At 63.6% G+C, this 57,671-nt stretch carries 40 protein-coding genes (1 of these 40 only partly in view); 14 read left to right on the top strand and 26 right to left on the bottom strand.

The features are described from left to right. From AC0C6X_RS07940 to AC0C6X_RS07930, 3 genes are all read left to right on the top strand, one after another. On the top strand, window positions 1–144 hold the end of the coding sequence (locus AC0C6X_RS07940) for an amino acid ABC transporter substrate-binding protein (protein ID WP_472952459.1). 630 nt of this gene lie to the left of the window's left edge; only the last 144 of its 774 coding nucleotides appear in the window; its start codon lies off the left edge, out of view; the stop codon is at window positions 142–144. A gap of 105 nt (window positions 145–249) precedes the next feature. Continuing rightward, window positions 250–930, top strand: coding sequence for an amino acid ABC transporter permease (locus AC0C6X_RS07935; protein ID WP_247959376.1), 681 nt, complete (start codon window positions 250–252; stop codon window positions 928–930). Beyond that, complete coding sequence (locus AC0C6X_RS07930) at window positions 927–1,688, top strand: amino acid ABC transporter ATP-binding protein (RefSeq protein WP_472952457.1); 762 nt, start codon at window positions 927–929, stop codon at window positions 1,686–1,688. Before AC0C6X_RS07935 ends, AC0C6X_RS07930 begins: the two co-directional genes overlap by 4 nt. 196 nt (window positions 1,689–1,884) lie before the next feature. Here AC0C6X_RS07930 and pyc read toward each other — a convergent pair whose 3' ends face one another. After that, window positions 1,885–5,343, bottom strand: coding sequence for a pyruvate carboxylase (gene pyc, locus AC0C6X_RS07925; protein ID WP_472952455.1), 3,459 nt, complete (start codon window positions 5,341–5,343; stop codon window positions 1,885–1,887). Between the two features lie 118 nt (window positions 5,344–5,461). After that, window positions 5,462–6,202: a helix-turn-helix transcriptional regulator gene (locus tag AC0C6X_RS07920; protein WP_173517887.1), complete on the bottom strand. Its 741-nt coding sequence runs from the start codon at window positions 6,200–6,202 to the stop codon at window positions 5,462–5,464. A 380-nt stretch (window positions 6,203–6,582) separates the two neighbouring features. On the opposite strand from AC0C6X_RS07920, the gene AC0C6X_RS07915 reads away from it, so the two are divergent. Beyond that, window positions 6,583–8,340 carry a glucan ABC transporter ATP-binding protein/ permease gene (locus tag AC0C6X_RS07915; RefSeq protein WP_472952452.1) on the top strand — a complete coding sequence of 586 codons (1,758 nt, stop codon included), beginning with the start codon at window positions 6,583–6,585 and terminating at the stop codon, window positions 8,338–8,340. 65 nt (window positions 8,341–8,405) lie between these two features. Here AC0C6X_RS07915 and AC0C6X_RS07910 read toward each other — a convergent pair whose 3' ends face one another. The 6 genes from AC0C6X_RS07910 to AC0C6X_RS07885 form a co-directional block, all read right to left on the bottom strand. Next, a complete protein-coding gene (locus AC0C6X_RS07910; RefSeq protein WP_472952450.1) occupies window positions 8,406–9,011 on the bottom strand; it encodes a DNA-3-methyladenine glycosylase I in 606 nt (201 codons plus the stop codon). Then, the gene (locus AC0C6X_RS07905) at window positions 9,008–9,301 is read right to left on the bottom strand and encodes a YciI family protein (protein ID WP_247959373.1); all 294 of its coding nucleotides are present in this window, start codon (window positions 9,299–9,301) and stop codon (window positions 9,008–9,010) included. The genes AC0C6X_RS07910 and AC0C6X_RS07905 overlap by 4 nt, the downstream gene beginning before the upstream one ends. Before the next feature lie 13 nt (window positions 9,302–9,314). Next, window positions 9,315–9,896 carry a TetR/AcrR family transcriptional regulator gene (locus tag AC0C6X_RS07900; protein ID WP_472952447.1) on the bottom strand — a complete coding sequence of 194 codons (582 nt, stop codon included), beginning with the start codon at window positions 9,894–9,896 and terminating at the stop codon, window positions 9,315–9,317. Window positions 9,897–10,072: 176 nt separating this feature from the next. After that, on the bottom strand, window positions 10,073–11,227 hold the full coding sequence (locus tag AC0C6X_RS07895; protein WP_472952445.1) for an OpgC family protein: 1,155 nt from the start codon (window positions 11,225–11,227) through the stop codon (window positions 10,073–10,075). A 368-nt stretch (window positions 11,228–11,595) separates the two neighbouring features. Then, the gene (ndvB, locus tag AC0C6X_RS07890; protein ID WP_472952443.1) at window positions 11,596–20,223 is read right to left on the bottom strand and encodes a cyclic beta-(1,2)-glucan synthase; all 8,628 of its coding nucleotides are present in this window, start codon (window positions 20,221–20,223) and stop codon (window positions 11,596–11,598) included. Window positions 20,224–20,575: 352 nt separating this feature from the next. Then, window positions 20,576–21,469, bottom strand: coding sequence for a LysR family transcriptional regulator (locus tag AC0C6X_RS07885; protein ID WP_173517894.1), 894 nt, complete (start codon window positions 21,467–21,469; stop codon window positions 20,576–20,578). A 113-nt stretch (window positions 21,470–21,582) separates the two neighbouring features. Between AC0C6X_RS07885 and hglS the strand changes: the two genes are divergently transcribed. The 4 genes from hglS (at window position 21,583) to AC0C6X_RS07865 (ending at window position 27,297) form a co-directional block, all read left to right on the top strand. Next, window positions 21,583–22,983 (top strand): 2-oxoadipate dioxygenase/decarboxylase HglS, encoded by a 1,401-nt coding sequence (gene hglS / locus AC0C6X_RS07880; RefSeq protein ID WP_472952441.1) that lies wholly within the window; start codon window positions 21,583–21,585, stop codon window positions 22,981–22,983. A 10-nt stretch (window positions 22,984–22,993) separates the two neighbouring features. Next, the gene (locus AC0C6X_RS07875) at window positions 22,994–24,415 is read left to right on the top strand and encodes an FAD-binding oxidoreductase (RefSeq protein ID WP_472952438.1); all 1,422 of its coding nucleotides are present in this window, start codon (window positions 22,994–22,996) and stop codon (window positions 24,413–24,415) included. A 90-nt stretch (window positions 24,416–24,505) separates the two neighbouring features. Continuing rightward, window positions 24,506–26,038 (top strand): L-piperidine-6-carboxylate dehydrogenase, encoded by a 1,533-nt coding sequence (gene amaB, locus AC0C6X_RS07870; protein WP_173517897.1) that lies wholly within the window; start codon window positions 24,506–24,508, stop codon window positions 26,036–26,038. A 26-nt stretch (window positions 26,039–26,064) separates the two neighbouring features. Further along, a complete protein-coding gene (locus AC0C6X_RS07865; protein WP_173517898.1) occupies window positions 26,065–27,297 on the top strand; it encodes a pyridoxal phosphate-dependent aminotransferase in 1,233 nt (410 codons plus the stop codon). Between the two features lie 265 nt (window positions 27,298–27,562). On the opposite strand, the gene AC0C6X_RS07860 is transcribed toward AC0C6X_RS07865, so the two are convergent. Then, window positions 27,563–28,111, bottom strand: coding sequence for a cupin domain-containing protein (locus AC0C6X_RS07860; RefSeq protein ID WP_065776817.1), 549 nt, complete (start codon window positions 28,109–28,111; stop codon window positions 27,563–27,565). 148 nt (window positions 28,112–28,259) lie between these two features. Here AC0C6X_RS07860 and aptA point away from each other — a divergent pair, with 148 nt between their 5' ends. Continuing rightward, the gene (gene aptA, locus AC0C6X_RS07855) at window positions 28,260–29,597 is read left to right on the top strand and encodes an omega-aminotransferase AptA (RefSeq protein ID WP_472952434.1); all 1,338 of its coding nucleotides are present in this window, start codon (window positions 28,260–28,262) and stop codon (window positions 29,595–29,597) included. Between the two features lie 64 nt (window positions 29,598–29,661). Here aptA and AC0C6X_RS07850 read toward each other — a convergent pair whose 3' ends face one another. The 9 genes from AC0C6X_RS07850 to AC0C6X_RS07810 all read right to left on the bottom strand — a co-directional run bounded on the left by AC0C6X_RS07850 (window position 29,662) and on the right by AC0C6X_RS07810 (window position 39,700). Continuing rightward, the gene (locus AC0C6X_RS07850; protein ID WP_472952432.1) at window positions 29,662–30,927 is read right to left on the bottom strand and encodes a glycerate kinase type-2 family protein; all 1,266 of its coding nucleotides are present in this window, start codon (window positions 30,925–30,927) and stop codon (window positions 29,662–29,664) included. A gap of 9 nt (window positions 30,928–30,936) precedes the next feature. Beyond that, entirely contained in the window at window positions 30,937–31,254 is a 318-nt protein-coding gene (locus tag AC0C6X_RS07845) for a Dabb family protein (protein ID WP_173517901.1), read from the bottom strand. Between the two features lie 7 nt (window positions 31,255–31,261). Then, window positions 31,262–32,917 (bottom strand): GMC family oxidoreductase, encoded by a 1,656-nt coding sequence (locus tag AC0C6X_RS07840; RefSeq protein WP_472952431.1) that lies wholly within the window; start codon window positions 32,915–32,917, stop codon window positions 31,262–31,264. A 101-nt stretch (window positions 32,918–33,018) separates the two neighbouring features. Further along, window positions 33,019–33,798 carry a 3-ketoacyl-ACP reductase gene (locus AC0C6X_RS07835; RefSeq protein WP_472952429.1) on the bottom strand — a complete coding sequence of 260 codons (780 nt, stop codon included), beginning with the start codon at window positions 33,796–33,798 and terminating at the stop codon, window positions 33,019–33,021. After that, entirely contained in the window at window positions 33,795–35,294 is a 1,500-nt protein-coding gene (locus tag AC0C6X_RS07830; protein WP_472952427.1) for an FAD-dependent oxidoreductase, read from the bottom strand. Before AC0C6X_RS07830 ends, AC0C6X_RS07835 begins: the two co-directional genes overlap by 4 nt. 6 nt (window positions 35,295–35,300) lie before the next feature. Beyond that, a complete protein-coding gene (locus tag AC0C6X_RS07825) occupies window positions 35,301–36,416 on the bottom strand; it encodes an ABC transporter ATP-binding protein (RefSeq protein WP_173517905.1) in 1,116 nt (371 codons plus the stop codon). A 4-nt stretch (window positions 36,417–36,420) separates the two neighbouring features. Then, the gene (locus tag AC0C6X_RS07820; RefSeq protein WP_173517906.1) at window positions 36,421–37,302 is read right to left on the bottom strand and encodes a carbohydrate ABC transporter permease; all 882 of its coding nucleotides are present in this window, start codon (window positions 37,300–37,302) and stop codon (window positions 36,421–36,423) included. After that, window positions 37,302–38,180, bottom strand: coding sequence for a carbohydrate ABC transporter permease (locus tag AC0C6X_RS07815; protein WP_173517907.1), 879 nt, complete (start codon window positions 38,178–38,180; stop codon window positions 37,302–37,304). Before AC0C6X_RS07815 ends, AC0C6X_RS07820 begins: the two co-directional genes overlap by 1 nt. 275 nt (window positions 38,181–38,455) lie before the next feature. Further along, window positions 38,456–39,700 carry an ABC transporter substrate-binding protein gene (locus AC0C6X_RS07810; RefSeq protein ID WP_472952424.1) on the bottom strand — a complete coding sequence of 415 codons (1,245 nt, stop codon included), beginning with the start codon at window positions 39,698–39,700 and terminating at the stop codon, window positions 38,456–38,458. 303 nt (window positions 39,701–40,003) lie between these two features. Here AC0C6X_RS07810 and AC0C6X_RS07805 point away from each other — a divergent pair, with 303 nt between their 5' ends. Continuing rightward, window positions 40,004–41,068, top strand: coding sequence for a LacI family transcriptional regulator (locus AC0C6X_RS07805; RefSeq protein ID WP_173517909.1), 1,065 nt, complete (start codon window positions 40,004–40,006; stop codon window positions 41,066–41,068). Window positions 41,069–41,167: 99 nt separating this feature from the next. Here AC0C6X_RS07805 and AC0C6X_RS07800 read toward each other — a convergent pair whose 3' ends face one another. Genes AC0C6X_RS07800 through AC0C6X_RS07780 form a run of 5 tightly spaced genes read right to left on the bottom strand, consistent with a single transcriptional unit; the run spans window position 41,168 to window position 47,110 of the window. Next, window positions 41,168–42,676 carry an aldehyde dehydrogenase family protein gene (locus AC0C6X_RS07800; protein ID WP_472952422.1) on the bottom strand — a complete coding sequence of 503 codons (1,509 nt, stop codon included), beginning with the start codon at window positions 42,674–42,676 and terminating at the stop codon, window positions 41,168–41,170. Further along, window positions 42,676–43,455 (bottom strand): enoyl-CoA hydratase/isomerase family protein, encoded by a 780-nt coding sequence (locus AC0C6X_RS07795; protein WP_472952421.1) that lies wholly within the window; start codon window positions 43,453–43,455, stop codon window positions 42,676–42,678. Before AC0C6X_RS07795 ends, AC0C6X_RS07800 begins: the two co-directional genes overlap by 1 nt. Next, the gene (locus AC0C6X_RS07790) at window positions 43,448–45,067 is read right to left on the bottom strand and encodes an acyl CoA:acetate/3-ketoacid CoA transferase (RefSeq protein WP_472952419.1); all 1,620 of its coding nucleotides are present in this window, start codon (window positions 45,065–45,067) and stop codon (window positions 43,448–43,450) included. The genes AC0C6X_RS07795 and AC0C6X_RS07790 overlap by 8 nt, the downstream gene beginning before the upstream one ends. Before the next feature lie 4 nt (window positions 45,068–45,071). Continuing rightward, a complete protein-coding gene (locus AC0C6X_RS07785; protein ID WP_472952416.1) occupies window positions 45,072–46,073 on the bottom strand; it encodes a Gfo/Idh/MocA family protein in 1,002 nt (333 codons plus the stop codon). Further along, window positions 46,070–47,110 (bottom strand): LacI family DNA-binding transcriptional regulator, encoded by a 1,041-nt coding sequence (locus tag AC0C6X_RS07780; RefSeq protein WP_173517914.1) that lies wholly within the window; start codon window positions 47,108–47,110, stop codon window positions 46,070–46,072. The genes AC0C6X_RS07785 and AC0C6X_RS07780 overlap by 4 nt, the downstream gene beginning before the upstream one ends. A 296-nt stretch (window positions 47,111–47,406) precedes the next feature. Here AC0C6X_RS07780 and AC0C6X_RS07775 point away from each other — a divergent pair, with 296 nt between their 5' ends. Continuing rightward, the gene (locus tag AC0C6X_RS07775) at window positions 47,407–48,579 is read left to right on the top strand and encodes a dihydrodipicolinate synthase family protein (protein ID WP_472952414.1); all 1,173 of its coding nucleotides are present in this window, start codon (window positions 47,407–47,409) and stop codon (window positions 48,577–48,579) included. 153 nt (window positions 48,580–48,732) lie between these two features. On the opposite strand, the gene AC0C6X_RS07770 is transcribed toward AC0C6X_RS07775, so the two are convergent. Together AC0C6X_RS07770 and AC0C6X_RS07765 are read right to left on the bottom strand one after the other, a co-directional pair. Beyond that, entirely contained in the window at window positions 48,733–50,796 is a 2,064-nt protein-coding gene (locus tag AC0C6X_RS07770; RefSeq protein WP_472952412.1) for a M3 family metallopeptidase, read from the bottom strand. Between the two features lie 104 nt (window positions 50,797–50,900). Beyond that, window positions 50,901–51,542, bottom strand: a complete 642-nt coding sequence (locus AC0C6X_RS07765; protein ID WP_173517917.1) for a LysE family translocator — start codon at window positions 51,540–51,542, stop codon at window positions 50,901–50,903. Between the two features lie 552 nt (window positions 51,543–52,094). Here AC0C6X_RS07765 and leuB point away from each other — a divergent pair. Beyond that, window positions 52,095–53,207: a 3-isopropylmalate dehydrogenase gene (leuB, locus tag AC0C6X_RS07760; RefSeq protein WP_173517918.1), complete on the top strand. Its 1,113-nt coding sequence runs from the start codon at window positions 52,095–52,097 to the stop codon at window positions 53,205–53,207. Window positions 53,208–53,409: 202 nt separating this feature from the next. Next, window positions 53,410–54,099: a phosphatase PAP2 family protein gene (locus AC0C6X_RS07755; protein WP_472952409.1), complete on the top strand. Its 690-nt coding sequence runs from the start codon at window positions 53,410–53,412 to the stop codon at window positions 54,097–54,099. A 113-nt stretch (window positions 54,100–54,212) separates the two neighbouring features. On the opposite strand, the gene AC0C6X_RS07750 is transcribed toward AC0C6X_RS07755, so the two are convergent. Beyond that, a complete protein-coding gene (locus tag AC0C6X_RS07750) occupies window positions 54,213–56,102 on the bottom strand; it encodes an MFS transporter (RefSeq protein WP_173517920.1) in 1,890 nt (629 codons plus the stop codon). A 495-nt stretch (window positions 56,103–56,597) separates the two neighbouring features. Between AC0C6X_RS07750 and AC0C6X_RS07745 the strand changes: the two genes are divergently transcribed. After that, on the top strand, window positions 56,598–57,632 hold the full coding sequence (locus AC0C6X_RS07745; RefSeq protein ID WP_173517921.1) for an aspartate-semialdehyde dehydrogenase: 1,035 nt from the start codon (window positions 56,598–56,600) through the stop codon (window positions 57,630–57,632). The last annotated feature ends 39 nt before the right edge of the window (window positions 57,633–57,671 follow it).

Here is a 57,671-nt window from a genome sequence, read left to right as displayed (position 1 = left end):
GATGCCGACTTCTCCGGCATCATCATCCGCAAGGACGAGCCGGAACTCCTGGAGGCGATCAACAAGGCGCTCGTCGAGATCAAGGCAGACGGCACCTACGACAAGATCTCGCAGAAGTACTTCGGCGCCGACGTCTCGAAGTAACTTCGTCCCGAGCACTTGGTCGGTTTCTCCGCCGACCGTTCTCGGCTATGAAAAGCGATCCGTTCCGGACCCCGGGGCGGATCGCGCTTTTTGAAAGGCCCGCCCTTGACCACCTGGCTCCCACTGATGCTGGAATCTCTGCCGTCCCTGCTCTGGGCCGGCCTGACCTTTACCATCCCGCTGACCCTACTTTCCTTCATCTTCGGTCTGATCCTCGGCCTCATCACGGCCGTGGCCCGTCTCTTCGGGCCGGCACCGGTTTCCTTGATCGCGCGCTTTTACGTCTGGGTGATCCGGGGCACGCCGTTGCTCGTCCAGCTCTTCGTGATCTTCTACGGGCTCCCCAGCGCCGGCATCCTACTCGATGCCTTCACCGCCGCCCTCATCGGCTTCTCCTTGAACGTCGGCGCCTATTCGTCCGAGATCATTCGCGCCGTCATCTCGTCGGTGCCGCGCGGGCAATGGGAAGCGGCCTATTCCATCGGCATGAGCTGGAGCCAGGCTATGCGCCGCACCATCCTGCCGCAGGCGACCCGCGTCGCCGTGCCGCCCTTGTCGAACACCTTCATTTCGCTGGTGAAGGACACGTCGCTTGCCGCGGCGATCACCGTGCCGGAGATGTTCCAGACCGCGCAGCGCATCGTCGCCACCACTTACGAGCCGCTGATCCTCTATATCGAGGCGGCGCTGATCTATCTTGCCATGAGCTCCGTGCTCTCCGCCCTGCAAGTGCGGCTGGAGCGCCGTTTCGCCCGCTATGGCGGCTTTCTGGAGGCACGCGCATGATCGAGCTCTCCCATATCGAAAAGCGCTTCGGCGACAATCTCGTGCTGAAGGATATCTCCGTGACGCTCGCCGAAGGCACGGTGACGGCGCTGGTCGGCCCGTCCGGCGGCGGCAAGAGCACACTGCTGCGCTGCATCAATCTCTTGGAGACCCCGACCTCCGGTTCGATCCGCCTCGGCGACGAGAGGATCGAGTTCTCTCCCGGCCACAAGATCGGCTGGGCGGCGACCCAGCGGCTGCGTCGGCAGACCGGCATGGTATTCCAGAATTTCCAGCTCTTTCCGCACCAGACTGCCCTCGGCAACGTCATGGAGGGCCTCGTCACCGTGCTGAAATGGCCGATCGAAAGGGCGAAGGCGCGCGCGATGGAACTCTTGGAAAAGGTCGGCATGGCGCACAAGGCCAATGCCTGGCCGGCGACGCTTTCGGGCGGCCAGCAGCAGCGTGTCGCGATCGCCCGGGCGCTCGCGCCTTCGCCGCGTGTGCTGCTCTGCGACGAGCCAACCTCCGCGCTCGACCCGGAACTGGCGGAGGAAGTGGTCGAGGTTCTGAGCCGGCTTGCCCGCGAGGGCACGACCATGGTGATGGCGACCCACGACCTCAGGCTTGCCTCGCGCGTTGCCGACAAGGTGATCTTTCTCGACGGCGGCGTCATCGTCGAAAGCGGTGCGCCGAAGACGATCTTCTCGGCCCCCGAACGCGAACGCACCAAGAAGTTCATCGCCTCGCTCAGCGCCCCACACGACTACGAGATTTGACGGCAGGGTCAGGCGACTGGTTTGCCCGGTCACGTCTGGTCGCAGGAGAAAAGCGGCATCCCTCTCGATCGTCATCCTCGGGCTTGATGTTCAGTCCGGAGAGATGGCCGAGCCGACCACTTCGACTGCAACCTCGCAAAAACAAAAACGGCCGGGCAAAAAAACCGGCCGTTTCCGTTTACAGGGGCAGAAGCCCTCAGGCGTCGAAAACGATCAGCAGGTCCTTGGCGTCGATCTGGTCGCCGGCGCGCACCAGCACTTCGGCGATCGTGCCGTCCTTCTCGGCATGCAACGCCGTCTCCATCTTCATCGCCTCGATCGAGAGCAGCACGTCGCCGGCCTTGACCGCCTGGCCGGCGCTGACGGCAACGGTCGAGATGACGCCCGGCATCGGTGCACCGAGATGGGCTGCATTGCCGCCCTCGGCCTTGCGGCGAATGGCGCTGGCGGCACTGCGGTTGCGATCCGGCACCTTGATCAGGCGCGGCTGGCCGTTCAGTTCGAAGAACACCTTGACCATGCCCTTCTCGTCCGGCTCGCTCTTCGCCTGGTGCAGGATCACCAGCGACTTGCCCTTCTCGATCTCCGGCTGCAACTCCTCGCCCGGCGCCAGCCCGTAGAAATAGGCCGGCGTCGGCAGGACGCTGACCGGACCGTAGGTGTCGGCGGCGACCGCATAGTCGGTGAAGACCTTCGGATACATCAGGTAGGAAGCGAACTCGAAGTCGTCGACCTTGCGCTCGAGCTTGTCCTCGATTGCCTTGCGCTCCGCATCGAGATCGGCCGGCGGCAGCAGCGAGCCCGGAACGGCGGTATAGGGCTTCTCACCCTTCAGCGCCTTCTTCTGCAGCGCTTCCGGCCAGCCGCCCGGGGGCTGGCCGAGATCGCCCTTCAGCATCGAGACGACCGAATCCGGGAAGGCGATGTCCTTCGCCGGGTTCTCGACGTCGGCGACGGTCAGGTCCTGGGAGACCATCATCAGCGCCATGTCGCCGACGACCTTCGAGGACGGCGTCACCTTGACGATGTCGCCGAACATCTGGTTGGCGTCGGCATAGGCCTGGGCGACACGGTGCCACTTGGTTTCGAGGCCGAGCGAACGCGCCTGCTCCTTGAGGTTGGTGAACTGGCCGCCCGGCATTTCGTGCAGGTACACTTCCGATGCCGGTCCCTTGAGGTCGCTTTCGAAGGCGGCGTACTGGTAACGCACCGCTTCCCAATAGAAGGAAATGCGACGGATCCATTCGGGGTCGAGCCCCGGATCACGCTCCGAGCCGCGAAGCGCCTCGACGATCGAGCCGAGGCAGGGCTGCGAGGTGTTGCCGGACAAGGCGTCCATCGCCGCATCGACCACGTCGACACCGGTTTCGACGGCAGCAAGGACGGTCGCGGCCGCGATGCCCGAGGTGTCGTGCGTATGGAAATGAATCGGCAGATCCGTCGCCTCGCGCAGCGCCTTGAAGAGCACACGCGCGGCCGCCGGCTTCAACAGGCCCGCCATGTCCTTGACGGCGATCATGTGCGCGCCGGCCTTTTCGAGCTCGGCCGCCAGCGCCGTGTAATACTTGAGATCGTATTTCGGGCGCGCCGAGTTCAGGATATCGCCGGTGTAGCAGATCGCCGCTTCGCAGATGCGGTTCTCTTCGGCAACGGCCTCCATCGACACCCGCATGTTGTCGACCCAGTTGAGGCAGTCGAAGACGCGGAAGACGTCGATGCCGCCCTTCGCCGCCTGGCGCACGAAGTATTTGACGACATTGTCCGGGTAATTCTTGTAGCCGACGCCGTTGGCACCGCGCAGAAGCATTTGCAGCAGCAGGTTCGGCGCGTCCTCGCGAATGCGGGCGAGGCGATCCCAGGGATCTTCGGTGAGGAAGCGCATGGAAACGTCGAAGGTCGCACCGCCCCAGCATTCCAGCGAGAAGAGCTGCGGCAGCGCGCGGGCATAGGTACCGGCGACACGGGCGATGTCGTGGGTGCGCATGCGGGTCGCAAGCAGCGACTGGTGACCGTCGCGCATTGTCGTATCGGTCAGGAACACCCGGCTTTCACCGCGCACCCACTCGGCGAACTTCTTCGGGCCGAGTTCGTCGAGCTTCTGCTTGGTACCGGCGGGAATTTCGCCTTGGATGAACGGCACGACGGGCTTGGCCGCGTCCGCCGGCGGCTTCGGGCGGCCCTTTGCCTCCGGATGGCCGTTGACCGTGACGTCGGCCAGATAGGTCAAGAGCTTCGTCGCGCGGTCCTGGCGCTTCACCTGCTGGAACAGTTCCGGCGTCGTGTCGATGAAGCGGGTCGTGTAGGTGTTATTGCGGAACTGCTCGTGGCCGATGATCGCCTCGAGGAAGGTGAGGTTGGTCGCCACACCGCGGATGCGGAATTCGCGCAGCGCCCGGTCCATGCGGCTGATCGCTTCCGCCGGCGTGCTGCCGGATGCCGTGACCTTGACCAGCAGCGGATCGTAGTAGCGGGTGATGTAGGCGCCGGTATAGGCCGTGCCGCCGTCGAGACGGATGCCGAAGCCGGCCGCCGAACGATAGCCGGTGATGCGGCCATAGTCCGGGATGAAGTTCTGCTCCGGATCTTCGGTGGTGATGCGGCACTGCAGCGCGTGGCCGTTGAGGTGGATGTCCGCCTGGTCAGGTACGCCCGATGCCGGTGTACCGATCGCCTCGCCGTCGAGGATGTGGATCTGCGCCTTGACGATGTCGATGCCGGTCACCACTTCGGTGACGGTGTGTTCGACCTGGATGCGCGGGTTCACCTCGATGAAATAGAATTTGCCGGTGTCGGCATCCATCAGATACTCGACCGTGCCGGCGCCGACATAGTTGGTCGCACGCGCGATCTTCAGCGAATAATTGGCAAGCTCCTGACGCTGCGCGTCGGAGAGATAGGGCGCCGGCGCGCGCTCGACGACCTTCTGGTTGCGGCGCTGGATCGAGCAGTCGCGCTCGAAGAGATGCACGACATTGCCGTGGGTATCACCGAGGATCTGGCTTTCGACGTGGCGGGCGCGCTCGACCAGCTTTTCGAGATAGACCTCGTCCTTGCCGAAGGCGGCCTTCGCCTCGCGCTTGGCTTCGGTTACCTCGCGGATCAGGTCCTTCGGGTCGCGGATGGCGCGCATGCCGCGGCCGCCGCCGCCCCAGGAGGCCTTGAGCATGACCGGATAGCCGATCTCGGCGGCAAGACGGTGGATTTCCTTTTCGTCGTCCGGCAGCGGATCGGTGGCCGGCACGACGGGCACGCCGACGGAAATGGCGAGGTTGCGCGCGGCGACCTTGTTGCCGAGCTGGCGCATCGTCTCCGGCCGCGGGCCGATGAAGGTGATGCCGGCGGCGTCACAGGCATCGACGAATTCCGGGCTTTCCGAAAGCAGGCCGTAGCCCGGATGGATGGCATCGGCGCCGGAAAGCTTGGCGACGCGGATCACCTCGTCGATCGACAGGTAGCTTTCGATCGGACCGAGGTCACGGGCAAGGTGCGGGCCGCGGCCGACTTGATAACTTTCGTCCGCTTTGAAGCGGTGCAGCGCCAGTTTGTCCTCTTCTGCCCATATCGCGACCGTTTTCAGACCGAGTTCGTTTGCAGCGCGGAAAACGCGGATGGCAATTTCAGAACGGTTGGCAACAAGGATCTTCGAGATAGGCAAGTCGGTCTCCTCAATGACTTGAAATTGCGGGAAATGCTGCACCCGCGAAATAAAGTATTAGCGAGTCACCGAGCAGAGCGCAATTTCAGATGCGACAGGAAACCGAACGCCTTTGACGTTAGGAAATCAACCCGAGCCGGAAGGCGATCGCCACGACGTGATGGCGGTTCTTGCCCTTCAGCTTCTCCTGGATGCCGTTCATGTACCAGTCGACCGTGTGGCTCGAAATGTCGAGCACCTTGCCGATGTCGTTCGAGGTCATGCCGTCGGCCAGATAGTTGAGCGCTTCCATTTCGCGCCGCGTCATCTGTACCTCGACGCGCGAGCCGAGCTCGGCCGAAACCTCGGGATCGCTCAGCTCCAGCAGCTTCCAGAACAGCCGCTTGGCGATGGCATCGAACAGGCTGATCTCGACGGGGCTCAGTTCGACGACACGACCACCGACCGTCAGGTTGCCGAGCAGGCCGCGCCGGCCGTGCACCGGGAAGATATAGCCATCATAGAGACCGTGGTTGCGGGCCTCGATCATCATGCTTTCCATGCGCTTGCGATGCGGATCGGAGCGGAAGGCAAACAGCGTGTCGCGCCAGCGAAAACCTCGCTGCGCATGGCCGAGATAGCGGATGGTCGGATCGATCACCACGAACTTCTTGCGGATATAGATCTGCGGCCAGCCTTCCGGCCAGCGACCGGCGAGCAGCAGCCGCAGCGGATTGTCATGCGGCTTCGGTTGCCGGACGACGCCGTAGTAGTCGAAGCCGCAGCGATCGAGCAGGCGCTCGAATTCCGGAATGATTTCCTCGCGAGTCTTCATCTCCTCCAGAAGCGCGAGAAACTGTACGAGCAGCGTAATGTTCATGGATCACCTTCCAGGTAGATGCATATGGTCGCATTTCCGAATCCGGACATAAAGGCACCGTTCAGCGACCATTCATGTTGCACCCGCGATAATCCGTCATACCACGCCCGGTCTTATGCGAAATATGCAAGAAATCGGAGTTGGCACGATAGATAGCAGACTATGAATATTCTCGCCAAGCTTCGGTTACGAGCGAAACGGGAAAACGAGTGGCTGTCCATACGTCCGGCTACGGCCTCCCTTGCCGCCTAAGACCGTCTCAGCGCGGCCCCGAATGTACAGCGGCGGACCAAGGTCCGCCAACCGTACATCGAGGACGCGGGTGCATCCGCCGCGGAAAGTCTGCGGCACCAAATCCGGTACCCGGAAGGGGTGAGACAGTGTCATTGTTCCAAGTGTATGCAAGAGCGCTCCAGTATCTTGCGGCTCACAAGTTTCGTGTCTCGGCGATCGTCCTCGCCAACGTCGTTCTGGCCATCATCACGATTGCCGAACCGGTCCTGTTCGGGCGCATCATCGACGCCATTTCGTCGAAGGGCGAAGTCACGCCCATGCTGCTCATGTGGGCAGGTCTCGGCGTGTTCAACACCGTCGCCTTCGTGCTTGTCGCCCGCGAGGCGGACCGGCTGGCCCATGGCCGCCGCGCCACGCTGCTGACGGAAGCCTTCGGCCGTATCGTTTCCATGCCGCTCGCATGGCATAGCCAGCGCGGCACGTCCAACGCGCTGCACACACTGCTGCGCGCCTGCGAAACCCTCTTCGGCCTCTGGCTCGAATTCATGCGCCAGCACCTGGCGACTGCCGTGGCGCTCGCGCTGCTCGTTCCGACCGCCTTTTCAATGGATGTACGCCTCTCGCTCGTGCTCGTCGTGCTCGGCGCGCTCTACGTGCTGATCAGCAAGGTCGTCCTGGCCCGCACCAAGGAAGGCCAGGCCTCGGTCGAGAACCATTACCATACGGTCTTCTCCCACGTCTCCGACGCCATCAGCAACGTCTCGGTCGTTCACAGCTACAACCGCATCGAGGCTGAAACCCGCGAGCTGAAGAAGTTCACCGAGCGGTTGATCTCCGCCCAGTTCCCGGTGCTCGACTGGTGGGCGCTGGCGAGCGCGCTGAACCGCGTCGCCTCCACCATTTCGATGATGGCGATCCTCGTCATCGGTACCGTGCTGGTACAGCGCGGCGAGCTCGGCGTCGGCGAAGTCATCGCCTTCATCGGCTTTGCCAACCTGCTGATCGGCCGTCTCGACCAGATGAAGGCCTTCGTGACGCAGATCTTCGAAGCCCGCGCCAAGCTCGAGGACTTCTTCAACCTCGAAGACGCCGTCCGCGAACGCGACGAGCCGGCGGGTGCGACCGAACTGCCGCCCGTCGTCGGTGAAGTCGAGTTCCGCAACGTCTCCTTCGACTTTGCCAACACGAACCAGGGCGTGCACGACGTCTCCTTCACCGCCAAGGCTGGCCAGACGGTCGCCATCGTCGGCCCGACGGGTGCCGGCAAGACGACCCTCGTCAACCTGCTGCAGCGCGTTCACGACCCGCGTGACGGCCAGATCCTGATCGACGGCAACGATATTTCGAAGGTCACGCGCAAGTCGCTGCGCCGCTCGATCGCCACAGTCTTCCAGGATGCGGGCCTGATGAACCGCTCGATCCAGGACAACATTCGCCTCGGCCGTGACGACGCAACGATCGAGGAAGTCATGGCGGCGGCCGAAGCCGCAGCCGCATGCGACTTCATCGAAAGCCGGACCAATGGTTACGACACGGTCGTCGGCGAGCGCGGCAACCGCCTGTCGGGCGGCGAACGCCAGCGTGTGGCGATTGCCCGCGCCATCCTCAAGAATGCGCCGATTCTGGTGCTCGACGAGGCGACCAGTGCGCTCGACGTCGAAACCGAAGCACGCGTCAAGGATGCGATCGATGCGCTGCGCAAGAACCGCACGACCTTCATCATCGCTCACCGCCTGTCGACGGTGCGCGAGGCCGACCTGGTGATCTTCATGGATCAGGGCCGGATCGTCGAAATGGGCGGCTTCAACGAGCTCAGCCAGAGCAACGGCCGCTTTGCAGCCCTGCTGCGCGCCAGCGGCATCCTGACGGACGAAGACGTCCGCATGAGCCATACGGCCGCGTAAGGCGCAAGGCGCTGCAGATGATACGAAAGCCCCGGGATAACCTCGGGGTTTTTTGTGGAAGGCCGTCACGACGGACGACGCAAACTCGCGCGCGCCCGATCGACTTCGGATCGCATGACGCAATCCTCTGCATGGTCGTTGACCAGGCCCATCGCCTGCATGAAAGCATAGACGGTGATGGGGCCGACGAATTTCCAGCCTCGCCTGCGCAGCTCCTTCGACAATGCCTCCGAGGCAGGTGAGGTCGAGCGGCTTTGCGGCCGCGCCTCGTCATCGACCGGCTCGAACCGCCAGACGAATGCTGCAAGCGAGCCCTCAGCCTCGACCAGCTCGCAGGCGCGTCGTGCATTATTGATGACAGCCTCGATCTTGCCGCGGTGCCGGACGATACCTGCATCCGCCATCAACCGCGTTACATCGGCCTCATCGAACAGTGCCACTTTGCGGAAATCGAAGCCGGCGAAAGCGGCCCGGAAACTCTCACGTTTGGCGAGGATGGTGCGCCAGCTCAGGCCCGATTGGAAGCTTTCGAGGCAAAGCTTCTCGAACAACCTGATGTCGTCCACGACCGGAACGCCCCATTCCTTGTCATGGTAGTCGAGAAACTCGGGCGCTGCGATACACCAGCGGCACCGAAGACGGCCGTCCAGCCCCATAACGCTGCCGCTCATGCCGGCGCCTTCAGGAAATCAAGAGCAGCAACGGTCCGCTTCGGGTCGATTTCGTAGGTTTCAACGGTTACGATCCCTTGGACGACGAACGGGTCGGCCGCTATGCGCGCGTCATAGGCCGCCCGGCTTTCCTGATGAGCGAGAATCGCGCCCCCAGCAGCCTGCTGCAGAGATCCCACGCAAAGGAACACGCCATCGGCGAAACCGCGTGCGATCCACTCATTGTGCGCCGCCATGAATTCGGGCGCAGCGGCGCGGTTTTCCGCGAATTTCAGGAAGGTAACGAACATCGGTGCTCCTTGGTCAACCGGGGTGGGAAAGGCTCGTCGCGTTCGCCATCCAGCGCTCGATCCCGGCGACTTCGCTGCAAATGAATGCCTCGTCGCGGAAAGCGGTCGCCATGACGGCCACGCCCTGCGACCACGCGAGCAGATGCAGCGCCAGCGCCTCCGCCTGGTCGCCGGCACCGAGGGCATGAAACTGTCCGGCGAGCCAGTCGCGGAACAAGCCGAGGATTTCGGTCGCCCGCTTCTGCGCCGCGTGATCAAGTTTGGCGAGCTCGGAGCAAAGCGTCCCGACCGGGCAGCCAAAGGTCATGATCTTCGCCCGGTTGGCGATCAGCATGTGGATGAAGGAGAGGATACGCTCGCGCGGGCCTTCCCCCTCGGCTTGCCAGCCATCGAGCATCGCGCGTGTGCGCTCCATGCGAAGGACGATCACCGCATCGAGTATGTCGTCCTTGGTCTTGAAGTGATGATAGAAATTCCCGCGCGAGATGCCTACCGCGGTCGCAATGTCGGCAAAGGATGTGGCCTCGAATCCACCTTCGTAAAAGAGGGCATCCGCCTTTTCGATGATCAGGTTGCGAGTGGATGCTATTGGCATGGATGTGCGACGTCCCGTTCGGCCGGAATTATTAGGACATTTGTCCTAGAGCGTCAATATGGGGCTCGAACAGGTCGCAGGCGCCGGGTCATTGGTCACTGCATGTCTTTCGCTTCGCGGCCGACACCATGAGGCGTCGGCGCGGGAAGAGCGGCGCGGACAGCGGCGGTGAACGGTCACGTCGCCCGCAGCGGCCTCGCCGTGGCAATGCCGCGCAGCCATTCGAGATAATAGCCATAGGCGAAATGCAGCCCGATGCCGACGAGCACGAACAAGCTGCCGAAGATCGGATTTCGCCCGGTGACGAACAGCAGCACCTGGCCGGACATCGCCAGAATCGTACCGAAGATGAAGATCGGCAGCGAATGCCGCCCGACCACGGCGAGCGGATGATCGCTGTCGAGTTTGGCAAGGTTGCTGATCCGAAGCGTCACGGCGATGACATAGGCGAGCGCCAGCACATGCAGCAACCGCGGTCCCGACAGGAAGGTCTTGTCGAAGCCGGTGAGCACCGCTGGAAGACCGAAGGAGAGGTCTATGCTCCAGAAGGAGAACAGTACCCAGACAGCCGAGACCGCGAGATAGGCGCAGCAAAGGACGAACAGCCAGCGCCATCGCGGCAGCGTTCCACCGCCACGCACGAAGGTCATCAGGACGATGCCGATGACGAACAGGAACTGCCAGGACCAGGGATTGAGGAACCAATAGCCTTCGTCAAGGAAGTTCGACGGCACGAATTTGAAGATGCCTGCGGCCAGCCACAGGGCGGCCGACAGCAATAGCAGCAGTTTCTTGCTGACGCCGTTCAGCCAGAGGATTCCCGGCAGCATCAAGAACAGCGCCGCATACATAGACAGGATGTTGTTGTAGCCGAGCTGGTGTCCCAAGAGCACCATGGCGACGATGCCCTGCTCGGTCTGCTCCACCATCGGACGGATATTGATCTCGCCGATCAAGTCCTGCCGGCCGAAATAGATCGCACCGCCGGCGAAGATCGCCAGCGTCACGATGCTGGTCATGATGTGGGCGATGTAAAGCGCCAGCGCCCGCCGCCAGATTTTCAGCGTCGTCGCCAGCCGTCCGCCGGCGGCGAATTTTCCGCCATAGGCGATCCCGACCGACAGGCCGGAGATCAGTACGAAGGCTTCGGCGGAATCGGAAAAGCCGAAGTTCTTGTGCGTCAGATATTCGAGATACTGTCCCGGAACGTGGTTGACGAAGATCGTCAGCAGACACAGCGCCCTGAACACGTCGAGGCGTGTGTCACGCTCCTTGGGAACCATTCGGACGGACGTCGGGGTGACGCCATCCTGAAATGTCTTTTGCAGCATGCGCTCCGTTTTCCAGGATTTGGCGCCCCTGCCCCATCCCTGTTGAAACGGGCACCGACACCTCGCCTTGTCGCGTGATGCCCGGCACCATGAACGAGAGCGAGATGACGATGTGCAGCGGCTTCCCGCCCGCATCCCGCTCTGGGGTGATCTAGAGCATCCCGCTCGCACGTGAAGTCACCGGACGCGGAAAAGACGCTCTAGCTTCAATGTATTAGAGCGTCCTTTGTGCGTTCGTCCGAACGCACGACGCTCCAAGGCACGACGCCCGGCCGTCGAGATCGTGCCGCCGGCACCTCCGCAAAGAAAAAACCGGCCTTGCCCTTGCGGGAACAAAGCCGGTCTCGTCCTGTCTTCAGTGCCGGCAGTTACAGCAAAATGCCTTCATGCGCGTTTTTTGTGACACTATTGTTTATGCTGACGATCGGCTCGCCACTTTTCTGGTCGCGCTGCACGGAAATCTTGTGCCGCGCGCCGTTGAGCGTCACCTCGGCGGAGTAGCCATCCCAGGCCGCCGGCAGCACCGGCCTGATGACTAGCTTGTCGCCCTGCCTGCGGATTCCGAGAATACCCTCGATGCCGACGCGATAGAGCCAACCGGCCGACCCGGTATACCAGGTCCAGCCGCCGCGTCCCGCGAGATCGCCTTCGCCATAGATGTCGGCGGCGACGACATAGGGCTCGACGCGGTAGTGCTCCGCCGCCTCCCGGCTTCCGGCATGCGAGACCGGGTTCAGCATCTGGAAGACGCGCCAGGCCTCCTCGGCCCTGCCCTGTTCGGCGAAGGCCAGCGCCACCCAGGTGGCCGCATGGGTATATTGCCCGCCATTCTCGCGCACGCCGGGCGGATAGGCCTTGATGTAGCCCGGATCCTGCGACGTCCGTTCGAGCGGCGGCGTAAACAGCCGGACGATATGCTGATCTGGATCAACGAGTTCGGCCATGACCGCGTCCATCGCCTTGAGCGAGCGCTGCTCGTCGCCTTCGCCCGAAAGCACGCTCCAGGACTGACCGATCGAATCGATCCGGCACTCGAGCGCCTCGCTCGTGCCGAGCGGTGTTCCGTCGTCGTAATAACCGCGACGATAGTAGTCGCCGTCCCAGCCGGCGGTATCGAGCGCCTTCTTCAGGGTTTCGAGATGCGACTCCCAGCGGGTGACGCGGGTCTGGTCCTTGCGCTCGCGCGCGTAAGGGAGGAAGCCACGCAGGGTGCCCGCGAGGAACCAGCCGAGCCAGGTGCTGGTGCCCTTGCCGGCAGCGCCGACCCGGTTCATGCCGTCGTTCCAGTCGCCGCCGAGGATCAACGGCAGGCCGTTCTTGCCGGTCCGCTTGATCGCGAGATCGAGCGCGCGAGCACAATGCTCGTAGACGTCGCCGACCTCCTCGGAGATTTCCGGCTTGTAGAAGGCGTCGTGCTGGCCCTCTTCGAGCGCCGGCCCGCTGATGAAGGCGATCTGTTCCGACAGGATGTCGGATGTGCCCGTCACCGAGCAGTAATGCGTGACGGCATGGGCGAGCCAGACGACGTCGTCGGAGATCATCGTGCGCACGCCGGCGCCGGTTCCCGGCAGCCACCAGTGCTGCACGTCACCCTCGACGAACTGGCGGGCCGCGGCGTTCAGGATCTGCGCCCGGGCAAGCTCCGGCCGGTGGATCAGGAAGGCCAGCGTGTCCTGCAACTGATCGCGGAAGCCGAAGGCACCACTCGCCTGATAGAAGGCGGAGCGTGCCATGATGCGGCAACCGAGGCTCTGATAGGGCAGCCAGTGGTTGATCATGGCGTCGAAAGCCGGATCCGGCGTTTCCACCTTCACGATATCGGTCAAATCGCGCCAGAACGTCTTTGCCGCGTCGAGCACCGTATCGAAGGCGGTCTCGCGCAGCTCACCGATGATGGCGCGAAGCTGATCCTCATTGTCGGCATCGCCGAGAATGAAGGTGACCTGCCGCTCGGCGCCGGGTTCGATCGTCAGATCGGACGCAACGACGGCGCAGGGATCGCCATCGACGTCGACGGAGCCGGAGAGGTCGGCGCCCGAAAGCACCGCCTGCGGCACGAGGATGCCGCCGAGCGAGCCGAGGAACTCCCGGCGGCTCGCGGTGTAGCCGGCGGCCTGGCCGCCATCGACAGTGAAGAAGGCGAACCGACCGGCATAGTCGATGCTATAGGGGTTGGTTGCGACCAATGCGGCTGCCTCCTCGTCCCACTTCGAGAGGATGAAGGGTGCCGAACGGGCGCGGTTGTTGCCGAGCACCCACTCGTTATAGCCGTAGAGCCTCAACCGCCGTGCCGTCGCGGCACGGTTCCGGATCGAGACCCGGATGAGCTTTGCCGGCAGGCTGCGGTGGACCGTATGGGTTGCCTCGATCTCGAGGCCGTCCTGGGTGCTGCGGAAGCTCGAATAGCCGAGCCCATGTGCGGTTTCGAAGACGACGGAGCGGCGACGCGAGAGCGACGCATAGGGCGTCGACACCGAACCGCTCTCCATGTCGCGGATGAAGATCGCTTCACCCGGGCGGTTGATGACCGTGTCGTTCGTCCACGGCGTCAACTGGTAATCGCGCGAGTTGCGGCTCCAGGAAAAGGCCGCCCCTTCCGCCGAAACGTGGAAGCCGAACTGCTCGTTGGAGATCACGTTGATCCAGGGCTGCGGCGTCGCTTCGCCGCCACGCAGGCGCACGACGTATTCGCGACCGCCTTCGGCAAAGCCGCCGAAACCGTTCCAGAAGGAAAGGCCGTCGCCCCTGATTTCCGCCGGGGCAACGCCCGTCTTCTCCTGCGGCGCCGCCAGCAGCGGTCCGACGAACCCGGTGCTCTTCTCGCTGCCCTTCACCGGCGCCGGCGAATAGAGCGAGTTGGCGCGGGCGATCTGATCGGAGATCGTGCCGTTGCGGGCATGGAACACGGCGCGCGAAGCCGACAGAAGCGTCGACCAGGTCTCCGCCTCCATCAAGTCGCGCCGCACCGAGAAGATGTGTTGGCGCGGGCCGTCCGAAAGACCGCGAAGCCTGAGGTTCTCGCACATGAAGTCGAGCGCGTGCTGCATATCCTGCGCATAGGACGAAGCCCGCTCGTTGATGATGACGAGGTCGGCGGTGATGCCGCGGGCACGCAGGTATTCCTGAGCGCGTAGCGCTTCACGCGCGATGCCGAGGTCGCCGTCGTCGTTGATACGGAGGCAGAAGATCGGATAGTCGCCCGAGATCGCCAGCGGCCAGAGCTTCGACTGGGAGTCGAGGCCGGCCTGCACCGTTGCCGTATCGGCACGCAGGTGCATGTCCGGATAGACGAGATAGCGGCCGAGCATCTGGAAGCTCGCCGCCTCCTGCGAAGTCACGCCGACATGGCGCATCTGCACCTGGCTGCGGGTCCAGGCGTGGATGAGCTCCTGGTTGAAGGTCTCCGGATGGCGGTAGCGGTCGATCGCCCGATCGACCTCCTCGCGGTTCGGCGCAGCGATCGTCCAGAAGACGACGCTGACCTTCTTGCCGGCGGGCACGCGGACGACGCGGCGCAGCGACATGATCGGATCGAGGGTAAAACCATCGGTTCCTGAAAGCACCGCATCCGTATCGAAGGCGGCCGCTTCGGCAAGCGTCCGGCCCGGGCCGATGAAGCGGCGACGGTCGGTCTCCGCTTCCGTATGGCGATCGCTGCCGGCATTGTCGGTGACGAGATGCGCCACTTCCATGTCCGGGTCGCTGGCGCTGCGCTTGTTGCGGCTGACACGGATGACGTCGCCACGGCGGCTGATCTCCGTGCGCACGAACATCTTCGAGAAGGCCGGATGCGCGCTGTCGGCCTCGTCGGTCGAAAGCACCGGCTCGGCATAGGAAGTCACTTCGATGAAACGATCCTGGGCGCCGGTATTGAGCAGGATGACCCGGCGGCCTTCCGCGTCGTGTTCGGTGGCGACGATGCACTCCACTTCGCTGGTGAGATCGCCGACCGTCTTGACGAATTCGGCCTTGTCGTCGCCGAAGCGGGTCAGCACCTTCTCGCCGGCGGCGCGGCGCGGCTCCGATGTCGCCGACCACCAATCGCCGGTGGTCGTGTCGCGCAGGAAGATGAAGGTTCCGGTGCGGTCCTCGACCGGATCCGGCTTCCAGCGGGTGACGGACTGGCCGTTCCAGCGGGCGTAACCGGCACCATTGGCAGTCAGCATGATCGAGTAGTGACCGTTGGAGAGGAACACGGTCTCACGGTCCTGCGCCAGCGGGTTCTCGATGATGCGGACTTCCGGACGCAGGAGATCGTCCTGGCCCTTGCCGACCGATTCCGGCTCGCGCTTGGCATTCATGATCGGGATGTCGCGCGGCGCCTTTTCCTGCAGCAGGAGTTCGGCGGCCTCGATCACCGGGTCGGCGTGGAACCACTCGCGCAGGCGGCCATTGAAGACGACGTTGGCGACGGCCGCGATCGACATGCCATGGTGGTGCGCATAGTAGTTGCGCACGACCGCGCATTTCTGGCCTTCGGGCACGCGCGTCGGCGTGAAGTCGACGGCATCGTGGAAGCCGTAGGCGCCGAGCGCGCCGACCTCGCGCAGACGGCCGAGGTTGGCGAGCGCCGATTTCGGATCGTACATGCAGGCAAGGATCGAGGCGTAGGGCGCGATGACCGCGTTCTGGCCGAGGCCGCGCTTCAGGCCGAGCGTCGGCACACCGAAGTTGGTGTACTGGTAGGTGAGTTCGTGGTCGCGCGCATTGAACGCGGCTTCCGAAATGCCCCAGGGCGTGCCGAGGCGGCGGCCGTGGTTGATCTGCTCCTTCACCACCAGATTGTTGGTCTGGTTGAGGATGCCGCCCTGCCGCTCCTGCATGACCAACGGCGGCATCAGATATTCGAACATCGAGCCCGACCAGGAGATCAGCGCGCCGCGCGCGCCGATCGGCACGATCGGACGGCCGAGCTTGTACCAGTGCTCGGTCGGCAGGTCGCCCTTGGCGATGGCAAACAGGCTGGTGAGACGGGCTTCCGAGGCGAGAAGGTCGTAGCAGGCCTCGTCGAGTTCGTTGGCGTTGACCCGGAAGCCGATCGACAGCAGGCGCCGCTCCGGCCGGAACAGGAAGCTGAAATCCATCGAGAAGGCGATGTCGCGGGCGCGGTCCTTCAGCACCAGCAGGCGCTGGCGCAGCGATTCGATCGCACTAAGGTCGAAGACACCGTCGGCAATATGGGCTTCACAGGTACTGACCAGTGCGTTTGCCCATTTCGTCACTTCCGTGCTTTGCGGCGTGCGCACCTCATGGTCGAGGTTGACGGTGAGCTTGTGCATGTCGCGCGCCAGCACGGCGAGGTTGATCACCCGGATCGACGCGAACTCGCGCTCGCGCTTGACTGCAGCAAGAGCGTTCTGGAAGCCGACGATGCGTTCCTCGATCAGGCGGCGCAGCGGCCGGACCGTCTTGCGGTCGTCGGGCAGCTCGCGCAGCACCTCCTCGAGGATCGCGACGACGTCGCCGATGCCGTCCAGGCTGCCCTGGACATGCGCCGAGGGGGCCTCGGCCCAGTCGCGGCACATCGACGATACGGCGATCAGGTGACCGGCAAGGTTGCCGCTGTCGACCGACGAGATGTAGCGCGGCTCCATCGTGTCGAGCGTGTTCGTCCGATACCAGTTGAACAGATGGCCGCGATACTTCGGCATCCGGTCGATGGTGGCGATCGTCTGCTCCAGCCGGTTGATCGTCTCCTCGAAGCCGATCCAGCCGAAATCGCGCGCCGACATCACCGACAGCAGGTAGACGCCGATATTGGTCGGCGAGGTGCGCTCGGCCAGAACCGGCTGCGGCGTTTCCTGGAAGTTGTCCGGCGGCAGGAAGTGCTGCTCGGCGGTGACGAAGGTCTCGAAATAACGCCAGGTGCGACGCGCAATCAGGCGCATCTCGTCGATTGCCTCGTCGGAGACGACGAGCTGGTCCTCGGTTTCGGCCGACTGGCTGACGAACCAGGCAACGGCAGGCGACAGCGCCCAGAGCAGCGCGAAGGGAATGCCGATGAACGGCAGGCCGGTGTCGGAGACCGCGGCAAGTGCCAGCGAAAGCGCCGAAAGCGCCGGCGCGATCCACATGGCGCGATAGTAATCGCCGATCGTGCCGTGGCCGGCACTCTGCACCTGCGCCGCCGTACGCCATTCGAGCATCAGCTTGCCGCTGACGAAGGTGCGGTAAAGCGAGCGCACGATCGCGTCACCCATCATCGCCGCATTGTGGGCAATGAAGACGATGCGCAGCGCCACTTGCGCATTGGCGGCACGGATTTCGGTGAGCACGGCGTGAAGGTGGGCGCGAGCGACAATGTCGTTGCGGCGCGGCAGGAGGCCGTTGATCAGCGACAGAGTCGGAGCCACGAACAAGCTGAAGATCAGCACGATCTGCCAGATCAACGCTTCCGCCGGCTCCATATAGTACCAGCCCATGACCGAGGCGACGAGCCAGGCAAGCGGGATCAGCGAGCGGCGCAGGTTATCATACATCTTCCAGCGGCCGAGCATCGACAGCCCGTTCGAGAAGTTGAAGATGTAGGGCAGGAGCTGCCAGTCGCCGCGCGCCCAGCGATGCTGGCGCGACATCTCGACCTCATAGCGGGTCGGGAAATCCTCGACGAGCTCGACGTCGGTCACCAGCGCGCAGCGCACATAGGAGCCTTCGAGCAGGTCGTGGCTGAGAACGGCGTTTTCCTGGATCCGGCCCTTCAGCGCCGCCTCGAAGGCGTCGACATGGTAGAGGCCCTTGCCGGTGAAGCTGCCTTCGCCGGCGATGTCCTGGTAGACGTCGGAAACGGTGAAGACATAGGGGTCGATGCCGCGGTTGGCCGAGAAGATGCGTTGGAAGGCCGAGGCTTCGCTGCCCGTGGTCAGCGACGGCGTCACGCGCGGCTGCAGCAGGCTGTAGCCGGCGATTACCTTCTGCGTCTTAGGGTCGACCACCGGGCGGTTGATCGGATGGCAGATCTTGCCGACGAGCTTCGTCACCGCATCGCGCATCAGGCGCGTGTCGGAATCGAGCGTCATGACGTACTGGACGTTGTCCGGCACCGTGTTGGCGCCCTGCAGGAATGAGGTGTCGCGGTCGCCGCGAAGCAGCATGTTCAGCTCGTGCAGCTTGCCGCGCTTGCGCTCCCATCCCATCCACACGCCTTCCTGTTCGTTGAACAGGCGGCGGCGATGCAGGAGGTAGAAGCGCGTCTTGCCGTCATAGGCGTAGCGCGCCGAAAGCTGGGCAATCTCGCGCTTGGCGTAGTCGAGCACGTCGGAATCGGTGCTCGACTCCTCCACCTTGCTGTCCGCCCAATCGCTCAAAAGCGCGAAGTAGATCTCGCCACGCGGATTGGCCAGATAATGTACCTCGAGATTACGCACGAGTTCGTCGACATGGTCGCGCTTGGCGATCAGGCAGGGCACGACGACGAGGGTGCGGGCATGCTCGGGAATCCCGTCGAGGAATTCGTAGCCGACAAGTCGCGATGGTTTGACGAACAGCGTCACCAGCGTGTTGAACAGGCCCATCGCGCCTTCCGAAGCCGGAAGCGCGAAAAGAAGCAGCATGATCAGCTTCGCGCCGTTCGGAATGTCCATCGGGCTGACGAAGGAAAAGACGGCGATCATCGCCAGGATGGTCAAGAGGATGTTCGGTCCGGCGATCGCGAACCAGTCGAGCTTTCGGCTGATACGGATGATCGTCTGCAGCAGCGAGGGTCGGTAGCCGATCCTCTTCTCGAGCATCTTCCGCTGCTTGCCGACGAGGAAGGAACCGACATTCGGCTCCTGCAGCGGCGCTTCGGTCGCGGCCGCGGCCTCCGCCTCGCGCACCATCTCGATGGCGATCTGCGTCACCTCGTATTCGCTGTGACCGGAGCGGCGAGCCAGCTTCTCGATCGTATCGCGATACTTGTTGCGCGAGCCGAAATCGAGCGCTGCATAGTCGGAGCCCTCGCGCAGCGCCGCATCGATCTTGCTGACGCTTTCGAACCAGACGGCCCAATCGGTGTCGTCGACTTCGCGCAGGCTGCGGATGATGTTGCTCATCGTCGCGTTACCGGACGACAGGCGGTTCTGCTCCGCGACCAGCGCGTTCTCAACGTCGCTGCCGCGGTTCTCGAGCTGCTCCTCGATCCAGCCGATGACGGCGCCCGAAGTCTGCGAGCCGTCGCGCATGCGGTAAAGCAGTTGCGCGACGAAGGTGTTGTCGGCGGCCAGAGCTTCCGACTCGGCCAGCAGTGCCCGACATTTTTCCGGATCGTTCAGGCGGATGATCTGGTCGGCGACATCGTTTGCCTTGCGGCGCATGCCGCGCGAGCGTTCGACGCGGATGGCGATCCGGCGAAGATTTTCGATCAGCACGAAGCGCAGTATCGACGGCAGCGCCCAAAGTTCGCCGATCTTGAAGGTCTCGTGCTTCTGGAAGCCCTCGACCATCGCCGTGATGCTTTCTCGCGTCACCGTGCTGTGCGTGTGGGCGACATAGAGCCAGGCGAGCGCCATGGTGCGCGGAATCACCGTGCCCGAAACCGGGAGCGTCGGAAGCTGGCGATAGAACCGGCGCGGGAAGTCGCGCCGGACTTCCTGGATCGCTTCTTCGACGACATGGTGGTTGTCGAGCAGCCACTCGGCGGCCGGCGTTATCGTCGCCCCGGCCTCCACGTCGGCGGCCGTCGCCCGGTAGACGCGCAGGATCTCGTTCTCGTTTTCACGATGCCGCGGGCGGAACTCGAACGGGAAGAAACCCGGCAGCGCGGAAGCGCCCTTCAATGCGAGATCCTCGCCGCATTGCCGGAGGTCCTCCATCGAGAAGAAGGTGGCGCGGATCGAATCATTGTAGTCGATCTGCTTTGCTTCCGGTTCGCGCGGAGAGGTGGGCGGCGTAGTTTGAAGCTGCATGGGTACGGGTTCTGAATCCAGCCGGGGTTGATCGGCCCGGTCCTCGTTGGGTTGCCGGGTTGGCTGCGGACCTGAGAATTCAGGCTGAGCCGGCGCGTTGCTAGACACGGTCATGTGTCCTCCCATCCACCGTCAATTCCCGCATGTGGGGAACTGGCGGTAACAGGCACCGCCCTCGACTGGGCATCGGAGATCGCAAAGCCGGCGGCGCATTGGTTTTCAAGGCCGCGTGATGCATGAAAATGGCATTTTTTAGCCGTGGTGCCAACAGCTTGCAAGGATTGCTCATATAAGTTTGGACGATTTGCGCACAGACGAATCAAGCCGAAACCGGCCGCTAAACACGCCCCCAATGGCACTTCGATACAGCTCTCTCAATTGCCCTCTTCTCAAGCTTCATCGCGGATGGCAGACGAGGCGAAACGTGAAGCGGCGAGGAAGGTTCCCTCGATTTGCAGAAAATCCGTCAGCCTACCTGCTCGGTAATCCACTCCCGGAAGGCCAGGCTGATGGGGTTTTCGAGTTTGCCCTCGGGCACGGCGAGATAGTAGCTGTTTTCCGTCTTCATCGGCCGGTCGAGCACGATGCTGAGCGTGCCGGCGGCAATTTCCTGTTCGATCAGGTAACGTGGCAGCAGCGCAAAACCGAGGCCCGCCGTCGCCGCTTCGATCACCATGGAGAACTGGTCGAAGCGGTTGCCGCGATAGGCGCCGCGGCCGTCCATGTCGTTCGCCTCGAACCATTGCGCCCAGAGCTTGGGACGCGTGGCGAGGTGCAGCAACGGGCCGGCGACGAGATCCTCGGGAGTCTTGACCGGATGGTTCGCCAAGAGGGCGGGGCTTGCAGCGGGCACGATGATCTCGCTGCAGAGATAGCTGCAGGTGGCGCGCGCCCAGACCGGTTGGCCGTAGTGGATGGCGAGATCGAAGTTCTGTTCGTCGAAATCGAAAGGCGCGGAACGGGAGGCGATGTTCAGCACCGTATCCGGATGGCGCTTGAGGAAATCGGGAAGGCGCGGCACCAGCCAGCGGCTGCCGAAGGTTGGCAGCGAGGCGATCGAGAGCGTCGAGTCCGCCCGGGCCGAAGCCATGGCGCGCACCATCAGTTCCTCGGTCTGGTTGAGGAGACGCCGAACCTCCGGCAGGAATTTTTGGCCGGCATCCGACAGGATCACCCGCTGGCGCACGCGCTCGAATAGAAGCACGCCGAGCTGGTTTTCGAGATCCTTGATCTGCCGGCTGACGGCGCTCTGGGTGAGGTTCAGTTCGGCGGCGGCCTGCGTGAAGCTGCCGTGTCGCGCCGCGCACTCGAACGCCTGCAGCGTCGTCACGTCGGGAACCAGCCTGCGGCTTAACTTCATTCCAGCCTCGCATCAACATAGTCGGAAGCAACGCGATCAATGGCCAGTTCGATCGGATATGATCCGAAATGAGAATGACCTTGTCCTTCACCCATAGCGCGAGGCGAGCCCCAGTGAAAGAGAATAGTTTCGTATCCGCCGACGACATCCGTTCGGCCTTTTCCGCAGCCATGTCGGTCATGTACCGCGAAGAGGTGCCGGCCTATGGCACGCTGATGGAACTGGTCGCCAAGGTGAACGACGATACGCTCGCCGCCGACCCGCTCCTGAAGGAGCGTCTGGATGCCACGGATTCGCTCGATCGTATCTCCGAGGAGCGCCACGGCGCGATCCGCCTGGGCACGCCGGCCGAACTCGCAATGATGCGCCGCGTCTTCGCCGTCATGGGCATGTATCCGGTCGGCTACTACGATCTGTCGACCGCCGGCGTCCCCGTCCATTCGACCGCCTTCCGCCCGGTCGGCGAGGCCGCGCTGAAGCGCAACCCGTTCCGCGTCTTCACCTCGCTGCTGCGCCTCGACCTGATCGCCGACGAAGCGCTGCGCGCCGAAGCCGAGGTCATCCTCGCCGCGCGCCAGATCTTCACCGCCGGCGCCGTGGAGCTGACGGAAAAGGCCGAGCGCGACGGCGGCCTCGACAAGGCGGACGCCGAACGTTTCGTCTCGGAAGTGCTCGAAACCTTCCGTTGGCACGACAAGGCCAATGTCAGCGCCGACATGTACAAGCGCCTGCATGACGCCCATCGCCTGATCGCCGACGTCGTCTCCTTCAAGGGGCCGCACATCAACCACCTGACGCCGCGCACGCTCGATATCGACAAGGTGCAGGCGCTGATGCCGGAATACGCCATCGCCCCGAAAGCCGTCGTCGAGGGGCCGCCGACCCGCAAGTGCCCGATCCTCCTGCGCCAGACCTCGTTCAAGGCCCTGGAAGAGCCGGTCTCCTTCAGGGATGCCGACGGCACCTGGAAGGCCGGTTCGCACACCGCCCGCTTCGGCGAGATCGAACAGCGCGGCATTGCGCTGACGCCGAAGGGCCGTGCGCTCTACGACGAGCTGCTCGACGCCTCGCGCAAGATCGTCCGCCCGGCGGCCGACGGCTCGAATGCCCGCGAATACGAAGCGGCACTCGCCAAGGCGTTCCAGCCTTTCCCCGACACCTGGGCAGGTATCCGCGAAGCCGGCCTCGGCTATTTCAGCTATTCGCTGACGGAGAAGGGCAGCAAGGCCGGCATTTCCCCGGCCCGTGACATCGAGGCGCTGATCACCGACGGCCTCGTCCAGTTCGACGCGATCGTCTACGAAGACTTCCTGCCGGTCAGCGCCGCAGGCATCTTCCAGTCGAACCTTGGCGACGGCGCCCAGCAGGAATTCGTCGCCAGCCCCAACCAGAAGCGTTTTGAAACCGATCTCGGCGCCACCGTGCTCAACGAATTCGACCACTATGCCGGCATCGAGCAGGCTTCGATCGAAAGCTGCATCCAGGCCTTGACCGGCGCGATCGCTGCGGAATGATGCTTTCGAGATGATCGAGAAACTGCACATCGACGCATTGACCGGCATCCTTGGAGACAAGGGTGTCGTCACGCGTCCTGAAGACCTGGAAGCCTACGAGACCGGGGCGCGATACGATCGCGGCCGGGCTTCGCTCGTGCTGCGGCCGGCGACGACGGAAGAAGTCTCCGCCGCTGTTGCCTATTGCGTCACGAACGGCATCGCTTTGATCCCGCAATCGGGCAACACCGGCCTCGTCTCGGGCTCGACCCCGGACCAGTCGGGTGATGAAATCGTCCTCAGCCTCGACCGGCTGACCAAGCAATTCGATCTCGACCTCGACAACCGCTCGGTGCGGCTCGATGCCGGCTTCCGGCTGTCCGATCTCAACCGGCGCCTGGAAGAGCACGGCCTGTTCTTCCCGATCGATCTCGGCGCCGACCCGCGCATCGGCGGTATGATCGCCACCAACACCGGCGGTTCGCGCTTCCTGAAGTACGGCGACGTGCGTCGCAATACGTTGGGCCTCAAGGTCGTGCTGGCGGACGAGGACGGCACCGTTCTCGACCTGCAAAGCGACCTGCGCAAGAACAACACCGGCGTCGACTGGAAACAGATTTTCTTCGGCACGTCGGGCGCCTTCGGCATCGTCACCGAATGCGTCCTGAACCTCGAGCGCCTGCCACAGCAGACGGCAACAGCGTTGCTGGTTCCCGCAAGCGGCGCCCATGTGATGCCGCTGCTCCGCGCCATGGAAGAACGCCTCGGCGCCTATCTCTCGGCTTTCGAGGGCATGTCGAAGAACGCCGTCAAAGCGGCTCTTGCCCATGTGCCGTCGCTGAAGAACCCGTTCCAGGGCGGCAATGTTCCTGATTACGTCATCCTCGCCGAGATCAGCCGCACCTGGGCACCGCGCGAGGGCGAACAGTCGCTCGACGCCGTGCTGGAATCGGCACTGGCCGAGATCTGGGAAATGGAATCGGCGCCGCTCGCCGATGCGTTCGTCGGCCCGCCGCACGAAATCTGGGCGCTGCGCCACGCCTTGTCCGAGGGCGTCAAGCACCTGGGCAAGCTGATCGCCTTCGACCTCTCCTTCCGCAGGGGTGACATCATGGCCTTCTGCGACCATATGAAGGGCGAAATGCCGGCGAAATTTCCTGACGTGACCGTCTGCGATTTCGGCCATATCGGCGACGGTGGCGTGCACTTCAACCTCGTCGTGCCGAAGGACAGCGACCTTCGCGAGGACGAGACCTTCGAACCGCGGCTTCGCGAATGGGTTTTCGCGGTCGCCGTCGAGGAGTACCACGGCAGCTTCAGCGCGGAACATGCGATCGGCCGCCGCAACCAGGCCTATTACGACTTTTATACACCAGACAAACTCAAGGACATGGCCGCAGGCCTGAAGACGCTCACCTCGCCGGGAAAGCTCGGCAGCGTGCGTTTCGGATAGGCCAGAGCGGAATGAGGAAAAGTGTGTGCGGTTTTCCGCCCGCATTCCGCTCTAACTAATGATCTAAGCCAAGAAAACGGGAGTCAGACCATGAACATCGCAACCAAGAAAGTCGACGTGACCAAGGAAGCCGCAGCGCTTCTCGAAAAGATGGGCGTCGCCAAGGAACTCTACAGCGGCGGCGACATGCCGTCCTATAGCCCGGTCACCGGCGAGAAGATCGCGAGCCTCAAGACCGTTTCGGCCGTTGAAGCCGCTGCCAAGATCGAACAGGCCCATGAAGCCTTCAAGGCCTGGCGTCTCGTTCCGGCGCCGAAGCGCGGCGAACTGATCCGCCTGCTCGGCGAAGAACTGCGCGCGTTCAAGGCCGACCTCGGCCGCCTGGTTTCGATCGAAGCCGGCAAGATCACCTCCGAAGGCCTCGGCGAAGTCCAGGAAATGATCGACATCTGCGATTTCGCCGTCGGTCTTTCCCGCCAGCTCTACGGCCTGACGATCGCCACCGAGCGCCCCGGCCACCGCATGATGGAGACCTGGCATCCGCTCGGCGTCGTCGGCGTCATCTCCGCCTTCAACTTCCCGGTCGCCGTCTGGTCGTGGAACGCAGCGCTTGCCATCGTTTGCGGCAACTCGGTCGTCTGGAAGCCGTCGGAAAAGACCCCGCTCACGGCGCTTGCCTCGCAGGCGATTTTCGAGCGTGCGCTCGCCCGCTTCGGCGACGCTCCGGCAGGCCTGTCGCAGGTGCTGATCGGCGACCGCACCGTCGGTGAAGTCCTCGTTGACAACCCGAAGGTACCGCTCGTTTCCGCCACCGGCTCCACCCGCATGGGCCGCGAAGTCGGTCCGCGCCTCGCCAAGCGCTTCGCCCGCGCCATCCTCGAACTCGGCGGCAACAATGCCGGCATCGTCTGCCCCTCGGCCGATCTCGACATGGCTTTGCGCGCCATCGCCTTCGGCGCCATGGGCACCGCCGGTCAGCGCTGCACCACCATGCGCCGCCTCTTCGTGCACGAGAGCATCTACGACCAGCTCGTTCCGCGTCTGAAGAAGGCCTATGGCTCGGTATCGGTCGGCAACCCGCTGGAAACGACGGCCCTCGTCGGCCCGCTCGTCGACAAGGCTGCCTTTGACGGCATGCAGAAGGCGATCGGTGAAGCGAAGTCGCACGGCGGCACCGTCACCGGCGGCGAACGCGTCGAGCTCGGCTATGACAACGGCTACTACGTCAAGCCCGCGCTGGTCGAAATGCCGAAGCAGGCTGGCCCGGTTCTCGAAGAAACCTTCGCGCCGATCCTCTACGTCATGAAGTACAGCGACTTCGACGCGGTTCTCGCCGACCACAATGCGGTCGCAGCCGGCCTGTCGTCGTCGATCTTCACCCGCGACATGCAGGAATCGGAACGCTTCCTCGCCGTCGACGGCTCGGATTGCGGTATCGCCAATGTCAACATCGGCACCTCGGGCGCCGAAATCGGCGGCGCCTTCGGCGGTGAGAAGGAAACCGGCGGTGGCCGCGAATCCGGTTCGGACTCGTGGAAGGCCTATATGCGTCGTGCCACCAACACGGTGAACTATTCGAAGGCTCTGCCGCTGGCGCAGGGCGTGTCGTTCGACATCGAATAATCGGCGCACCCAACTAGGATTCGACCATGACCATCAACGCAACGGTCAAGGAGGCGGGCTTTCAGCCCGCCTCGCGGATCTCCTCGATCGGGGTGTCCGAAATCCTCAAGATCGGTGCCCGCGCGCAAGCCATGAAGCGCGAAGGCAAGCCGGTGATCATCCTCGGTGCGGGCGAGCCGGACTTCGACACGCCCGACTACGTCAAGGACGCCGCCTGCGAAGCGATCCGGCGCGGTGAAACGAAGTACACGGCGCTCGACGGCACGCCGGAACTGAAGAAGGCGATCCGCGAAAAGTTCCAGCGCGAGAACGGCCTTGCCTACGAGCAGGACGAGATCACGGTGGCGACCGGCGCCAAGCAGATCCTGTTCAACGCCATGATGGCGTCGATCAATCCCGGCGACGAAGTGATCATCCCGACGCCCTACTGGACCTCCTATTCGGATATCGTCCAGATCTGCGAAGGCAAGCCGGTTCTGATCCCCTGCGACGCCTCGTCCGGCTTCCGGCTGACCGCCGACAAGCTCGAAGCAGCCATCACGCCTAGGACGCGTTGGGTGCTCCTGAACTCGCCGTCGAACCCCTCGGGTGCCGCCTACGGCGCTGCCGACTACCGGCCGCTGCTCGATGTTCTCCTGACGCATCCGCGTGTGTGGCTGCTGGTCGACGACATGTACGAGCACATCGTCTATGACGGCCTCCGCTTCGTCACCCCGGCCCAGCTCGAGCCCCGCCTCAAAGACCGGACGCTCACGGTCAACGGCGTCTCCAAGGCCTATGCCATGACCGGCTGGCGTATCGGCTATGCCGGTGGCCCGCGCGACCTGATCAAGGCGATGGCCGTCGTCCAGAGCCAGGCGACCTCCTGCCCCTCCTCCGTCAGCCAGGCCGCATCCGTTGCCGCGCTGACCGGTCCGCAGGAGTTCCTGAAAGAGCGCACGGCCAGCTTCCAGCGCCGCCGCGATCTCGTCGTGAGCGCCCTCAACGCCATCGACGGCCTCGACTGCCGCGTCCCGGAAGGCGCCTTCTACACCTTCTCCGGCTGCGCCGGCATGCTCGGCAGGGTCACGCCCTCGGGCAAGAAGATCGAAACGGATGCGGACTTCTGCGCCTACCTGCTCGACGACGCCCATGTGGCTGTCGTACCGGGTTCGGCCTTCGGCCTGTCGCCCTTCTTCCGCATCTCCTATGCGACCTCGGAAGCGGAGCTGAAGGAAGCGCTGAAACGCATCGCCGACGCCTGCGCACGGCTTTCGTAACGGGCTGATTGGCCCCTCACCCTAGCCCTCTCCCCGCAAGCGGGGCGAGGGGACGGTCGAGACCGCCGCACCAACACTTTCTCACCTGCAAAGACAGGTTTTGTGGTTGGCGTCGCTTCCTAAGAAGCAACTCCACAACTCCACAGGAGAGGGATTGGGGAGCACGCCTCATGTCCCTTCTCCCCGTCAAAACGGGGAGAAGGTCGCGGCAGCGGGATGAGGGGCATTCTCCCACTCCACCGCTGCGATTAAGCGGTCCCTACCCTCAAAACGTCGGCGGCGTACAGGCGCTGATCACCTCGCAGGGCACCGGCCCGACGCAGCGAAACCGATGGGGCCGCCGGCTTTCGAAGTAATAGGCATCCCCCGGCCCGAGGATCCGCCGCTCGTCATCGACCGTCACTTCGATGCGGCCTGAAAGCACGATTCCCCCCTCCTCGCCATCATGCACCAGCGGCACCTTTCCGGTGTCGGCGCCCGGCTGGTAGCATTCCTTCAGGATCTGCAGGCTGCGGCCGAAGAGGTTTTCGCCGATCTGGCGATAGGAAATCGGCCCCTTGCCGATCTCGACCAACTCCTCCGCCGCATAGAACGCCTTGCGCGGCTTCTCCGGCTCGAAGGAGAAGAACTCCGCCAACCCGATCGGTATCCCGTCGAGAATGCGCTTCAGCGCGCCGACAGAAGGGTTGGAGGCGTTCGACTCGATCAGCGAGATGGTCGAGTTGGTGACGCCGGCGCGCTTGGCGAGTTCGCGTTGCGACAGGTTGTGCATGAGTCTCAGATGGCGAAGCCGGTTTCCGATATCGACGCTCATGGGCGCTCAGGTCCCTGTTCAGGTTGTTCGGAATAGCGCAAACCAGCCACTCCTGCATTATGAAAATCAATGACTTAACTGACAGCAGAAAAGGACTTGTTTGGCAAATCAAATCATGGCGTCAATCGCCGCATTTCAGGAGGATGCCATGAACCAGCACACCAAACCCAACGCCCCCGTTCTCGATAGCTATTGGATGCCCTTTACCGCCAACCGGCAGTTCAAGGCGGCACCCAGGCTGCTCGCCTCGGCCGAGGGCATGCACTACACCAGTGTCGACGGACGGACGATCCTCGACGGCACCGCCGGGCTCTGGTGCGTCAATGCCGGCCACGGTCGCCGCCAGATCGCCGCTGCTGTCGAGCGCCAGCTTTCGACCATGGATTTCGCCCCCTCCTTCCAGATGGGCCACCCGATCGCCTTCGATTTTGCCGAACGCCTTGCCGAGATCGCGCCAGGCCCGGAAGGCCAGAAGCTCGACCGCGTATTCTTCACCGGCTCAGGTTCTGAATCGGTCGATACCGCCCTGAAGATCGCGATCGCCTACCAGCGCGCCATCGGCCAGGGCACCCGCACGCGCCTCATTGGCCGCGAGCGCGGCTATCACGGCGTCGGCTTCGGCGGCATTTCGGTCGGCGGCATCCTCAACAACCGCCGCGTCTTCCCGCAACTGCCGGGTTCCGACCATCTGCGCCATACCCATGACCTTGCCAAGAATGCCTTCGTCAAGGGCCAGCCGGAACACGGCGCCGAGCTTGCCGACGACCTCGAGCGGCTGGTCGCGCTGCACGGCGCCGAGACCATCGCCGCCTGCATCATCGAACCGGTCGCCGGCTCGACCGGCGTGCTGATCCCGCCGAAGGGTTACCTCGAGCGACTGCGCACCATCTGCGACAAGCACGGCATCCTGCTGATCTTCGACGAAGTGATCACCGGCTTTGGCCGTCTGGGCGCCGCGTTCGCCACCGATTTCTTCGGCGTGGCGCCGGATCTGGTGACGACGGCCAAGGGCCTCACCAACGGCGCGATCCCGATGGGCGCGGTCTTTGCCAGCCGCAAGGTGCATGACGCGCTGATGCACGGCCCGGAAGGTCAGATCGAGCTCTTCCACGGCTACACCTATTCCGGCCACCCGGCCGCCTGCGCCGCCGGCATCGCCACGCTCGACATCTACCGTGACGAGGGCCTGATGACCCGCGCCGCCGAGCTGCAGGACGCCTGGCACGATGCCATGCATTCGTTGAAGGGCCTGCCGCATGTCATCGACATCCGCACGATCGGCCTCATCGCCGGCATCGAACTGCAATCGCGTGATGGCGCGATCGGCGCCCGCGCCTATGACGTCTTCGTCGATTGCTTCGAGAAGGGTCTGCTGATCCGCGTCACCGGCGACATCATCGCCTTCTCGCCGCCGCTGATTGCCGAGGAGAAGCATTTCGGCGAAATCGTCTCGATCCTTGGCGATGCGCTGAAGCGCGCCAAGTAACACGACCAACAAATGGCCGCTGTCCTCGTGGGCAGCGGCCTGACTATTCAACTGACGAATCCGGCTAACGGATCAGCAACGCCCGGAAATCGTTGACGTTCGTTCCGGTCGGTCCGGGCACGAACAGATCGCCACTCGCGGCAAAGGCCGACCAAGCATCATGACGGGCGAGATGCAGGCGCGGATCGATACCGGCGGCGCGCATGCGGGTTATGCTCTCGCCATCGGCAAACGCCCCGGCATTGTCTTCCGAACCGTCAATTCCATCCGTATCCGCGGCAAGCGCATCGATGCCTGCAACACCATCGATGTCGAGCGCCAGCGACAGCAGCAATTCGCTGTTGCGGCCGCCCTTGCCATACTCCTTGCCGGAGATCGTCACCGTCGTCTCGCCGCCGGAAAGCAGCACCACCGGCTTGTCGAAGGGGCGATGCCGGAGCGCCACCTCGCGCGCCAGCGCCGCATGCATGCGGCCGATGTCGCTGGCCTCGCCTTCGATCGCATCGGAAAGGATGCGCGCCTCGATGCCGAGCTGCCGCGCCTTGGCGGCGGCCGCCTCCAGCGACACGCTGGCCGAAGCGATTACATGGCAACGATGCCCGGCGAACCGGGGATCATCCGGATCGGGCGCTGCGGCCGCTTCCGAGCGCAGATGCGCCATCACGCCATCCGGAAGCTGCATCCGGTAGCGGGTGACGATGTCGAGCGCCTCGTCCGCCGTGCTGCGGTCCGGAACGGTCGGACCGGAGGCGACGAAGGCCGGGTTGTCACCGGGCACGTCGGAGACCACAAGGCTGACGACGCGCGCCGGGAAAGCCGCTGCGGCAAGCCGCCCGCCCTTGATCCGTGACACGTGTTTGCGCACGACGTTCATCGCCGAGATCGGCGCGCCCGAGGCGAGCAGCGCCCTGTTGACAGCGATCTCATCGGCAAGCGTCAACCCCGCGGGCGGCGCCGGCAACAAGGCAGAGCCGCCGCCGGAGATCAAGGCGATGACGAGATCGTCGGCGGTCAGGCCCGCCACGGCCTTGAGCAAGGTATCCGATGCGGCAAGTCCCGCCTCATCCGGCACCGGATGGGCGGATTGCAGCACCGTAATCCGCTCGCAATGCTCCACCGGCCCATGACGCGCCACCACGGTGCCACTGTAGGGATGCTCCCAGAGCTTCTCGAAGGCCGCCGCCATCTGGCTTGCCGCCTTGCCGGCACCGACGACGACCGCCCGCCCCTTCGGCGGTTCGGGCAGATGCGCCTTGAGCGCCTCATAGGGATCGGCGGCTCTGACGGCCGCCTCGAAAAGCCGGGTCAGGAACGGGCGCGCTTCAAACATGACTTTCGCTCAATCGGCAATTTCGAGGTCGTAGACGAAGATGCCGGCGACACCGCCCTCGGCGGCAGCGACGATCTTGGCGCCGGTCTTGCGATGTTCCTCGTCTTCCAGATAGGCATCCCGCGCCGCTGCATCGGTGAAATCGACGATGAAGCCTTCGCTGAACCCCTTGTCCATGCCCACTTCCGGGCTGACATTGCCGCCGATATGGGCCGCCATGAACCCCGGCAACCGTGCTTTCAGCGCGACGATCTCGTCGAAGATCGCCACCTTGTCCTCCCTGGTGATTTCGGGCCGGAAACGAATGAAGACGCAATGGCGGATCATGGAGACCTCAACGGATATCGGCGCGGGCGCGTGGGCGGCTGTCGTTACGTTCATGGGCGAAGATCGCCGGCGGCAAGGGCTGGCGCTCGCGGATGATGTCGGCGCCCTTTTCTCCCATCATGATCGTCGGTCCGTTGGTGTTGCAGGAGGGAACCCGCGGCATCACCGAGCTGTCGCAGACCCTGAGGCCCTCGAGCCCCTGCACCTTGAGGTCGAGTCCGACCACAGCCGAGGCGTCCGTCCCCATCTTGCAGGTTCCAACCGGGTGGTGATCCGTCTTGGCATTGGCGCAACCATAGTCGAAGAGCTGTTCGTCGGTCGCAATCGAATTGCCCGGCAGACGCTCCGCCAGGACGAACGGCTTGAGTGCTGCCTGCTGCATGATCTCGCGGGCGATCTTCAGGCCCTCGATCGACATCTTGCGGTCATGCGGGTCTTCCCAGTAGTTGGGATCGATCAGCGGCGCTACCGCCGGATCGGACGCTGACAGCCGCACGGTGCCGCGCGAGCGCGGGTGCAGGTAAGCGGAGTTGAGCGTGACGCCGGCGTTCTTCAGCTTCTCGACGCCCGCCTCGATGCCGGACCCAAGGCCCAGATGAAACTGGATGTCCGGCGAGCGGGCATCGGGGTCGGCGTACCAGAAGCCGCCAGTCTCGAAGAGCGAAGAGGCCACCGGTCCGGAGCGGAACAGCACATATTGCAGCCCTGCCCATAGCGTACGATGAAGTTTCGCCACGCCGTCATAGGTGTGGTCGCCGGTGCATTCGGAAATCACGAAGAGATCGAGGTGATCCTGAAGATTGCCGCCGACCCCGGGCAGATCGTGCTTCACCTGGACACCCACCGATTTCAGGTGATCGGCTGGCCCGATGCCGGATTGCAACAAGAGCTTCGGGGAGCCTATGGCACCGGAGGAAACGAGCACTTCACGCTCGGCCCGGATCACTTCGCTGCCCTTGCCGGTGACGACCTCGACGCCGACGGCGCGCGTACCTTCGAGCACGATCCGCGCGACACGCGCACCGGTCCGGACCGTCAGGTTGCGGCGGTTCTTGATCGGCGAGAGGTAGGCAAGCGATGCGCTCGACCGGCGGCGATTGCGCTGGGTGAGCTGGTAGAAGCCGACGCCCGCCTGCTGGCGTCCGTTGAAATCATGGTTGTAGGGAATGCCGAGTTCCTGGCCGGCGCGGATATAGGCGTCGCAGATCGGCAGCGCCGCGACCGGCATCGAAACACCGAGCGGCCCGCCATAGGCATGGTAATCGTCGGCGAAGCGCTGGTTGTCCTCGGCGCGCTTGAAATAGGGAAGCACGCTCCGATAATCCCAGCCGCTGCAGCCGTCCTCGGACGCCCATAGGTCGTAATCGGCGGCATTGCCGCGCGTATAGAGCTGGGCATTGATCGACGAGCCGCCGCCGATCACCTTGGCCTGGGTATAGCGCAGCACCCTGCCCTTCATGTGTTTTTGCGGCACCGTGTGCCAGCCCCAGCTCGCGACCCCCTTGGTCATCTTGGCAAAGCCCGCCGGCATATGGAACAGCGGGTTCCAGTCGCCGCCGCCGGCCTCCAGCAGCAGGACACGAACCGAAGGATCCTCCGAGAGGCGATTGGCAAGAACGCAGCCGGCCGGACCGGCGCCGGTGATGATGTAGTCGTAGCTCATTCCCTGTCTTCCTCCGCCGCCGTAATTTGGAACGTTCCAAATTTTCGACGTGATAATTCCAAAACCTGCCCGCTTGCGAGCGTCAAAGTCCTGCCTGTTCCCTAGAGCCGGCCGATCGAAAGACCGCCATCCGCCTGGATGACCGAGCCCGTTGCAAAGCCGAATTTACCGCCGGCAAGCCCGGCCACCATGTTGCCGATATCCTCGGCCTCGCCCCAACGCCGCATCGGCACCAGTCCGCCATCGATCAGGGCGTCGTATTTCGCCGAAACGCCGGCGGTCATGTCGGAGCGGATGATGCCGGGCCGGATCTCGAAGACGGAGATCCCGGTATTGGCGAGCCGGAGCGCCAGCCCCTGGCTGAAGGCGGCAAGGCCGGCCTTGGTCACGCAATAGTCGAGCCGCTCCGGCGAGCTCATCGTCGCCGAAACCGAGGTGATGTTGATGATCGACCGCGGCGTCACGTCCGTCGGATCGGTCAGCATCGAAACCAGCACGGCCTGGGTGAAGAACACCGTGCCGCGCAGGTTGGTGGCGACGATCGTGTCGAAGTTCTCCGGCAGCAGATCGAGGAAGTCTCCCCGGACCACCGAGGCGATGCCGGCATTGTTGACGAGGCAGCGGATCGGGCCGAGCTCGGCGCGGACCCGCTCGACGGTCGCGGCATGGCCGCTGACATCGGCGAGGTTCGCCTCGATGTAGATGGCCCGGCCGCGATCGCCCGAAAGGTCGGATAGCGTCTGAGCGGTCGTGGCGTCTGCGGCACCGAGGCCGGTGATGGCGATATCGAAACCTTCTCGGGCAAGCGCACGGGCAATGCCGAGACCGATGCCGCGGCGGCCGCCGGTGACGATGGCGACAGGACGCGTCGATGACGTCATGAGCGGAACTCCCTCGTGGCGATATGGTCGGCGACGCGCAGCGCCTGGGCGGCGACCGTCAACGCCGGGTTGACGGCCGCAGACGTCGGCAGGAAACCGGCGTCGACGACGAAGAGGTTCGGATGGTCGAAGGCCCGGCAATAGGGATCGAGCGGCGCATCCTTGGGATCATTGCCCATCCGCACCGTTCCGCACTGATGCGATGGCGTCCGCTTGTCGAAGGCCTGGGAAAGCACGATCGGATAGCCGGCGGCCTTGAAGTGCGCGCGCATCTTCGCTTCGAGCCCGGAGAGCGCCTCCATGTTCGAGCGCCGCCACTGCATGATGATGCCCTTGCCGTCGACCATGATGCGGCTTTCCGGATTCGGCAGGTCCTCCGTCATCATGTACCAGTCGACCGCATGGCCGGCCATGAAGTCGAAGGCGAAGCGCGGCGCCCAGAGTGGCGCATTGGCCTTGAGGATGTCGCCGTTGATCTTGCCGAGAAGCTGGACATTGCCAAGCGGCAAGCCGTCCCGGCCGCCGGTCAGGTAATAATCGTTCAGCATCAGCGTCTTCTGGTAGATGCTGTCATTGCGCCGGAACGGATTGATCGCCAGCATGGCACTGCAATTGTGGTTCATGAAGTTGCGGCCGACCTGGTCGGAAGCGTTGGCAAGCCCCTTGCCGTCGCCGGAGCGCAGCAGGATCGCAGCCGAGTTGATTGCGCCTGCCGACAGGATCACCAGCTTTGGCGACAGGCGCTTCTTTTCGCCCCTGTGGGTGTAATGGATCGCCTCGATCCGGCCACCCGGCCCCGCCTCCAGCGTGTCGACATGGGCGGAGGTGATCAGCTCGACATTGGGATCCTTCAGCGCCGAGGCAAGCGATGCGGTCTCGGCATCCCTCTTGCCTTCACCGGTATTGGGAAAACCATCCCACGGCGTGCGCCCGCCGGCCAGCCACGTGTCGATGTCGACACCGAGCGGCAGCGTCGCCGGGTTGAGCCCCTGCGCCTTCAGCTCGGCGCGAGCACGTGCAATCGCCGGCTCGTCCGGTACAGGTCCGTGAGGATAAGGCGTGGTGTGGAACGGCTCCGTCGGATCCTCGCCCAATGCGCCGCGCACCTCGAACAATTGCTCGGCCTTGCCGTACCACGGCTCCAGCTCCTCATAGGGAAAGGGCCAGGCCGGCGAAACACCGCCAAGGTGCTGCATCTCGGTAAAGTCCTCGGCGCGATAGCGCAGCAGTACCGCGCCGAAGAGCTTGGAATTTCCGCCGACGAAATAGAAATTTCCCGGATTGAATTCGGTACCATCCGGTTCACGCCACATCTCTCTCGGCCGGAAGTGGCCCTTGACGAAGATCGAGTTGTAGCTTCGCGCATCCGGCGTATCGGGCAGCCGTTCGCCGCGCTCGAGTATGGCGATGCGGGCACCGGAGCCGGCGAGCCCCGCCGCAATGGTGGAGCCGCCGATCCCCGAGCCGATGATGACGATGTCCGGCTGCGTCTGCATCGTCGGTTACGCGATCCGCTGCTGGCTCTGCGGATCGAAGAACACCGCCTTGTCGAGGTTGAAGGCGAGCCGCGAGGTCTGGCCCGGCGCAATGCGGGCATCGGCCCTGAGCCGGGCAACGATCTCCTTGCCGCCGAGACGGGTAACCGCAAAGGTGTCGGAACCGGCCGGCTCCACCACCTCGATCAGGCAATCGCCCTCTACGACCACCTTGGCATTGCGGTCGGCGCCGTCTGGATCGGTCAGTGCTTCCGGACGAATGCCGAAAACGACGTCCTTGCCGGCATAGGCCGAGAGCGCGCCATTGGCATGCGGCACCGCAAGCTTCAGCGGCTCGGAATTCGGACGCGCCAGCGCCACGGCGATATCGTTGCCGCTCTTTTCGATTCGTGCAGTCAGGAGGTTCATCGCCGGCGACCCCATGAAGTCGGCGACGAACATGTTGGCCGGGTTGTTGTAGATCTCGGCCGGCGTTCCGAACTGCTGCAGCACGCCATCCTTCAAGACGGCGATCTTCGTCGCCAGCGTCATCGCCTCGATCTGATCGTGGGTGACGTAGACGATCGTCGTCTTCATGCGGCTGTGCAGCCGTTTGATCTCGGTGCGCATGTCGACGCGCAGCTTGGCATCGAGGTTCGACAACGGCTCGTCGAACAGGAAGACCTGCGGGTTGCGCACGAGAGCCCGGCCCATGGCGACGCGCTGACGCTGACCGCCGGAAAGCTGGCTCGGTTTGCGGTCGAGCAGATGGCCGATCTGCAGCATGTCCGCGACCTGCTTGATCGCCTTCTCGCGCTCCTCCTTCGGCACGCCGCGGATTTCCATGCCGAAGGCGATGTTTCCGGCGACCGTCATGTTCGGATAGAGCGCATAGGACTGGAACACCATGGCGATGTCACGCTTCGACGGGTGCAGGTCGGCGACCGAGCGTCCGTTGATGGCGATGTCGCCCGAGGTGATCGGCTCCAGTCCGGCAATGGTGTTGAGCAAGGTCGACTTGCCGCAGCCGGAGGGGCCGACAAGCACCAGGAAGCCACCCTTCTCGATCTCCAGGTTGATGTCCTTGAGTATCTCGAGCGAGCCGTAGGATTTGCGCAGGTTGGTGATTTTCAAGAAAGACATGAGCTTATCCTTTCACGGCGCCCGACATCAGCCCGCGCACGAAGTAACGGCCGGACACGATGTAGACGATGAGCGTTGGCAGGGCGGCGAGGATCGCGCCCGCGAAGTGGACATTGTATTCCTTGACGCCTGTCGAGGACGAAACGAGGTTGTTGAGCGCGACCGTCATCGGCGTCGAATAGGGGCCGGAGAAGGAGGCGCCGAACAGGAAGTCGTTCCAGATGTTGGTGAACTGCCAGATGACCGAGACGACGATGATCGGGCCCGAGGACGGCAGCAGGATGCGCCAGAAGATCTGGAAGAAGCTGGCACCATCAATCTGCGCCGCGCGCACCAGTTCAGTCGGGAAGGCCTCGTAGTAGTTGCGGAAATAGAGCGTCGTGAAGCCGATGCCGTAAACCACATGCACCATGATCAGGCCCCAGATCGACCCGGCGAGCCCCAGGATACCGAGGATGCGCGCCATCGGGATCAACACGATCTGGAACGGGATGAAGCAGGAGAGCAGCAGCATGCCGAAGAAGATGTTGGCGCCGGGGAAGCGCCACTTCGTCAGCACGTAGCCGTTCAGCGCGCCGACGATCGTCGAGATCGCCACGGCCGGCACCACCATCAGGATCGAGTTGATGAAGAACGGCTTGAGGCCGGTCGGCTGCACGCCGATCTGCGCCGTCGACCAGGCCGAGAGCCAGGGCTCGACCGTCCAGGTCTGCGGCAGGTTGAGCATGCCGCCCTGGCGGATCTCGTCGAGCGGCTTCAGCGAGTTCACCACCATCACGTAAAGCGGCAGCAGCGAATAGAGCGCGAAGAGGATCAGCGCCGTGTAAATCAGCGCTCGCGTCAGGCGATTGTGCGAGATGACATTGTCTGGGCTCGGAGCGCTCATCAGCGTTTTCCTCCGCGGATTTCGGAATAGAGATAGGGAATGATGATCGAGAAGATCATCACCAGCATGATGATCGCCGAGGACGCACCGATGCCCATCTGGTTACGGGTAAACGTGTAGGAATACATGAAGGTCGCCGGCAGCTCGGTCGCCTGGCCCGGACCGCCGCCGGTCAAGGCGATGATCAGGTCGTAGGCCTTGATCGCGAGATGCGCGAGAACCACGAAAGCCGAGAGGAATACGGGCCGCATCAGCGGAATGATGATCCGGCGATAGATCGTCGAGGTCTTGGCGCCGTCGATCTGCGCCGCCTTGATGATTTCGTTGTCGACGCCGCGAAGACCCGCGAGGAACATCGCCATGATGAAGCCGGTCGACTGCCAGACCGCGGCGATGACGACGCAGTAGATCGCGTAGTTGCGATCCTTGATCCAGTTGAAGGAGAAGCTCTCCCAGCCCCAGAGATGCATGGTGTTTTCAAGCCCGATGCCGGGATCGAGGAACCACTTCCAGGCGGTGCCGGTGACGATGAAGGAAAGCGCCATCGGATAGAGGTAGATCGGCCTTAGGAAGCCTTCGGCGCGGATCTTCTGGTCGAGCAGGATCGCCAGCCCCAGGCCGAGCACGGAGCAAATGGCGATATAGAGCGCGGCGAAGATCGCCAGGTTGCTCACCGCCCGCCACCAGTGCGGCAACGCCCACAGCTTCGCATAGTTGCTGAAGCCCACGAAGTTGTAGGACGGCAGCATCTTGCTGTCTGTCATCGACAGAAAGCCGGTATAGGCGATGAAGCCGTAAACAAAGACGAGGACGATAAGGAAGCTCGGGGCAAGGACCAGCTTCGGCACCAGTTCCTGCAGTCGACTGCGGCTATCCATGAACGTTCACCACTTCTGGCGCTCGGCCGTCGGGAAGCCCCTGATTTCGGCCTCTGCGCGAGGTTCTGGGTATCAGAGCGCCCCTCCCCGCGTCCCATTGGCCACGGTGGTTCGACGGCGCTTGCATGTCGAAATGGGTGTCCGGGGCGCCTGCAGCGCCGCGCGTCTTTCAAGACGCGCTAAGGTCGCTGCAACACTTAAGCTGCTGCATAATTTGTCCTTAAATCCAATAGGGATTCAAGGAATTATGCAGTATGCGCCCCGGAACAGGCCCGTTACTTCGCAGCCTCGACGGCAGCGACCAGTTCCTTGACGGCCGCTTCGGACGTCAGTTCGCCGTTGAACTCACGCGTCACGACGTCGTAGATCGCGTTCTTGACGGCAGCCGGGTTGGCATGGCCGTGCGCCATGGAACCGAAGAGCTTGCCGCTGGCATTGGCTTCGGCGAGGTCCTTGATGCCCTTCTTGCCGCAGGCGTCGAAGTCCGTGTCCGGAACGTCGGTGCGGGCCGGAACCGAGCCCTTGACGACGTTGAAGGCCGACTGGAAGGTCGGGCTTTCGATGGCCGAAGCCATGGCGAGCTGCGCCGGAACCTTGTCGTCGGAAACCTTGAACATCGCGAACTGGTCGGAGTTGAAGGTGACGGCGCCCTGCGTTCCCGGGAAGCGCATGCAGACGAAATCCGTGCCAGGCACCTTCTTGGCCTTCAGGAATTCACCCTTCGCCCAGTCGCCCATGAACTGCAGGCCGGCCTTGTTCTCGATGACCATGGCGGAAGCGAGGTTCCAGTCGCGGCCGGAGAAGTTGTCGTCGACATAGGAGCGCAGCTTCGTCATGCGGTCGAAGGCTTCCTTCATCTTGTCGCCGCCGAGCGCTGCCGGGTCGAGGTCGATGAAGGCCTGCTTGTAGAAGTCGGTGCCGAGCGAGAGCACGACGGCGTCGAAGATGGTCGCATCCTGCCAGGGCTGGCCGCCATGGGCGATCGGGGTGATACCCTGGGCCTTGAAGTTGTCGAGAAGCGCAATCAGCTCGTCCCAGTTGGTCGGCTCCTTGCCGCCGGCCTTGTCGAGTGCCGCCTTGTTGATCCAGACCCAGTTGGTCGAATGCACATTGACCGGTGCGGCGATCCAGTGGCCGTCATATTTCGAGAACTGCTGCAGGGCGGTCGGGATCACCTTGTCCCAGCCTTCCTTGGCAGCGGTCTCGTCGAGGTTACCGAGCGCGCCTTCCTTGGCCCAGTCGAGAATGTCGAAGCCGAGCATCTGCACGGCAGTCGGAGCGTTGCCTGCGGTGACGCGAGCGCGCAGAACGGTCATGGCTTCCGTACCGCCACCGCCGGCAACCGGCATGTCGGTCCAGGTGATGCCCTTGCTTTCCAGATCCTTCTTCAGAACGTCGAGTGCGGCGGCTTCGCCACCGGATGTCCACCAGTGCAGAACTTCCACGTTCTCGGCTGCGCGCGCGGCGGTGGCCGCCATCATCAGCGCCACAGCGGCCGTCGTCGTCATCAACTTGCGCATCGTTATCCTCCCGTTTGCAAGTTTTCGAGATGGAACCTCCTCCCACCCCGGAATTCGCGCCGCTCTAGCCAGCGGCTGGCCATTTAAAACGTTACAAATTCAGCAAGTCAAGCACTCCGCCTTTTTGTATTTTAGCACCTTCGGAACTGTTTGAATTTACTGAATTATACAGCACACACCGGCTATTGCAGCGCAGCAAATCATGCCGCAATGCGAGATTTAAAACGTTTTCATGATTCGATTGCCTAAGCGTTCGCTCCACGTTACAAAACCCGCTCTCACCCGCTTTCAGGATGACTAGCATTGGCCGATCCCTCCAAGCCCGCCCATCACGAAGACAGTGGCGCTGCCGCCAAGCGCAGCAAGCCGACCCTTCGGACCATCGCGGAAATCACCGGCCTTGCGGTCACCACCGTTTCGCGCGCCCTCTCCGATGCGCCGCAGATCTCCATCGAAACCCGCAAGCGGGTGCGCGAGGTCGCCGATCAGATCGGCTATTCGCCTGACCGGGCCGCCCAGCGCCTGAAAACCGGTCGCACCAATGTCATCGGCGTGCTGCTCGACCCGCACGAGGAAATCCTCGGCTACGGCACCTCGATCATGAGCGGCATCGCCAAGGCGTTGCAGGGCACCGCCTATCACCTGATCGTCATGCCGAACTTCCTCAACTCGACCAATGTCCAGGCGGTGCACTACATTACCCGCAACGGCATGGCCGACGGCCTGATCTTCTCGCGCACGGAACCGCTCGATCCGCGCGTCCGGCTCCTGTCCGATCTCGGCTTTCCCTTCGTCACCCATGGACGCACGGAACTTTCGACCCCACACCCCTATGTCGACTACGACAACTTCACCTTTGCCTATCAGGCGACGAAACGCCTGATCGCCAAGGGCAGACGCAAGCCCGCGCTGATCAGCGGCCCGGCTGACTTCACCTTTTCCGGCCATCTGCAGCACGGCTTCATGACCGCCGTGCGTGAGGCCGGCTGCGCCTACGAGATCCTCTCCGGCATCGACCTCGACAGTCCCGCAGGCGCGATCCGCGACCGAATCCGCCAGCGCTACGCCGAGCCCGATCCGCCCGACAGCTTCATGTGCGGCGGCGAGGTCTGTGCATTGGCGACCATCACCGGCATGAGCGATTGCGGCCTGACACTCGGCCGCGAATACGACATCGTCGCAAAGCAGACCTCGCATCTTCTCAGCGCCATCCAGCCGCAAGTCGAGACGATCTACGAGGACCTGACGGCGACCGGCGAGGACATGGGCAGGGTGCTGCTGCAGAAGATCGGCGGCGAGAGCGACGTCAGCAAGCTGCAACTGCTGCTCTGTCCGCAGATCCCGTCGAGCTTCGGCGCGGCCGACTGAGCGGACGGAACGGGCGCTTAAGGCGGCGTCGCGTGACGCTGCCTCCTGCTGCCGTATTCCCTCCCTGGTCCGCATGTCCTCGTCTCCCCTGTTCCAGCCTCAGCGCGGCATCCACCAGCCGGTGCGCGGCCCCATATGCATGTTGAGCGTCTTGGTCTCGGTGTAGTCCTCGACCGCATGGCGGCCGAGCTCGCGGCCGAGACCGGACTGGCGGTAGCCACCGAAGGGCAGTTCCGACGCACCGTCCATGAAGGTGTTCATCCAGATCGTGCCGGCCCGCACGCAGCGACCGATCGTCAGGCAGGTGTCGAAGTCGCGGCTCCAGACGCCGGCCGAAAGGCCATAGTCGATCGCATTGGCGATCCGGATCGCTTCTTCCGTCGTCTCGAAGGTCAGCACCGAAAGAACCGGGCCGAACACCTCTTCGCGCGCCACTGCCATGTCAGGGCGCACGGCCGAAAGGATCGTCGGCGCCATGAACTGGCCCATGCCGAGATCGAGCGCCGTGCCGCCATGGGCGACCGCAGCGCCGTCCCTGGAAGCGGCAGAAACATAGCCGACGATCTTTTCCAGATGCTGCGGCGTGATGATCGCACCGATCTGGGTTTCCGGGTCGAGCGGATCGCCGACCTTCACCTTGGCCGAAAGCGCGGCGATGCGCCGCGTCACCTCGTCGGCGATATCGCGATGCAGGATCAGCCGCGAGCCGGCATTGCAGCATTCGCCGGCATTGAAATAGGCGCCGAAGACAGCCGCATCGATGAACTCATCGAGATTGGCGTCCGGAAAGACGATCTGCGGGTTCTTGCCGCCGAGTTCCAGCGAGACCTTCTTCAGCGTCTGCGCCGCACTCGCCATGGTCAGCCGGCCGACGCCGGTCGAACCGGTGAAGGACACCATGTCGACATCCGGGTGGCTGGTCATCGGCGCACCGACCTCGGGCCCCGTACCGGTGATGATGTTGACGACACCGGCGGGAACACCGGCCGCTTCGAGGATTTCGCCGAGCAGCAGCGTTGAGGCGGACGTCAGCTCCGACGGCTTGACCACCGTGGTGCAGCCGGCAGCAAGCGCAAAGGGCAGCTTCTGGCTGACGATCAGGAAGGGGAAATTCCAGGGCGTGATGATCGAGACGACGCCGACCGCTTCGCGCAGCACGACGCCAAGCGTGCCGTCGCCGAGCGTGTTGTAGCTTTCGCCATGCAGGTCGCGGGCAAGTGCTGCGGCATAGCGCCAGATATCGGCGGCACCGCCGAGTTCGCCCTTTGCCTGGCTGATCGGCTTGCCGGATTCGATCGCATCGAGATAGGCGAGTTCATCGGCCCGTTCGGCGATGATGTCGGCGGCACGCAAAAGCACCAGCGAGCGCTGCGACGCGGTCATGCGCGGCCAGGCGCCTTCATCGAAGGCGCGGCGCGCGGCGGCAATCGCCTTCTCGGCGTCTGCCTTGGTGCCGGCCTGATAGCGGCTGACGACGACGCCGTGACCGGGCGCCACGCGTTCGATCGTGCGTCCTTCGGCGCTGTCCACCCATTTGCCGTCGATCAGCATCTGGAAGGCGCGCACCTTGTGACCTTCGATCGGCTTGGGTTTCACGAGCACGGTCATTACCATTCTCCCTTGAATTGGGCTTCACGCTTTTCGGAGAAGGCGGCGACACCTTCCTTGAGGTCGCCGGTCTTGGCGACGAGGATGGAGCCGAGCGCCTCGACCGCGGCGCCATTGTCTTCGCCATTTGCCGAAGCGATCATTAGTTTCGAAATCTCCAGCGCCGCAGGCCCGCGCTTGGCGACCCGCACCGCATAGTCGCGGGCGGCAGCAAGGACCGTGCCGGTTTCGACCACGGCATCGACCAGGCCTTCGGAAAGAGCCGCCTCGGCCGTGAACATCTCGCCGCCGAGCACCATGCGCCTGACAATCTGGGCACCGAAGCGGGAAACCAGGCGCTGCGTACCGGACCAGCCCGGCACCATGCCGAGGCTCGTCTCCGGCAGGCCGATCTTGATCTGCGCCTCGGCAAGGCGGATGTCAGCGGCGGCCGCAAGCTCCAGCCCGCCACCGAGCGCATGACCGTTGAGCGCGGCGATGACCGGCATGCGCAGCGTCGCCAGCCGCTCGAAGACGCGGTGACCGAAACGCACCCAGTCATGACCGAAGGCGGGCGCGTCCATGCCGCCCCAGGCCTTGATGTCGCCGCCGGCGGAGAATGCCTTGCCTTCGCCGGTGAGAATGACGGCGCGGATGTTGCGATCGGCCTCGACCGTATCGCAGGCGGATGCCAGCGCCTTCAGCATATCGATGTCGAAGGCGTTGAGCTTTTCCGGACGGGCGACCGTCATGGTCGCGATCGCTCCATCCACCTCGATGCGGATACGGCCCTCAGCCACGCGCGCCTCCCTCAAGCCGGCGTGCCGGCTTCTTCGGCAACTCGAGTCCGATCGGAGCTTCCCGGAACAGGGAGGCATCCATCGTCTTCAGATTGTCGGAAACGAGCAGCGAGAACTCGGACTGGTCGAGAATATGCGCCTGCAGATCGACGCCCGGCGCGATCTCCGTCAGCATGACGCCCTGAGGCGTCAGCTTCATCACGCAGCGTTCCGTCACATAGGTGATGTCCTGGCCCTGCTCTACGCCACGACGGCCGGAGAAGGTGACGTGCTCGACCTCGTTGACCAGCTTCTTCAGCCTGCCTTCCTTCTCGATCACCAGCCTGCCATCGGCGACCGCAAGCTTGGCGCCCGCATTGAACATGCCGGAGAAGACGATCTTCTTCGCCCGCGCGGTGATGTCGACGAAGCCGCCGGCGCCCGCCGTCACATGCGGGCGGAAGGAGAGCTTCGAGACATTGACCGAGCCGTTGCGGTCGATCTCGAGGAAGGAGAGCAGCGAGGCATCGAAGCCGGCGCCCTGGAAATAGGTGAACTGGTAGGGCGAAGGCATGAATGCATCGGCATTCGAGGCGCAGCCAAAAGCGAGATCGAGCAGCGGCACGCCGCCGACGGCGCCCTGCTCGATCACCCACGTAACGGCACCATGCAACCCCTCTTCGAGCAGGATGCGCGGCACGTTGGCCGAAATGCCGAAGCCGAGATTGACGGCGCTGCCGGCCTCGAGTTCCTGCGCCACCCGACGGGCAATCACCTTCTGGATGTTGAACTCCGGGACGCGGAAACTGTCGAGCGGCCGGAAGATCTCGCCGGAGATTGCCGGGTCGTAAAGCGTCTGGGTCGTCTGCTTCTGGTCGGGATCGACGATGACATAATCCACCAGGACGCCCGGCACGCGCACGTCGTGGGGCTTCAGCGATCCTTCCTTGGTGATGCGCTTGACCTGGGCAATGACAATGCCGCCATTGTTGCGGGCGGCGAGCGCCTGGTCGAGACCGCCGAGATAGGCGCCCTCGTGCTCGTAGGTGAGGTTGCCGCGCTCGTCGGCGGTCGTGGCGCGGATGATCGCCACCTCAGGCGCGATCGCCTTGAAATAGAGCCAGTCCTCACCCTCGAACGAGACCTTCTTGACCACCGGCTCGGCGGCGGCCGAAGCATTCATGGCGCAGCCTTCACGCGACGGATCGACGAAGGTGTCGAGCCCGACCTTGGTCATCACGCCCGGCCGCTTGGCCGCAGCTTCACGGTGCATGTCGAAGAGGATGCCGGAGGGAATATTGTAGGCAGCCACCTCGTTGGCCCCGATCATCTGCCAGATCATCGGCGGCTCCGCACTCGACGGGCCGGACGGATAGGAGCCGCCGATGATCTTCTTCAAGAGACCCTTCCTAGCGATGTAGTCGACACCCTTGATACCGCTCATGTCGCCGGCGGCAATCGGGTGCAACGTCGTGAGATCGCGCGGATGACCGGTCGTCTCGAAGCGTTCTCCGATCGCCTTCAGCATCAGGTCGGGGCAGCCGAGGCCGCTGGACGAGGAGACGGAAACCACCGCACCGTCCGGGATCAGGGCGGCCGCTTCGGCCGGCGAGATATGCTTGTTCATCGACATAAGTTCAAAGTCCCGTTTCGATCGCCACCGCCTGGCCGGTCGCAGCCGCCTTGGCGACGGCAAGGCCCGTCGCCAGCGACCAGACGCCATCCTCGCCCGTCGCCGAAGGACGGCCTTCGCCTCGGACCGCGGCATGGAAAGCGGAAAGTGCGGTTTCGTAGAGATTGCGCTGGTCGAGCGTGAGTTCCGTCTCACCATCGGCATTGCGCAGCGTCACGGTTCCGACCGGTCGCTGGGTCATGACCTTGCGGCCGATCAGCGACCCCTCGGTGCCGTGCACTTCGAGACCGGTTTCGGCGAAGCGCACGGTGAAGGCATCGTGGAACTGGGCGATGACGCCCGACCGGAAGCGAAGCACGCCCATGACGCCGTCCTCCAGCCCCTCCTTGCCCATGCCGGCGCTGTGGCTGATGGCGACCGCTTCGATCGGGTCGTCGTCGAGGATGAAGCGCAGCGTATCGACATCGTGCACGGTGATGTCGAGAATGACGCCGCCTCCGGCTTCCGGCCTGTCAAGCCGCCAGCCCTGGAGATGCGGCGGCAGATAGACCGCGTGAAAGACCCGGGCGGCGATCGGCCGACCGATTTTTCCTTCGGCGATCGCCTCGCGCATGGCGCGATGGGTGGCGGCATTGCGCAGGTGGTGATTGGTGGCGAGCACGACGCCGGCCTCACACGCCTTCAGCACCATTTCGCAGCCATCATTGAGGTTCATCGCCAGCGGCTTTTCGCAGAGCACGTGTTTGCCGGCGGCGATCGCTGCCAGCGTCTGCTCGCGGTGGAGTTCGTTGGTGGTCGAGACATAGACGGCATCGACATCGGGATCACCGACCAGGTCCGCGACCGAGGTCACCGACTTGGCGATGCCGTTCTCTTCGGCATAGGCGGCACCACGCTCGGCGCTGGTGCTCATGACGGAAACGACTTCACCACCGGCGGCGCGGATCGCGCCGATCACCCATTCGCGCGCAATCGTGCTCGCGCCGATCAGACCCCACCTCGTCATGCCAATGCCTCCCTTTTTCTTTCGACTGCAGCACCGCAGCTCTGGCGGACGACGAGACGCACCGAACCGACGATCGCTTCCGGCTCCGCCTTTCCGGCCTTGATCTGCTTCAGCAGCAATTCGGCGGCCCGCTGGCCCATGCCCTGCGGATCGACGGAAACCGTCGTCAGCGCCGGCACGGCGGTCTTTGCCTCGATCACGTCGTCGAAACCGATGACGGCAAAATCCGCGCCCGGCTCCAGCCGCCGCGCCCTGAGGCCGTCGCAGACACCGAAGGCAACCGCATCGTTGAAGCAGAGCGCTGCCGTCGGCCTGTCAGCGAGCATCATCGCCTGCTCCACCGCCGTCACGCCACCGGCACGCGATGGCGCCGAACCGATGATCAGTGCATCGGAGACCGGAATGCCGGCCTCGATGAGGGCATCGCGATAGCCGCGCATGCGCGCCTCGAAGACGGCAGTATCCGGAAAACCGCCGAGGAAGGCGATGCGCTGGTGACCGCGCTCGATCAAATGCCGCACGGCAGCCATGGCGCCGGCGTGGTTGTCGGAGGTCAGCGACGAAACATGGGCGCCGGCAATGTCACGCACGACCAGAACGACGGGAATGCCGCTGGCGACGAGTGGCGCGAGATCCGCCGCCTCCGTGCCGCGCGCCGGCGACACGATCAGGCCGGAAACACCGTGCTCGCGCATCGATGCCACCACTTCGCGCTGGCGCTCGATCTTCTCGCCGGTATTGGCAAGGAACTGCACGAAACCCGCCGACTGCACGACGGCGTCGACGCCGACAGCGAGCTCCGCAAAGAAGCTGTTGGTGAGGTCGTTGACGACGATGCCGATGATCTTCGACTTCGCCTGGCGAAGATTGGCGGCGCTGCGATTATAGACATAGCCGAGGTCGCGGATCGTGGCATTGACCTTGGCGCGCGTCGCCTCGTTGACGAGCGAGCTGCCCTGAAGAACGAGCGACACGGTCGACTTCGACACGCCGGCGGCGCGTGCAATATCGATGACCGTTACCCTCTCCTTGACCACAGCATCCTCCCGAATTTTCTTATCCGCTTTCCCTTTCATAATTGGAACGTTCCAATTTCGTCAAGAGATGGCGGATCACTTTTTTCCGCCTTGCTCGCTCATAGCATGATTGCTCAGCCTCGTTGATCGATGCAAAGAGAGATTTGGATCAAAATAACATTATGAAAAATAAGGATATACTCGCCGCTTCGTCACCGACGATCTTGCGTGGTCACACACCCAAGAACATTGCCGCTTGCCATTTGGAACGATCCAAAGTATTCCAAGACAAATTTCCGCGGAGGAGACCAACCCCGATGACAAGCCTGACGCTGCCGCGCCAAGACGGCTCGCTTGAACAGTACCACCTGGCGGGAACGCCGATCGCGCGGCCCGGGACGCCGCCGACCTTCAACCGCATTGCCTATGCGGCCGCCCATGTGGTCTCGGATCCGCTTCGCGATCTCGATCCCTGGGGCAGTCCGGCGATCGACTGGGACGCAACGATGGCGTTCCGCCGCCACCTCTGGAGCCTCGGCTTCAAGATCGCCGAGGCGATGGACACTGCCCAGCGCGGCATGGGCCTTGCCTGGCCAGGCGCGCAGGAATTGATCCGCCGCTCGCTTGCCGATGCGCGGCAGGTACCTGGGGCCGACCTTGCCTGCGGCGCCGGCACCGACCATCTGGCGCCCGCCGACACGCGATCGCTGGACGACGTGATCGCCGCCTATGAGGAGCAGGTCGGCTTCGTCGAAGGCGAGGGGGGCAGGGCGATCATGATGGCAAGCCGGGCGCTCGCCCGGGTCGCGCGCTCGGCCGGCGATTATCGCCACGTCTACGGGCACATCCTTCGCCAGACCCGGCACAAGGTCGTGCTGCACTGGCTCGGCGACATGTTCGACCCGCAGCTTAGGGGATATTGGGGCTCTGAGGATTTCGACCAGGCGCTCGATACCGTGCTCTCGATCATCGAGGCCAACTGCGACAAGGTGGAAGGCATCAAGATCTCGCTGCTCGACAACGCCAAGGAAGTGGCGTTGCGCAACCGCCTGCCCGAAGGCGTGCTCTGCTTCACCGGCGACGACTTCAACTATGCGGAACTGATCGAAGGCGACGGCACGAAATATAGTCATGCTTTGCTCGGCATCTTCGACGCGGTGGCGCCCTCCGCCTCCAAGGCGCTCACCGCTCTCGCGAAGGGCGACCTCGCCACCTTCCGCGGCGTGATCGAGCCCACCGTGCCGCTGTCGCGCAAGATCTTCGAAGCACCGACGCAATACTACAAGGCCGGCGTCGTCTTTCTCGCCTGGCTGAACGGTCACCAGCGCCACTTCACCATGCCGGCGGGCATGCAATCCGCCCGCGGGGTGCTGCACTATGCCGACATCTTCCGCCTCGCCGACCGCGCCAATGTGCTCGACCGGCCGGAACTGGCGGCAGAGAGGATGAAAAGCCTGCTATTGACCTTGGGCGTGGACCGGGGCGCGTAAGGAAAATCAGACGGCGCCCCTGTGAGAGCGCCATCTGTCCTTGACTTTGAGCCGGGCAGGGTCCGGCCTCCGGTCGGAACGTGGCTGCCAGGCTCAGCCAGAAGCGGCCGCCGACCGGTCACGCCGGGTGGCGTGACCGGTGATTGGAGCGGTTCAGGCTGCCAGGCCCTTCTTCGCAAGCATCGCGTCCGGGCTTGGCAGCTTGCCGCGGAACGCCTTGTAGGCATCCTCCGGGTCGACCGAGCCGCCGACCGAATAAATGTTGTCCTTGAGGCGAGCGGCCATCACCGGATCGAAGGCGTTGCCGGTCTCCTCGAAGGCCGCGAAGGCATCGGCATCGAGCACTTCCGACCACATGTAGGAATAGTAGCCGGCCGAATAGCCGTCGCCGGAGAAGACATGCAGGAAATGCGGGCTGCGGTGACGCATGACGATCGATCGGGGCATGCCGATCTCATTGAGTTTATTCGCTTCGAGCGCCATCGGCTCCGCGATCGCCTCAGCCGTGTGATAGGCCATGTCGACCAGGGCGGAGGAGGTGAACTCGACGGTGGCAAAGCCGGAGTTGAAGGTCCGGGCTGCCAGCACCTTGTCGAGCAGCGCCTGCGGCATCGGCTCGCCGGTCTGGTAATGCACCGCGTAGCGCTTGAGGATCTCCGGCACCGTCAGCCAGTGTTCGTAGAGCTGCGACGGCAGCTCGACGAAATCGCGTGAGACGCCCGTCCCGGAAACCGAAGGATAGGTGACATTCGACAGCATGCCGTGCAGGGCGTGCCCGAACTCGTGGAAGAGCGTGCGGGCATCGTCGAGCGACAACAGCGCCGGCTTGCCCTCGGCGGGCTTGGCGAAATTGCAGACATTGTAGATGATCGGCAGCTCGCCCTCGGCACCGTTCTTCAGTTTGAGCTTGTGCTGCGACTGGAACGAACTCATCCATGCGCCGGAGCGCTTGGAGGGCCGGGCGAAATAGTCGCCGAGGAAGAGCGCCACCAGCTTGCCCGCCGGATCGCGGATCTCGAAGACACGCACATCGGGATGGTAGGCGGCAACGCCCTTCTTTTCCGTCGCGGTGATGCCGAACAGGCGCTTGGCAACGTCGAAGCAGGCCTCGATGATCTTTTCGAGCTGCAGGTAAGGCTTGAGTTCGCCTTCGGAGAAATTGAACTTCTCGGCCCGGAGCTTCTCGGCGTAGTGGCGCCAGTCCCAGGGCATGACGTCGTGATTGCGGCCCTCGTCGGCAATGAGCCGCGCAAGTTCGGCCTCTTCCTCGCGGGCGCGGGCAACGGCCTTTTCCCAGACCTGCATCAGGAGACCGTTCACCGCGGCCGGCGTCTTCGCCATGGTGTCGTCGAGCTTCAGCGACGCGAAGTTTTCGTAGCCGAGCAGCTTCGCCTTTTCCGCGCGCAGCGCCAGCATCTCGGCGATCAGCCCGCGATTGTCGGTGTCACCGCCGTTCTCGCCGCGCGCAATCCAGGCGCGGAAGGCCTGCTCACGGAGCTCGCGATTGTCCGAGAAGGTCAGGAACGGTTCGATGATCGAGCGCGACAGGGTGACCGCGTATTTTCCCTTCTGACCGCGATCTTCGGCGACCGCCGCCATCGCGTCACGCAGGAAGTCCGGCAGACCGGCGAGCTGCTCCTCGCTCTCCAGGAACAATACCCAGCTCTTTTCGTCGGCAAGCACGTTCTGGCCGAACTTGGCGCCGATGCCGGCGAGCTTCTCGTTGATTCCCGCCAAGCGTTCCTGCTCCGGCTTTTCGAGCTTGGCGCCGGACTTGACGAAACCCTTCCAGTGCCGCTCCAGCACACGCGTCGCTTCGAGATCGAGACCGAGAGCCTGACGTCCCTGCCACAGCGTATCGATGCGCTTGAACAGCGCCGCGTTCATGCCGATCTTCGAATAATGCCGCGACATCTTCGGCGCGATATCCCGTTCCAGGGCCTGGATCGTTTCGTTGGTGTCGGCGCCGGCCTTGTTCCAGAAGATCGAGGACACCCGCGAAAGCCCGTCGCCGGCGATCTCGAGCGCGACGATCGTGTTCTCGAAGGTGGGGGCGGCAGGATTTCCGGCGATCGCGTCAATCTCCGCCTCGTGTTCCCGAAAGGCCGCGTCGAAAGCCGGGGCGAAATCCTCGTCCTTCACCAGATCGAAACGCGGCAGGCCCTCGTGTCCCGTCCACTGCGTGAGTGCGGGGTTGAGCGGGGTGCTGGTGGTCATCAGAAATCCTTTCGCATGCGGTCCGGCTCGGGACCGGGGAGGGGCCGGCGACCTATGACATCAGGAAGCGGCGAAAATGAAGGTGGTTGCCGGTGGGGGCACCGTCAAGGTTTGCGCAGGCCGAGAAGGCCGGGAGCGGCATGCCAGACCGCCTGGACGGCAAAGCCCATGAACAGGAGTCCGGAGAGCCTGACGATCGCCAGTTCGTGGCGGCGATAGAAGCGTCGTACCACCGAGGCCCCGATGATGGCGACCAGGATCAGGTCGGCAACGAGAAAGCCGACCAGCGAAACGCCGAGCAGCGCCGGCAGCGCGTCGAATTCAAGCGCATTGGCGGAGCCGGCAAGCAGGGCCGTGAAGGTTGCGAGCGCGACCGGATATCCCTTGGGATTGGTAAGCCCGAAGATCAAACCGCGTCGCAACGGACGCTCGACCGTCAAAAGCGCCCGATTTTCGCCGGCCGGCCGCGCCCGTAGCGCCGTCCAGCCGATCCAGCCGAGATAGGCACCGCAGAAAAGGCCGAGAATATCGAAGATCGTCGTCCCGACGGAACGGGCGCCGACGATCGCGACCAGCGCCAGGGTCGACCAGAGGATATCGCCAGCCAGATGCCCGCCCATGAATAGGGCGCCTGCCTTGCGCCCCTGGCCGGCACCGATACCGAGCAATGCCAGAAAGGCGGGGCCTGGAATGAGCGTATAAGAGAGGGCGGCGAGAAAGGCTCCGATCAGCAGCGTCTCGGACATGGCATATTCCTGATTGTATCGCCGGCATTCGATCCCGCAGCACCGATTCCGTCAAGAGGAAAGCAAGGCATTCGATGCCAGTCGTTGCACCGGTAGAGCCGGGAACGTGGCCCGCCCGCTCCTCATTTCCCCGCGCGCCATTCCATATGCCGACCGCCAAGGCGGTCACCGTCCGCTGATCAGGCCGACAAAGGTCAGAGCATCGTTGTCGCCTGCGGCATCGCCATTACGGCGCTGATGAGTTTTCGCATGATTGCGCTCCTCTCCCGGGGCTGAGCCTGCCCTCGGACAGGCTCGCACCGGCAGCGTTCCATCTGCCTGCACAACCGCCTGTTTCTCCAGGAATGCGCGGCCACGACGGACGCACAAATCTTTCGTCGCAATGATTTCCCTCGACACGAAGTTGCGCTAGAACGCGGCCTGCAGCGCCGTGTGTCTGTTCAGACGCACGAAGGCCGCGTAGCACTATTTGAAGGGCTGCATGTTTTCCCCTCGGATCGGCCAGGATCTGAGCAAACATGCAGTCAGTTTTCCCCGCGAGAAGGACTATCCATGACTGTGCGCAACCTCTTCCTTCTGCCCGGCGACGGCATCGGCCCGGAAGCCATGGCGGAAGTCCGCAAGATCATCGCCTACATGAATGCCGAGCTTGGCGCCGGCTTCGTGACGGACGAGGGCCTGGTCGGCGGTTCGGCCTATGACGCCCACGGCCAGGCGATCTCGGAGGCGGACATGGCAAAGGCGCTGGCCGCCGATGCGGTGCTGTTCGGCGCCGTCGGCGGCCCGAAGTGGGATGCGGTGCCCTATGAGGTGCGCCCGGAAGCCGGTCTGCTGCGCCTGCGCAAGGACCTCGAGCTCTTCGCCAACCTGCGTCCGGCGATCTGCTATCCGGCGCTCGCCAGCGCCTCGTCGCTGAAGCCCGAGCTCGTCGAAGGCCTCGACATCCTGATCGTGCGCGAGCTCACCGGCGGCGTCTATTTCGGCGAGCCGAAGGAGATCATCGATCTCGGCAACGGCCAGAAGCGCGGCATCGACACCCAGGTCTACGACACCTACGAGATCGAGCGCATCGCCGGCGTCGCCTTCGAGCTCGCCCGCACAAGGCAGAACCGCGTCTGCTCGATGGAGAAGCGCAACGTCATGAAGTCGGGTGTGCTGTGGAACCAGGTGGTGACCGAGACGCACAAGGCGAAATACGCCGACGTCCAGCTCGAGCACATGCTGGCGGATGCCGGCGGCATGCAGCTGGTGCGCCAGCCGAAGCAGTTCGACGTCATCGTCACCGACAACCTGTTCGGCGACATGCTGTCGGACGTGGCGGCGATGCTGACCGGCTCGCTCGGCATGCTGCCGTCGGCCTCGCTCGGCGCCCCGGATGCGGTCAGCGGCAAGCGCAAGGCGCTCTACGAGCCGGTGCATGGCTCGGCCCCGGACATTGCCGGCAAGGGCATTGCCAACCCGATCGCGATGATCGCCTCGTTCGCCATGTGCCTGCGCTACTCCTTCAACCTGGTGAAGGACGCCGACAATCTGGAGAAGGCGATCGCCAACGTGCTCGACCAGGGCATCCGCACCGGCGACATCATGGCCGAAGGTGCGAAGAAGGTCGGCACGACAGAGATGGGCGACGCCATCCTCGCCGAGTTCAAGGCGCTGTCGGCCTGATCAGCGGACGATGCCGCAGGGCGTGGCGTCGGCCCGACGCGCCACCCGACAAACAGACACCTCCGGATGCGCATCCGGAGGTGTCTTGCGTTTAGCGCCTTGAAATTGCCAAAAGATCCGACACATCGAGAGAGATGGGCCGAGAGCCAGTCAAACGCAATGACCGCAGGATTGACGAGAGATGGCGGCTGGACGGAGAGTCATGAAACGACCATTGGTGGCCACCGGATGGATTTTGCTGACGACGATCGTCCTCGTGTTCGCCCTCGTTCCGCTGGACCCGTTTCTGTCCCAAAAGGCGCAAGGCTTGCCGGCCAGCATCGTGGCCTTCAACGAAACGATCACCGACTTCGGTCGCTTCGGCTGGATGATCTATCTTTCCGCCACCGCCCTGGCCGCCGCCTTCGTCGTGCGGCGCGCGGCAAAACAGGAGCCGCTCCAGCGCAAGGCAAGCACCGCCCGCGATCTTGCCGCCTATTTCCTCCTGACGATCGGTACAGCCAGCGCGCTGGTGCACACACTGAAGATTCTCGTCGGCCGAGCGCGGCCGGAACTCTTTACCGAACTCGGCGCCTATAGCCTGACGCCGTTTGCCAACACCAATCTCTACGAGAGTTTTCCCTCCGGCCATTCGACCGCCGCCGGCGCCTTCTTCGGCGTCTTCGCCATGCTGCTGCCGAAGCTGAGGCCGCTGTTTCTGATCCTGGCGCTAATGATCGGCGTCTCCCGCGTCATCGTCGGCGCGCACTATCCAAGCGACGTCGCTGCCGGGCTGCTGCTCGGCCTTTGGACATCGGTGATGATGGCCTTTCTCTTCGCCAGATATGGTCGGCTGTTCCATCTCGGTCCAGGCGGCTGGCCGTTGCTCGGACGCAGCGACCAGGCCAAATAAAAAGCCGGCGCGGAAGGCCGCGCCGGAGTCAGGAGAGCCATGATAGCTCGGGGAAGATCTGGGCAATTCCGGGCGAAACGGGTTTTCCGCCCGGAATTGCGTGATTTCAGCCTCTAATCCATCACGTGGATGTCACGATCCTTCGTTTCCGGCAGGAACAGCAGACCGATCACCAGCGTGATGCCTGCGAATACGATCGGGTACCAGAGGCCGTAGTAGATGTCGCCCTGGGCCGCGCTCATCGCGAAGGCCGTTGCCGGCAGCAGACCGCCAAACCAGCCATTGCCGATGTGGTAAGGCAGCGACATGCCGGTGTAGCGGATGCGGGTCGGGAAGAGTTCGACCAGCAGCGCGGCGATCGGGCCGTAGACCATCGTCACGTAGATGACGAGCACGGTCAGAACGGCGATGATCGTTGTCCAGTTGACGTTGGCGGGATCCGCCACCATCGCGAAGGTGCCGCCGCCGGCGATCGTGTAGACGGCCATTTCGGTGGCAGTGCCGACTTCATCCTTGGTCAACAGCTTGTCAGCGATCAGCTTCTCCGCCGGAACCATGGTCTTTTCGCCGCCGCGGATAGCGGCCGCATCGAGCGACAGTTCCGGGTTGGCCGCGACGAAAGCGTCGAGCTTGGTTTCCGCAACCTTGGCCGCGCCGCGAACCAGCGGATAGCCGGCGCCGTGCAGCGCCATGTTGACCTGCTTTTCAAAGGCGGCGTTCGAAGCCTTGGCCTTATCGCCGGCGGCAATCGCATCGTAGCTGTTGATCGTGGTTTCCCCGACCTTGACCGTTGCGGCCGTGCCGGCGGCTGCGGTCGTAACGACGTCGTAAGGCACGGAGTTCTTGGTCAGGAACGCGGTTGCGATATCGCATGAGGTGGTGAATTTCGCCGTACCGGTCGGGTTGAACTGGAACTTGCAGTCGCCCGGTGCTGCGGTCACGGTGGCGCGGACCGTCGCCTGGGCCTGAGCGAGCGCCGGGTTACCGGCCCAGGTCAGCGCCTTGAACAGCGGGAAGTAGGTGAGCATGGCAAGCAGCAGACCGGCCATGATGATCGGCTTGCGACCGATCTTGTCGGAGAGCCAGCCGAAGAACACGAAGAAGCCGGTACCGATCAGCAGCGAGGCAGCGACCATCAGGTTGGCGGACTGGCCGTCCACCTTGAGCACGCCCGTCAGGAAGAACAACGCGTAGAACTGGCCCGAGTACCATACGACTGCCTGACCGACGACAGCGCCGAACAGCGCCAGAAGCGCGATCTTGGCGTTCTTCCACTGACCGAAGGCTTCCGACAGCGGCGCCTTCGAGCCCTTGCCCTCTTCCTTCATCTTCTTGAAGGCGGGCGATTCGTTCATCTTTAGACGAATCCAGACCGAGACGCCGAGCAGAGCGACCGAGACCAGGAACGGAATGCGCCAGCCCCAGGCGGCAAAGGCTTCCTTGCCGACGGCAAACTGCACGAGCAGGATCACCACCAGCGACAGGAACAGGCCGAGCGTCGCCGTGGTCTGGATCCAGGAGGTGAAATAGCCGCGGCGCCCGTGCGGCGCATGTTCGGCCACATAGGTGGCGGCACCGCCATATTCACCGCCGAGCGCCAGGCCCTGCAGCATGCGCAGGGCGATGAGCAGGATCGGCGCGGTGATGCCGATCGAGGCAGCGCCGGGCAGGACGCCGACGAGGAAAGTCGACAGGCCCATGATCAGGATGGTGACGAGGAAGGTGTATTTGCGGCCGACGAGATCGCCGAGCCGACCGAAGACCAGTGCGCCGAACGGACGCACCAGGAAGCCGGCGGCGAAGGCCAGCAATGCGAAGATGTTGCGTGTCGTTTCCGGGTAGGCACTGAAGAACGTCGCGCCGATGTAGACGGCAAGCGAACCATAGAGATAGAAATCGTACCATTCGAATACGGTACCGAGAGACGAGGCGAAGATGACCTTCTTCTCCTCGCCGGTCATCGGACGGGTTCTTACATCGTCCGCTGTCGCGACATTTGCCATTTCGTTTATCCTCCACTCCAAAACAGTTGTTGGAGCGCCCATTGGCTGGTCCGGCATTCCTCCCTTGAATGTCCAGACGTGGTGCGCCTGATCCCGAGGATGTCAGAAAAGCGCCGCCGCAGGCAGAGATGCTTTCGGCTTATGACTTTCGTCTAATGCGGCGATCGACCGCGGAGGGTCCGGCAAAGACGCCGTAGCGCCGCCATGTCTTGACTCTTCCCCAAAACCGCGTAAGAGCAGCGTCGAACGAGGAAATCACCACCATGCGACCGATCGGTCCAGCCATTGCTGCTTTGATCCTGCCGGCTCTTGCCGCGGGGCAGGATGTCGATTTTTCGTTCGCTTGCAAAACAACGGCCAAAACGACGACGAAAACCGTCTGACGTCTCTGGCCCTCCGCTCTCTCCCCGGTAAGGCCGGGGACCGGAACCTTCGCGGCAGCGCGCGCAGTTCCCCCTCCACCCGATGAGGAGAGACAGAAAGAGAGCTTAGATCATGGGTTTCAAGATTGCAGTTGCAGGCGCCACCGGCAATGTCGGCCGGGAGATGCTGAACATCCTTTCCGAACGCGGCTTTCCCGCGGATGAAGTGGTCGCCCTCGCTTCCGCCCGCTCCCAGGGCACGGAAGTTTCCTTTGGCGACAAGACCCTCAAGGTCAAGAACCTCGAAAATTACGATTTCTCCGATACCGATATCTGCCTGATGTCGGCCGGCGGCGCGGTTTCGCTCAAGTATTCGCCGAAGATCGGCCAGCAGGGCTGCGTCGTCATCGACAATTCTTCGGCCTGGCGCTACGACGCCGAAGTGCCGCTGATCGTTCCGGAAGTAAACCCGGACGCGGTCTCGCTCTTCACCAAGAAGAACATCATCGCCAACCCGAATTGCTCGACCGCACAGCTCGTCGTCGCGCTGAAGCCGTTGCACGACCACGCCAAGATCAAGCGCGTCGTCGTCTCGACCTACCAGTCGGTTTCCGGTGCCGGCAAGGAGGGCATGGATGAGCTCTTCAACCAGACCCGCGCGGTCTTCGTTGCCGACCCGATCGAATCGAAGAAGTTCACCAAGCGCATCGCCTTCAACGTCATCCCGCACATCGACGTGTTCATGGAAGACGGCTACACGAAGGAAGAGTGGAAGGTCTTGGCTGAAACCAAGAAGATGCTCGATCCGAAGATCAAGGTGACCTGCACCGCCGTGCGCGTTCCCGTGTTCATCGGCCATTCGGAATCGGTCAACATCGAATTCGAAAACGAGATCACCGCCGATGAAGCGCGCGATATCCTGCGTGAGGCACCGGGTTGCCTGGTCGTCGACAAGCATGAAAACGGCGGCTACGTCACCCCTTACGAATGCGCCGGCGAAGATGCGACCTACATCTCGCGCATCCGCGAAGACGCGACGGTCGAAAACGGCCTCAACCTGTGGGTCGTCTCCGACAACCTGCGCAAGGGCGCCGCACTGAACGCGATCCAGATCGCCGAGCTCCTAGTCAACCGTGGCCTCATCAAGCCGCGCAAGCAGGCAGCCTGAAACAGGCAGTAGAGCAGTTCTTCCCGCCGAGCCCATCCG

This window comes from Ensifer sp. VA4, from assembly GCF_055710065.1.
Note: the sequence above shows the minus strand (reverse complement) of the source record. Positions and strands in the feature narration are given on the sequence as shown.

Coding starts and splice junctions, on each gene's coding strand:
- AC0C6X_RS07930 (WP_472952457.1), top strand. CDS start 927: ATGATCGAGCTCTCCCATATCGAAAAGCGCTTCGGCGACAATCTCGTG.
- AC0C6X_RS07920 (WP_173517887.1), bottom strand. CDS start 6,202: ATGAACATTACGCTGCTCGTACAGTTTCTCGCGCTTCTGGAGGAGATG.
- AC0C6X_RS07910 (WP_472952450.1), bottom strand. CDS start 9,011: ATGAGCGGCAGCGTTATGGGGCTGGACGGCCGTCTTCGGTGCCGCTGG.
- AC0C6X_RS07905 (WP_247959373.1), bottom strand. CDS start 9,301: ATGTTCGTTACCTTCCTGAAATTCGCGGAAAACCGCGCCGCTGCGCCC.
- AC0C6X_RS07900 (WP_472952447.1), bottom strand. CDS start 9,896: ATGCCAATAGCATCCACTCGCAACCTGATCATCGAAAAGGCGGATGCC.
- AC0C6X_RS07895 (WP_472952445.1), bottom strand. CDS start 11,227: ATGCTGCAAAAGACATTTCAGGATGGCGTCACCCCGACGTCCGTCCGA.
- ndvB (WP_472952443.1), bottom strand. CDS start 20,223: ATGACCGTGTCTAGCAACGCGCCGGCTCAGCCTGAATTCTCAGGTCCG.
- AC0C6X_RS07885 (WP_173517894.1), bottom strand. CDS start 21,469: ATGAAGTTAAGCCGCAGGCTGGTTCCCGACGTGACGACGCTGCAGGCG.
- AC0C6X_RS07875 (WP_472952438.1), top strand. CDS start 22,994: ATGATCGAGAAACTGCACATCGACGCATTGACCGGCATCCTTGGAGAC.
- amaB (WP_173517897.1), top strand. CDS start 24,506: ATGAACATCGCAACCAAGAAAGTCGACGTGACCAAGGAAGCCGCAGCG.
- AC0C6X_RS07865 (WP_173517898.1), top strand. CDS start 26,065: ATGACCATCAACGCAACGGTCAAGGAGGCGGGCTTTCAGCCCGCCTCG.
- AC0C6X_RS07860 (WP_065776817.1), bottom strand. CDS start 28,111: ATGAGCGTCGATATCGGAAACCGGCTTCGCCATCTGAGACTCATGCAC.
- aptA (WP_472952434.1), top strand. CDS start 28,260: ATGAACCAGCACACCAAACCCAACGCCCCCGTTCTCGATAGCTATTGG.
- AC0C6X_RS07850 (WP_472952432.1), bottom strand. CDS start 30,927: ATGTTTGAAGCGCGCCCGTTCCTGACCCGGCTTTTCGAGGCGGCCGTC.
- AC0C6X_RS07845 (WP_173517901.1), bottom strand. CDS start 31,254: ATGATCCGCCATTGCGTCTTCATTCGTTTCCGGCCCGAAATCACCAGG.
- AC0C6X_RS07840 (WP_472952431.1), bottom strand. CDS start 32,917: ATGAGCTACGACTACATCATCACCGGCGCCGGTCCGGCCGGCTGCGTT.
- AC0C6X_RS07835 (WP_472952429.1), bottom strand. CDS start 33,798: ATGACGTCATCGACGCGTCCTGTCGCCATCGTCACCGGCGGCCGCCGC.
- AC0C6X_RS07830 (WP_472952427.1), bottom strand. CDS start 35,294: ATGCAGACGCAGCCGGACATCGTCATCATCGGCTCGGGGATCGGCGGC.
- AC0C6X_RS07825 (WP_173517905.1), bottom strand. CDS start 36,416: ATGTCTTTCTTGAAAATCACCAACCTGCGCAAATCCTACGGCTCGCTC.
- AC0C6X_RS07820 (WP_173517906.1), bottom strand. CDS start 37,302: ATGAGCGCTCCGAGCCCAGACAATGTCATCTCGCACAATCGCCTGACG.
- AC0C6X_RS07815 (WP_173517907.1), bottom strand. CDS start 38,180: ATGGATAGCCGCAGTCGACTGCAGGAACTGGTGCCGAAGCTGGTCCTT.
- AC0C6X_RS07810 (WP_472952424.1), bottom strand. CDS start 39,700: ATGCGCAAGTTGATGACGACGACGGCCGCTGTGGCGCTGATGATGGCG.
- AC0C6X_RS07800 (WP_472952422.1), bottom strand. CDS start 42,676: ATGACCGTGCTCGTGAAACCCAAGCCGATCGAAGGTCACAAGGTGCGC.
- AC0C6X_RS07790 (WP_472952419.1), bottom strand. CDS start 45,067: ATGTCGATGAACAAGCATATCTCGCCGGCCGAAGCGGCCGCCCTGATC.
- AC0C6X_RS07785 (WP_472952416.1), bottom strand. CDS start 46,073: ATGACGAGGTGGGGTCTGATCGGCGCGAGCACGATTGCGCGCGAATGG.
- AC0C6X_RS07775 (WP_472952414.1), top strand. CDS start 47,407: ATGACAAGCCTGACGCTGCCGCGCCAAGACGGCTCGCTTGAACAGTAC.
- AC0C6X_RS07770 (WP_472952412.1), bottom strand. CDS start 50,796: ATGACCACCAGCACCCCGCTCAACCCCGCACTCACGCAGTGGACGGGA.
- AC0C6X_RS07765 (WP_173517917.1), bottom strand. CDS start 51,542: ATGTCCGAGACGCTGCTGATCGGAGCCTTTCTCGCCGCCCTCTCTTAT.
- leuB (WP_173517918.1), top strand. CDS start 52,095: ATGACTGTGCGCAACCTCTTCCTTCTGCCCGGCGACGGCATCGGCCCG.
- AC0C6X_RS07755 (WP_472952409.1), top strand. CDS start 53,410: ATGAAACGACCATTGGTGGCCACCGGATGGATTTTGCTGACGACGATC.
- AC0C6X_RS07750 (WP_173517920.1), bottom strand. CDS start 56,102: ATGGCAAATGTCGCGACAGCGGACGATGTAAGAACCCGTCCGATGACC.
- AC0C6X_RS07745 (WP_173517921.1), top strand. CDS start 56,598: ATGGGTTTCAAGATTGCAGTTGCAGGCGCCACCGGCAATGTCGGCCGG.